The 57,527-nt window shown below is 61.8% G+C and carries 53 protein-coding genes (2 of these 53 cut by a window edge); 21 read left to right on the forward strand and 32 right to left on the reverse strand.

All coding sequences use genetic code 11. The features are described 5' to 3' along the window. From ispD to rlmD, 7 genes are all read right to left on the reverse strand, one after another. Positions 1–420, reverse strand: partial view of a 2-C-methyl-D-erythritol 4-phosphate cytidylyltransferase gene (ispD, locus tag AACW87_RS01835; RefSeq protein WP_098980695.1) — the 5' portion only. 267 nt of this gene lie to the left of the window's left edge; only the first 420 of its 687 coding nucleotides appear in the window; its start codon is at positions 418–420; the stop codon falls past the left edge of the window. After that, positions 413–730 (reverse strand): cell division protein FtsB, encoded by a 318-nt coding sequence (ftsB, locus tag AACW87_RS01840; RefSeq protein ID WP_042872668.1) that lies wholly within the window; start codon positions 728–730, stop codon positions 413–415. Before ftsB ends, ispD begins: the two co-directional genes overlap by 8 nt. A 179-nt stretch (positions 731–909) precedes the next feature. Continuing rightward, complete coding sequence (eno, locus tag AACW87_RS01845; protein ID WP_043142126.1) at positions 910–2,211, reverse strand: phosphopyruvate hydratase; 1,302 nt, start codon at positions 2,209–2,211, stop codon at positions 910–912. An 89-nt stretch (positions 2,212–2,300) separates the two neighbouring features. Further along, the gene (gene pyrG, locus AACW87_RS01850) at positions 2,301–3,938 is read right to left on the reverse strand and encodes a glutamine hydrolyzing CTP synthase (protein ID WP_042872670.1); all 1,638 of its coding nucleotides are present in this window, start codon (positions 3,936–3,938) and stop codon (positions 2,301–2,303) included. A 141-nt stretch (positions 3,939–4,079) separates the two neighbouring features. Beyond that, positions 4,080–4,877, reverse strand: a complete 798-nt coding sequence (gene mazG, locus AACW87_RS01855; RefSeq protein WP_043554948.1) for a nucleoside triphosphate pyrophosphohydrolase — start codon at positions 4,875–4,877, stop codon at positions 4,080–4,082. Between the two features lie 69 nt (positions 4,878–4,946). Beyond that, entirely contained in the window at positions 4,947–7,157 is a 2,211-nt protein-coding gene (gene relA, locus AACW87_RS01860; protein ID WP_043142131.1) for a GTP diphosphokinase, read from the reverse strand. Positions 7,158–7,730: 573 nt separating this feature from the next. After that, on the reverse strand, positions 7,731–9,050 hold the full coding sequence (gene rlmD, locus AACW87_RS01865) for a 23S rRNA (uracil(1939)-C(5))-methyltransferase RlmD (RefSeq protein ID WP_241326408.1): 1,320 nt from the start codon (positions 9,048–9,050) through the stop codon (positions 7,731–7,733). Positions 9,051–9,280: 230 nt separating this feature from the next. Here rlmD and barA point away from each other — a divergent pair, with 230 nt between their 5' ends. The 3 genes from barA (at position 9,281) to AACW87_RS01880 (ending at position 13,533) form a co-directional block, all read left to right on the forward strand. Beyond that, positions 9,281–11,992, forward strand: a complete 2,712-nt coding sequence (gene barA, locus AACW87_RS01870) for a two-component sensor histidine kinase BarA (RefSeq protein WP_043142137.1) — start codon at positions 9,281–9,283, stop codon at positions 11,990–11,992. A 131-nt stretch (positions 11,993–12,123) separates the two neighbouring features. After that, positions 12,124–12,603 (forward strand): YehS family protein, encoded by a 480-nt coding sequence (locus tag AACW87_RS01875; protein ID WP_005318863.1) that lies wholly within the window; start codon positions 12,124–12,126, stop codon positions 12,601–12,603. Positions 12,604–12,606: 3 nt separating this feature from the next. After that, positions 12,607–13,533, forward strand: coding sequence for an N-acetylmuramoyl-L-alanine amidase (locus tag AACW87_RS01880; protein WP_241326409.1), 927 nt, complete (start codon positions 12,607–12,609; stop codon positions 13,531–13,533). A 70-nt stretch (positions 13,534–13,603) separates the two neighbouring features. Here the strand turns inward: AACW87_RS01880 and AACW87_RS01885 are convergent, their stop codons facing one another. Beyond that, complete coding sequence (locus AACW87_RS01885) at positions 13,604–14,401, reverse strand: DeoR family transcriptional regulator (RefSeq protein ID WP_043142143.1); 798 nt, start codon at positions 14,399–14,401, stop codon at positions 13,604–13,606. A gap of 272 nt (positions 14,402–14,673) precedes the next feature. Between AACW87_RS01885 and kbaZ the strand changes: the two genes are divergently transcribed. The 9 genes from kbaZ to AACW87_RS01930 all read left to right on the forward strand — a co-directional run bounded on the left by kbaZ (position 14,674) and on the right by AACW87_RS01930 (position 23,845). Further along, positions 14,674–15,987 (forward strand): tagatose-bisphosphate aldolase subunit KbaZ, encoded by a 1,314-nt coding sequence (gene kbaZ / locus AACW87_RS01890; RefSeq protein WP_241326410.1) that lies wholly within the window; start codon positions 14,674–14,676, stop codon positions 15,985–15,987. A 12-nt stretch (positions 15,988–15,999) separates the two neighbouring features. Further along, positions 16,000–17,169 (forward strand): SIS domain-containing protein, encoded by a 1,170-nt coding sequence (locus AACW87_RS01895; RefSeq protein WP_241326411.1) that lies wholly within the window; start codon positions 16,000–16,002, stop codon positions 17,167–17,169. Continuing rightward, on the forward strand, positions 17,169–17,642 hold the full coding sequence (agaV, locus tag AACW87_RS01900) for a PTS N-acetylgalactosamine transporter subunit IIB (RefSeq protein WP_042872688.1): 474 nt from the start codon (positions 17,169–17,171) through the stop codon (positions 17,640–17,642). The genes AACW87_RS01895 and agaV overlap by 1 nt, the downstream gene beginning before the upstream one ends. 15 nt (positions 17,643–17,657) lie before the next feature. Further along, positions 17,658–18,434 carry a PTS N-acetylgalactosamine transporter subunit IIC gene (gene agaW, locus AACW87_RS01905; protein ID WP_043142155.1) on the forward strand — a complete coding sequence of 259 codons (777 nt, stop codon included), beginning with the start codon at positions 17,658–17,660 and terminating at the stop codon, positions 18,432–18,434. After that, the gene (gene agaE, locus AACW87_RS01910) at positions 18,424–19,302 is read left to right on the forward strand and encodes a PTS N-acetylgalactosamine transporter subunit IID (protein WP_241326412.1); all 879 of its coding nucleotides are present in this window, start codon (positions 18,424–18,426) and stop codon (positions 19,300–19,302) included. The genes agaW and agaE overlap by 11 nt, the downstream gene beginning before the upstream one ends. A gap of 49 nt (positions 19,303–19,351) precedes the next feature. After that, positions 19,352–19,786 carry a PTS galactosamine/N-acetylgalactosamine transporter subunit IIA gene (gene agaF / locus AACW87_RS01915; RefSeq protein WP_241280540.1) on the forward strand — a complete coding sequence of 145 codons (435 nt, stop codon included), beginning with the start codon at positions 19,352–19,354 and terminating at the stop codon, positions 19,784–19,786. Then, positions 19,787–20,986 (forward strand): N-acetylglucosamine-6-phosphate deacetylase, encoded by a 1,200-nt coding sequence (gene nagA / locus AACW87_RS01920; protein WP_241326413.1) that lies wholly within the window; start codon positions 19,787–19,789, stop codon positions 20,984–20,986. Beyond that, positions 20,977–21,831, forward strand: coding sequence for a tagatose bisphosphate family class II aldolase (locus AACW87_RS01925; RefSeq protein ID WP_043554968.1), 855 nt, complete (start codon positions 20,977–20,979; stop codon positions 21,829–21,831). The genes nagA and AACW87_RS01925 overlap by 10 nt, the downstream gene beginning before the upstream one ends. Before the next feature lie 124 nt (positions 21,832–21,955). Continuing rightward, positions 21,956–23,845: an enterotoxin gene (locus AACW87_RS01930; protein WP_241326414.1), complete on the forward strand. Its 1,890-nt coding sequence runs from the start codon at positions 21,956–21,958 to the stop codon at positions 23,843–23,845. 85 nt (positions 23,846–23,930) lie between these two features. Here the strand turns inward: AACW87_RS01930 and pdxJ are convergent, their stop codons facing one another. From pdxJ to rpoE, 10 genes are all read right to left on the reverse strand, one after another. After that, positions 23,931–24,668, reverse strand: coding sequence for a pyridoxine 5'-phosphate synthase (gene pdxJ, locus AACW87_RS01935; protein WP_241280544.1), 738 nt, complete (start codon positions 24,666–24,668; stop codon positions 23,931–23,933). Between the two features lie 73 nt (positions 24,669–24,741). Beyond that, on the reverse strand, positions 24,742–25,449 hold the full coding sequence (gene recO, locus AACW87_RS01940; protein WP_125608707.1) for a DNA repair protein RecO: 708 nt from the start codon (positions 25,447–25,449) through the stop codon (positions 24,742–24,744). Further along, a complete protein-coding gene (era, locus tag AACW87_RS01945) occupies positions 25,450–26,355 on the reverse strand; it encodes a GTPase Era (protein WP_043142174.1) in 906 nt (301 codons plus the stop codon). Between the two features lie 58 nt (positions 26,356–26,413). After that, positions 26,414–27,085: a ribonuclease III gene (rnc, locus tag AACW87_RS01950; protein WP_043142176.1), complete on the reverse strand. Its 672-nt coding sequence runs from the start codon at positions 27,083–27,085 to the stop codon at positions 26,414–26,416. Next, positions 27,086–28,009 carry a signal peptidase I gene (lepB, locus tag AACW87_RS01955; protein ID WP_043142178.1) on the reverse strand — a complete coding sequence of 308 codons (924 nt, stop codon included), beginning with the start codon at positions 28,007–28,009 and terminating at the stop codon, positions 27,086–27,088. It abuts the gene before it with no gap. A gap of 3 nt (positions 28,010–28,012) precedes the next feature. Next, positions 28,013–29,806 (reverse strand): translation elongation factor 4, encoded by a 1,794-nt coding sequence (gene lepA / locus AACW87_RS01960; RefSeq protein WP_043142180.1) that lies wholly within the window; start codon positions 29,804–29,806, stop codon positions 28,013–28,015. A 183-nt stretch (positions 29,807–29,989) separates the two neighbouring features. Then, positions 29,990–30,451: a SoxR reducing system RseC family protein gene (locus AACW87_RS01965; RefSeq protein ID WP_241326436.1), complete on the reverse strand. Its 462-nt coding sequence runs from the start codon at positions 30,449–30,451 to the stop codon at positions 29,990–29,992. A gap of 93 nt (positions 30,452–30,544) precedes the next feature. Next, positions 30,545–31,525, reverse strand: a complete 981-nt coding sequence (locus AACW87_RS01970; protein WP_241280545.1) for a MucB/RseB C-terminal domain-containing protein — start codon at positions 31,523–31,525, stop codon at positions 30,545–30,547. 21 nt (positions 31,526–31,546) lie between these two features. Continuing rightward, positions 31,547–32,140 carry an RseA family anti-sigma factor gene (locus tag AACW87_RS01975; protein WP_241326415.1) on the reverse strand — a complete coding sequence of 198 codons (594 nt, stop codon included), beginning with the start codon at positions 32,138–32,140 and terminating at the stop codon, positions 31,547–31,549. Between the two features lie 22 nt (positions 32,141–32,162). Further along, positions 32,163–32,744 (reverse strand): RNA polymerase sigma factor RpoE, encoded by a 582-nt coding sequence (rpoE, locus tag AACW87_RS01980; protein WP_042033782.1) that lies wholly within the window; start codon positions 32,742–32,744, stop codon positions 32,163–32,165. A gap of 182 nt (positions 32,745–32,926) precedes the next feature. On the opposite strand from rpoE, the gene nadB reads away from it, so the two are divergent. Further along, positions 32,927–34,534 (forward strand): L-aspartate oxidase, encoded by a 1,608-nt coding sequence (gene nadB, locus AACW87_RS01985; RefSeq protein WP_043142188.1) that lies wholly within the window; start codon positions 32,927–32,929, stop codon positions 34,532–34,534. A 162-nt stretch (positions 34,535–34,696) separates the two neighbouring features. Here nadB and AACW87_RS01990 read toward each other — a convergent pair whose 3' ends face one another. Together AACW87_RS01990 and sdhE are read right to left on the reverse strand one after the other, a co-directional pair. Continuing rightward, positions 34,697–35,074: a protein YgfX gene (locus AACW87_RS01990; protein ID WP_241326416.1), complete on the reverse strand. Its 378-nt coding sequence runs from the start codon at positions 35,072–35,074 to the stop codon at positions 34,697–34,699. Positions 35,075–35,092: 18 nt separating this feature from the next. Further along, positions 35,093–35,362 (reverse strand): FAD assembly factor SdhE, encoded by a 270-nt coding sequence (gene sdhE, locus AACW87_RS01995; RefSeq protein ID WP_042033786.1) that lies wholly within the window; start codon positions 35,360–35,362, stop codon positions 35,093–35,095. A 113-nt stretch (positions 35,363–35,475) separates the two neighbouring features. Here sdhE and ygfZ point away from each other — a divergent pair, with 113 nt between their 5' ends. Beyond that, positions 35,476–36,387, forward strand: a complete 912-nt coding sequence (gene ygfZ, locus AACW87_RS02000) for a tRNA-modifying protein YgfZ (RefSeq protein ID WP_241326417.1) — start codon at positions 35,476–35,478, stop codon at positions 36,385–36,387. A 21-nt stretch (positions 36,388–36,408) separates the two neighbouring features. Here ygfZ and AACW87_RS02005 read toward each other — a convergent pair whose 3' ends face one another. Then, on the reverse strand, positions 36,409–37,296 hold the full coding sequence (locus tag AACW87_RS02005) for a LysR family transcriptional regulator (RefSeq protein ID WP_241326418.1): 888 nt from the start codon (positions 37,294–37,296) through the stop codon (positions 36,409–36,411). A 138-nt stretch (positions 37,297–37,434) separates the two neighbouring features. Between AACW87_RS02005 and AACW87_RS02010 the strand changes: the two genes are divergently transcribed. Next, a complete protein-coding gene (locus AACW87_RS02010) occupies positions 37,435–37,872 on the forward strand; it encodes a PACE efflux transporter (protein ID WP_043142200.1) in 438 nt (145 codons plus the stop codon). A gap of 95 nt (positions 37,873–37,967) precedes the next feature. Here the strand turns inward: AACW87_RS02010 and AACW87_RS02015 are convergent, their stop codons facing one another. After that, positions 37,968–38,309 (reverse strand): hypothetical protein, encoded by a 342-nt coding sequence (locus AACW87_RS02015; protein ID WP_241326419.1) that lies wholly within the window; start codon positions 38,307–38,309, stop codon positions 37,968–37,970. A 193-nt stretch (positions 38,310–38,502) separates the two neighbouring features. Between AACW87_RS02015 and cutA the strand changes: the two genes are divergently transcribed. The 3 genes from cutA (at position 38,503) to AACW87_RS02030 (ending at position 41,145) form a co-directional block, all read left to right on the forward strand. After that, positions 38,503–38,820, forward strand: coding sequence for a divalent-cation tolerance protein CutA (cutA, locus tag AACW87_RS02020; RefSeq protein WP_241326420.1), 318 nt, complete (start codon positions 38,503–38,505; stop codon positions 38,818–38,820). After that, positions 38,817–40,610 (forward strand): protein-disulfide reductase DsbD, encoded by a 1,794-nt coding sequence (locus tag AACW87_RS02025; RefSeq protein ID WP_241326421.1) that lies wholly within the window; start codon positions 38,817–38,819, stop codon positions 40,608–40,610. Before cutA ends, AACW87_RS02025 begins: the two co-directional genes overlap by 4 nt. Before the next feature lie 121 nt (positions 40,611–40,731). After that, on the forward strand, positions 40,732–41,145 hold the full coding sequence (locus AACW87_RS02030) for a hypothetical protein (RefSeq protein ID WP_241326422.1): 414 nt from the start codon (positions 40,732–40,734) through the stop codon (positions 41,143–41,145). Between the two features lie 51 nt (positions 41,146–41,196). On the opposite strand, the gene AACW87_RS02035 is transcribed toward AACW87_RS02030, so the two are convergent. The 10 genes from AACW87_RS02035 to AACW87_RS02080 all read right to left on the reverse strand — a co-directional run bounded on the left by AACW87_RS02035 (position 41,197) and on the right by AACW87_RS02080 (position 54,677). Next, complete coding sequence (locus AACW87_RS02035) at positions 41,197–42,501, reverse strand: NAD(P)/FAD-dependent oxidoreductase (RefSeq protein WP_241326423.1); 1,305 nt, start codon at positions 42,499–42,501, stop codon at positions 41,197–41,199. A gap of 287 nt (positions 42,502–42,788) precedes the next feature. Continuing rightward, positions 42,789–43,868, reverse strand: coding sequence for a class II fructose-bisphosphate aldolase (gene fbaA / locus AACW87_RS02040; RefSeq protein ID WP_042872748.1), 1,080 nt, complete (start codon positions 43,866–43,868; stop codon positions 42,789–42,791). A 116-nt stretch (positions 43,869–43,984) separates the two neighbouring features. Continuing rightward, a complete protein-coding gene (locus tag AACW87_RS02045; RefSeq protein ID WP_005318809.1) occupies positions 43,985–45,148 on the reverse strand; it encodes a phosphoglycerate kinase in 1,164 nt (387 codons plus the stop codon). A gap of 62 nt (positions 45,149–45,210) precedes the next feature. Continuing rightward, complete coding sequence (gene epd, locus AACW87_RS02050) at positions 45,211–46,221, reverse strand: erythrose-4-phosphate dehydrogenase (protein WP_043142216.1); 1,011 nt, start codon at positions 46,219–46,221, stop codon at positions 45,211–45,213. 46 nt (positions 46,222–46,267) lie between these two features. Then, entirely contained in the window at positions 46,268–47,197 is a 930-nt protein-coding gene (locus tag AACW87_RS02055; protein WP_241326424.1) for an ROK family protein, read from the reverse strand. A 204-nt stretch (positions 47,198–47,401) separates the two neighbouring features. Further along, positions 47,402–48,469: a uroporphyrinogen decarboxylase gene (hemE, locus tag AACW87_RS02060; protein WP_241326425.1), complete on the reverse strand. Its 1,068-nt coding sequence runs from the start codon at positions 48,467–48,469 to the stop codon at positions 47,402–47,404. 156 nt (positions 48,470–48,625) lie between these two features. Next, positions 48,626–49,405 carry an NAD(+) diphosphatase gene (gene nudC, locus AACW87_RS02065; RefSeq protein WP_241326426.1) on the reverse strand — a complete coding sequence of 260 codons (780 nt, stop codon included), beginning with the start codon at positions 49,403–49,405 and terminating at the stop codon, positions 48,626–48,628. A gap of 208 nt (positions 49,406–49,613) precedes the next feature. Beyond that, entirely contained in the window at positions 49,614–52,778 is a 3,165-nt protein-coding gene (gene putA / locus AACW87_RS02070; RefSeq protein ID WP_103472724.1) for a bifunctional proline dehydrogenase/L-glutamate gamma-semialdehyde dehydrogenase PutA, read from the reverse strand. 318 nt (positions 52,779–53,096) lie between these two features. Beyond that, positions 53,097–53,702 carry a TIGR04211 family SH3 domain-containing protein gene (locus tag AACW87_RS02075; RefSeq protein ID WP_043554990.1) on the reverse strand — a complete coding sequence of 202 codons (606 nt, stop codon included), beginning with the start codon at positions 53,700–53,702 and terminating at the stop codon, positions 53,097–53,099. 153 nt (positions 53,703–53,855) lie between these two features. After that, entirely contained in the window at positions 53,856–54,677 is an 822-nt protein-coding gene (locus tag AACW87_RS02080) for a potassium channel family protein (RefSeq protein ID WP_098984950.1), read from the reverse strand. A gap of 31 nt (positions 54,678–54,708) precedes the next feature. On the opposite strand from AACW87_RS02080, the gene AACW87_RS02085 reads away from it, so the two are divergent. From AACW87_RS02085 to glnE, 3 genes are all read left to right on the forward strand, one after another. Continuing rightward, positions 54,709–55,959, forward strand: coding sequence for a methyl-accepting chemotaxis protein (locus tag AACW87_RS02085; protein ID WP_043142228.1), 1,251 nt, complete (start codon positions 54,709–54,711; stop codon positions 55,957–55,959). A gap of 358 nt (positions 55,960–56,317) precedes the next feature. After that, positions 56,318–56,764, forward strand: a complete 447-nt coding sequence (locus AACW87_RS02090; RefSeq protein WP_043142230.1) for a GNAT family N-acetyltransferase — start codon at positions 56,318–56,320, stop codon at positions 56,762–56,764. Positions 56,765–56,955: 191 nt separating this feature from the next. Continuing rightward, positions 56,956–57,527, forward strand: the 5' end (the start) of a protein-coding gene (gene glnE, locus AACW87_RS02095) for a bifunctional [glutamate--ammonia ligase]-adenylyl-L-tyrosine phosphorylase/[glutamate--ammonia-ligase] adenylyltransferase (RefSeq protein WP_241326427.1). The gene runs 2,311 nt beyond the window's last position; the window shows 572 of its 2,883 coding nt (coding positions 1–572); the start codon lies at positions 56,956–56,958; its stop codon lies beyond the right edge, outside the window.

The following is a 57,527-nucleotide window of genomic DNA, read 5'->3' on the forward strand; positions in this document are numbered from 1 at the left end:
CTTCATAGTGTCGCGCACCCGGCTGCCGAGAATGGCGCCACCACACTGGATGGCGGTGGCGATGAGCCGGTCGAGATCTCCGTGGGTCAGACAGGGACGGGCGGCATCGTGCACAAGCACCCACTCCCCCTCTGCCACATGCAGCGCATTGAGAACGGAAAAGGCGCGCTCGGCGCCCCCCTCTACCCGCAGGACACGCGGGTCGGTCGCAACGGGCAGGGCATCAAACCAACGATCGTGGGGCGCCAGCGCCACTATCACCCGGGCGATGGCCGGGTGTGACAGCAGGGCGCCGAGGGTATGCTCGAGAATGGTCTGTCCCGCCAGCTGCAGATACTGTTTCGGACAATCGGCGCCCATCCGGCTGCCAATCCCGGCGGCGGGGACTATGGCGGTCAACCCGGTCTGGCGATCAGTCATCGTAGGCTGCGTCTCCCGAGCTGGAGCCCTTGTCCTTATCCTTGGGGATGATCCGGTAGAAGGTCTCGCCCTGCTTGATGTAGCCGAGATCGTTGCGCGACAGCTCCTCAATGGCCTCGAGGCCCGAGGTCAGATCGTCAATCTCTCGATAAATCAGGTTGTTGCGATCCTTGAGTACCAGATTGTCCTGCTGCTGCCGGGAGATGGCGTCGGACAATTCGTGATAATCGGACAGGCCATTCTTCCCCAGCCAGAGGTCATATTGAAGCCCTCCCAACAGGAAGAGCAGGATAAGAGTGAGTAGCCGCATGCACTGAGTCTCCTTCAAGCGGCCTAGTTTCCCATATTCGCAGGCAAGACAAAAGGAAGCCTGTGTCCCGGATGGGCTGGGCCGGAATAAAAAATGCAGAAACCGCACCCGGCGATGACGGAAACGAAAAAGCCCCGCCAGATTGGCGGGGCTTTGAGCAGATTAAGGGCGGGCTGGAATTAAGCCTGGTTTTTAACTTCTTTCAGACCGCGGAAAGGAGCTTTGGCACCCAGAGCTTCTTCGATACGGATCAGCTGGTTGTACTTGGCAACACGGTCAGAACGGCTCATGGAACCTGTCTTGATCTGGCCAGCAGCGGTACCAACAGCCAGGTCGGCGATGGTCGCGTCTTCGGTCTCACCGGAGCGGTGGGAGATGACGGCAGTGTAGCCAGCGTCTTTGGCCATCTTGATGGCAGCCAGAGTTTCGGTCAGGGAACCGATCTGGTTGAACTTGATCAGGATGGAGTTGGCAACGCCGTTGTCGATGCCGCGCTTCAGGATCTTGGTGTTGGTTACGAACAGGTCGTCACCCACGATCTGGATTTTCTTGCCCAGTTCAGCAGTCTGGTAAGCAAAACCGTCCCAGTCAGATTCGTCCAGGCCATCTTCGATGGAGACGATCGGGAACTTGGTGGTCAGGTCAGCCAGGTAGTCAGAGAAACCGTTGGAGGTGAAGATACGACCTTCGCCTTTCAGGTTGTACTCTTTCTTCTCTGCGTCATAGAACTCGGAAGCAGCACAGTCCATGGCCAGGGTGATGTCTTTACCCAGGACATAGCCAGCAGCAGCAACGGCTTCTGCGATCACTTCCAGCGCTTCGGCGTTGGATTTCAGGTTGGGAGCGAAACCACCTTCGTCACCAACAGCAGTGTTGTAGCCCTTGGACTTCAGCACTTTGGCCAGGTTGTGGAACACTTCGGCGCCCATGCGAACGGCTTCTTTCAGGGTCTTGGCGCCAACCGGCTGGATCATGAACTCCTGGATGTCGACGTTGTTGTCGGCGTGCTCACCACCGTTGATGATGTTCATCATCGGCAGCGGCATGGAGTAAACACCGGCAGTGCCGTTCAGCTCGGCGATGTGAGCGTACAGCGGCATGCCTTTGGCGGCAGCGGCGGCTTTGGCGTTGGCCAGGGAAACAGCCAGGATGGCGTTGGCGCCAAACTTGGATTTGTTCTCGGTGCCGTCGAGGTCGATCATGATCTGGTCGATAGCGGCCTGGTCCTTGGCATCTTTACCCAGCAGAGCTTGAGCGATCGGGCCGTTTACGGCTTCGAGGGCTTTCAGAACGCCTTTACCCAGGAAACGGCTCTTGTCGCCGTCACGCAGTTCCAGCGCTTCGCGGGAACCGGTGGACGCGCCAGACGGAGCGGCTGCCATACCAACAAAACCACCTTCCAGGTGAACTTCGGCCTCAACGGTCGGGTTACCACGGGAGTCGATGATTTCACGACCGATCACTTTAACGATCTTGGACATGTGTATTTCCTCAGGTTTCGTAAAAAAACAACAAAAATATGCCAAAAAAAGCGGCTGTGGCACAGAGCCTCAACCGCATTTATTTTCAATTACTTCAGATTACGCTTCTGATACTCGCCTGCCGCCTTCACAAAACCGGCGAACAGGGCGTGGCCATCACGGGGAGTCGAGGTGAACTCCGGGTGGAACTGCGCCGCCACGAACCAAGGGTGATCCGGGATCTCGATAATTTCCACCAATTTTTTGTCGGCGGAGAGACCGGTCACTTTCAGACCTGCCGCTTCAATCTGCGGCAGCAGCTTGTTGTTCACTTCGTAACGGTGACGGTGGCGCTCGTAAATGGTCGGGCTGCCGTACATCTGACGCACCTTGGAACCTTCGACCAGGTGGCAGAGCTGGGAACCCAGACGCATGGTGCCGCCCAGATCGGACTTCTCGGTACGGGTCTCGACGTTGCCTTCGTCATCCACCCACTCGGTGATGAGACCGACGACCGGATAGGCGCAATCTTTCTTGAATTCGGAGGAGTGAGCCCCTGTCATGCCCGCCACGTTGCGTGCAAATTCGATCATGGCAACCTGCATGCCGAGGCAGATACCCAGATAAGGGATCTTGTTCTCGCGGGCATACTGGGCAGCCTGGATCTTGCCTTCCACGCCGCGCTCACCGAAGCCACCCGGCACCAGGATCGCGTCCAGGCCTTCCAGCAGCTCGGAGCCACGGGTCTCGATGTCCTGGGAGTCGATGTACTTGATGGTGACGGAGAGACGGGTCTTGAGGCCACCGTGCTTGAGCGCCTCGTTGACGGACTTGTAGGCATCCGGCAGGGAGACATACTTGCCGACCATGCCGATGGTCACTTCCGCAGTCGGATTGGCCTCTTCGAAGACCACCTGTTCCCACTCGGACAGGTCGGCCTCTTTGCACTCCAGACCGAAACGCTCGGTGAAGTAGGAGTCCAGATTCTGGGACTTGAGCAGGGCCGGGATCTTGTAGATGGAGTCGACGTCTTTCATGGAGATGACGGCGCGCTCAGGCACGTTGCAGAACAGGGCAATCTTGGCACGCTCATTGGCCGGAATGGCACGGTCGGAGCGGCAGATCAGCACATCCGGCTGGATCCCGATGGAGAGCAGCTCTTTCACCGAGTGCTGGGTCGGCTTGGTCTTCACCTCGCCGGCGGCGGCCAGGTAAGGTACCAGGGTCAGGTGCATGAACATGGCGCTGTTGCGGCCCACTTCGGCAGCCAGCTGACGAATGGCCTCGAGGAACGGCAGGGACTCGATGTCGCCCACGGTACCGCCCACTTCGACGATGGCAACCTGATGGCCTTCGGCACCGGCAATCACCCGCTCCTTGATGGCGTTGGTGATGTGCGGGATGACCTGAATGGTGGCGCCCAGATAGTCGCCACGGCGCTCTTTGCGCAGCACGTCGGCGTAGATGCGGCCAGTGGTAAAGTTGTTGCGGCGAGTCATCTTGGTGCGGATGAAACGCTCGTAGTGGCCCAGATCCAGATCGGTTTCGGCCCCGTCCTCGGTTACGAACACTTCACCGTGCTGAGTCGGGCTCATGGTGCCCGGATCCACGTTGATATAGGGGTCCAGTTTCATGATGGTCACATCCAGACCACGGGCTTCCAGAATGGCTGCCAGAGAAGCTGCGGCAATGCCTTTGCCGAGGGATGAAACAACGCCACCAGTTACAAAAATATATTTTGTCGTCATGCTGAACCTGAAAGAAGTTTAGGGAATTTTAAGGGGTGCTTCGGGGATGAAGCAGGACGGGGAAACAGTATACCAAAACCCCCTCTCCCAAACAATGAACAAAAATCTATCAGGCTCACCGCCCCCTCATCTTGCGCCAAATCAACTTTGTTCGGTTTCCTTGGCCTTGTCCCAGGCTGCGTCCAGCTTTTCCAGCGAGCAATCGGTCATTTTCAGCCCTTCCGCGGCGATAAACTGCTCAACCTGACGAAAGCGACGTTCGAACTTGCTATTGGCCCCCCGCAGCACCTGCTCCGGATCCTTGCCAAGATGACGTACCAGATTGACGGTGGCAAACAAGAGGTCGCCGAGCTCATCGCTCACCCGCGCCTCGTCGACGTCGGCCATCAACGCCTCTTCCATCACCTCGTCGATCTCTTCGTGGATCTTGTCCACCACTGGGCCCAACGTCTTCCAGTCGAAGCCAACCGTGGCACAGCGCTTCTGGATCTTGGCCGAGCGGGTCAGGGCCGGCAGCGCGAGCGGTATGTCATCCAGCACGCTTTCCTTGTCGAGCGCGGCCCGCTCTTTGGCCTTCTCGGCCTCCCAGTTCACTTTCACCGCCTGCTCGTCACCGAGATCCGCATCGGAAAACACATGGGGATGGCGACGAATGAGCTTCTCGCTCACCGTATCCACGATATCGGCGAAATCGAACAGCCCCTGCTCCTTGCCCAGCTGGGCGTAGAACACCACCTGGAACAGCAAATCACCGAGCTCCCCCTTCAATCCCTGCCAATCGCGGGTTTCGATGGCATCGGCGACCTCATAGGCCTCTTCCAGGGTGTGCGGCACTATGGTCTGGAAGCTCTGCTTGAGATCCCAGGGGCAACCCTCTTGCGGGTCACGCAGGCGAGACATGATATCGAGCAATTGAGAGAGGTCGTAACGTTGGGACATGGGAGATCCGCTTTCAGGTTGTTCAAACAGGGGAAAAGCGACCGGCCACCCTGGGCCGGTCGTTAGGTATCAGAGGCGCTTGGCGCTGATCACGTCGTTGAGCTGGCTGAGCTTGGCCAACGCCCGGTTGAAGGCGTTGATGTTGTAAATCTCCAGCTCCATGTCGATCTCGGCGGTCTGCTCGCGCACGTTGGAGCGCGAACGCACCCCCATCACGTTGATCTTCTCGTTGGCCAGCACGGTAGTGATGTCCCGCAGCAGACCCGAGCGATCGTTGGAGAGGATGCGTATGGTGAGGCCATAACCACCCGAGTAGTTCTCCCCCCACACCGCATCGATCAGTCGCTCCGGGTTGCGACGGGAGAGCTCCTTGAGCTGCTCGCAATCATCCCTGTGGATGGACACCCCACGCCCCATGGTGATGAAGCCCTGAATGGTGTCGCCCGGAATGGGCTGGCAGCAGCGGGCGATGTGGGTCATCAGATTGCCGACCCCTTCCACCACTATGTGATCCTTGGGCTTGGGCCGGAACGGGGTATTGGCCTTCTGCTCCAGTTTTTCCAGCACACGGCGGTCTTCTTCCTCCGCCGTCGGCTTGTTGTAACGGGTGTCCAGGTAGTTGAGCAGCTGGTTGATGCGGATGTCGCCGCTGCCGATACCGGCCAGCAGGTCTTCCAGCTCCTCGGCGTGGAAACGCTCGAGCACCACCTTGTCCACCTTGGAGAGGGTCAGGTTGTGTCTGTCCAGCTCCTTCTCCAGCAGCTCCTTGCCGGCAGCTATGTTCTTGTCCCGATCCAGCTTTCTGAACCAGGTGGCCACCTTGGCCCGCGCCCGGCTGGAGCGCAGGAACCCGGAGTTGGGGTTCATCCAGTCGCGGCTCGGGTTCGGCTCCTTCTGGGTGATCACCTCCACCTGATCGCCGGTCTGCAGCGCATAGGTGAAGGGCACGATACGACCGTCAATCTTGGCGCCGATGCAGCGGTGGCCGATCATGCTGTGCACGTGATAGGCAAAGTCGAGCGGGGTGGCCCCCGCTGGCAAGTCGATGACATCCCCTTTCGGGGTGAACACATAGACCCTGTCCTCGAACACCTGACTCCGCAGATCCTCGAGCAGGGAGCCGCTCTCGGAGAGATCCTCCTGCCAGGCAAGCAGCTTGCGCAGCCACTCGATCTTGTCTTCGAAGTTGTTGGCCTTGTTGGCGGCCTGGGCCCCTTCCTTGTAACGCCAGTGAGCAGCCACCCCCAGCTCGGCATCCTGATGCATCTGGTCGGTACGGATCTGGATCTCCACCGTCTTGCCTTCGGGCCCCACCACCACTGTGTGGATCGACTGGTAGCCGTTGGGTTTGGGGTTGGCGACATAGTCGTCAAACTCGCGGGGAATATGGTGGAAATGGGTATGGACTATGCCGAGCGCCGCGTAGCAATCCTGCAGCCGCTTGGTCACCACCCGCACAGCGCGCACGTCGAACAGCTCGTTGAACTCGAGGTGCTTCTTCTGCATCTTGCGCCAGATGCTGTAGATGTGTTTCGGTCGGCCATAGACTTCGGCCTCCACATCCGCTTCCTTGAGGGCATCGCGCAGGGACTGCACGAACTCGCGGATGTAGCGCTCCCGGTCGAGCCGCTTCTCGTCCAGCTGCTTGGCGATCTGCTTGTAGGTATCCGGGTGCAGGTAACGGAAGGCGAGATCTTCCAGCTCCCATTTGAGCTGACCTATGCCGAGCCGGTTGGCCAGCGGGGCATAGATGTTGGTGATCTCCTGGGCCATCAGCACCCGGGTCTCTTCATCCGCCTTCTTCGCTTCCCGCAGGCAGGCGATCCGCTCCGCCAGCTTGATCACCACGGCACGCACATCCTCGACCATGGCGAGCAGCATGCGGCGCACGTTGTCGACCTGCTCCGGCGAGGTCTCGCTGCGGTGCAGGGTCTGCAGCGAGCGGATGGCTTCCATCTCCAGCACCCCTTCCACCAGCTTGGCGATCTTGGGACCGAAGTCTTCGTCCATCCGCTCCTGGCTGATGAGGCCGGCTTCGACAAAGGGGTAGATGATGGCGGCCTTGAGGGTGCCGAGATCCATGCTGAGCATCAGCAGAATGCCCGCCATCTCGACGCCACGCACCAGCAGGCGGTTGGTGAGCGCCTCGTCACCAAGCGTCAGACAATACTGGTAGACGGTTCGCAACTGATCCTTGTCACTGTCACTCAAGGAGAGCGAGCTGACCCACTCTTCCAGGGTGAAGTTGTCTTTCAAATGAATATCGCGAACCGCAACCATGGTATCAATCCTTTAAATTATTGGGCCGAAAGCTGCCGCTTCCTCCCCCTCACCTGATGAGACTGCCTCAGATGGGGATATCTGGAGAACTTTTCAAGGCATATTGTCAATAAAGACAATAGAGTTCTCCAACAGGCCCAGCCGATTTACGAGGGGCTAGATTACCCCAATCACTCCCGCTCAAACAGCCTGATGGACGCCAGATACACCAGAATAAAAGAACATATCCGCGCCCCACACACATCAGACTAAGGGGCTGGATTACTCCGTTCGCTCCCGCTCAAACAGCCTGATGGACGCCAGATACACCGGAATAAAAGAACATATTCGGCCCCCAAACACATCAGACCAAGGGGCTGGATTACTCAGTTCACTCCCGCTCAAACAGCCTGATGGACGCCAGATACACCGGGATAAAAGAACATATCCGGCCCCCAAACACATCAGACCAAGGGGCTGGATTACTCAGTTCACTCCCGCTCAAACAGCCCGATGAACGCCGGATACACCGGGATAAAAGAACATATCCGGCCCCCAAACACATAAGACCAAGGGGCTGAATTACTCCATTCATTACCGCTCAAACAGGGCCATGGACTCCAGATGGCCGGTGTGGGGGAACATGTCTAGCATCCCCAGCCGTACCAGTCGGTAGCCCCCTTTCACCAACACCTGACTGTCACGGGCCAGGGTGACCGGGTTACAGGAAACGTAGACCACTCGCTTGGGTGAAAGTTTCACGACGTGCCCCATCACCTCCAGCGCACCGGGGCGGGCCGGATCCAGCAGCACCAGATCGAACCCTTCCCGCGCCCAGGACATGCCGACTATGTCACCGCTCAAGTCCGCCTTGTAGAAACGGGCATTGTCGATGCCGTTGCGACGGGCGTTCTCCTCGGCGCGGGCCACCATGGCCAGCTCCCCTTCCACGCCCACCACTTCCCGGGCCTGACGGGCCAGTGGCAGGGTGAAGTTGCCTATGCCGCAGAACAGATCCAGCACCTTGTCATCCTTGCTCGCCCCGAGCCACGCCAGCGCCTGGGCCACCATGCTCTGGTTGATGGGGCCATTGACCTGAATGAAATCACCGGGAGCAAATGCAAGAGACAGGCCATCCAGTGAGTAGGATGGCTGGAATACCTGGTGCAACGACTCGATGCGCTCATCGGCAGCCTGCAGATAGAGGTCTATCCCCTGCGTCTGCGCAAACGCCACCAGCAGGGCGCGATCCGCCTCATTGGGACGACCCGTATGGCGCAGCAGCATCATGATCCCCTGCTCGGCCTGAATGAGTTCGGCATGGCCCAGCTCACGCTGGCTCTTGAGGCGATTGAGGCAGTCGCGCAGAGGATTAATGAGGGCAGAGAGCGGCTCGGCCAGCACGGGGCAGCCCTCGATCTCCACCAGGTCGTTGGATTGGCGACGACGAAAACCGACCCGGGTGCAGCGGCCATTCTTGTCAAACTTGATGGCCAGCCGGCAGACCCGGCGGTAGGCGCGAGACTCCCCTGTCAGCACGGGCTCCAGCGCTGGCGCCTTGATCTGCCCCAGCCGCTCGAACAGGCTGACCAGGCCAGCCTCTTTGGCGGCCTGCTGATCCGCCTCACCGAGATGCTGGGCATTGCAACCGCCGCACTCGCGGTAGTGGCTGCAGAAGGGGGCGATGCGATTGGCTGCCGGGGTCACCACCTGTTGCAAGGCGGCGTGGGCATACTGCTTCTTGTCTTCGAGGATGCGGGCCTTGACCTGCTCGCCGGGCAGCGCCCCTTCGATGAAGATCGCCTTGCCCTGATGACGGCCGATACCGACGCAGTGGTGATCCAGACTGTCTACCGTAAATTCAATACGTTGGGGCTGGGTGGATTTCTTTTGGGGCTTGAAAAACTGGGCCATAAAACTTGGTGCCTATAGGTGGCTATGTCATGATTGTGGAATCTGCAGCAGGCTATTGTCCCACAAGAATAATAGTATGACCAAATCCGGCCTGCGGGCCCGCCCACTGTCGTTTGCCCTCTTGCCAACCCTGCTCTTCGGGGGACTATCCGCATGACCCAATCCGGCCTGCGCGCTCATGCCGTGCCATTGACCATCTTGCCCACCCTGCTCATCGGGGGACCATTCGCATGACCAAGTACGGCCTGCGAGCCCGGGTGCTGGCCTTTACCATATTACCGACCCTGATCATTGGCGGCCTGATGGCCGGCTATTTCACCTTCCACCGCTACCAGCAGCTGGAAAACAACCTGATCGATCAGGGCATCAACATCATAGAGCCGCTGGCCATCGCCAGTGAATACGGCATGACCCAGCACAGCCGGGAGTCGCTCAAGCGGCTGATTGGCCTGACCCACCGCAAGAATTCGCCGCTCATCAAGTCCATCGCCGTCTTCACCCAGGACAACCAGCTGTTCGTGACGTCCAACTACCACAGGGACTTCACCCGGCTGCGGCTGCCCGATGGCAGCCAGATCCCCGAGCTGACCAGCGTCACCCTGTACGGTGACGACATCATATTGCGCACCCCGATCCAGGCCGAGACCAGCATGGATGGTTTCCCGCTGCCCAGCGATGTGGAGCCGCCCATGATCGGCTACATCTCCATGCAGATGACCACAGACAGGGCCATGATCCTGCAGTATCGAGACACCTTCTTCGCGGTGATCATGGTGCTCATCGGTCTGGCCGTCAGTACCCTGTTTGGCTTCAGGCTGGTCAAGAGCGTGACCCAGCCCATCACCGACATGGTGCAGGCGGTGCACAAGATCAGGGAGGGGCGACTCGACACCCGGGTCAGCGGCCAGCTCACCGGCGAGCTGGACATGCTGAAAAACGGCATCAACGCCATGGCCAAGGCGCTCTCGGAATATCACGAGGAGATGCAGCAGAACATCGATCAGGCCACCTCTGACTTGCGCGAGACGCTGGAGCAGATCGAGATCCAGAACGTCGAGCTCGACATGGCCAAGAAGCGGGCGCAGGAGGCGGCGCGGGTCAAATCCGAGTTCCTCGCCAACATGTCCCACGAGCTGCGCACCCCGCTCAACGGCGTCATCGGCTTCACCCGCCAGCTGCTCAAGACGGCGCTGACGCCGAGCCAGACCGACTACATGCAGACCATAGAGAAGTCGGCCCGCAACCTGCTCGGCATCATCAACGACATCCTCGACTTCTCCAAGCTGGAGGCGGGCAAGCTGCAACTGGAGCACATACCCTTCAGCCTGCGCGACACCCTCAACGAGACCATGCACCTGCTCGGCCCCAGCGCCCACGACAAGCAGCTCGAACTCTCCCTGCAGGTGGATGCCGAGGTGCCGGACTACCTCACCGGCGACCCCATGCGCCTGCAGCAGGTGCTGACCAACCTCACCGGCAACGCCATCAAGTTCACCGAGCGCGGCAACGTGGATGTGCGCATCGAGCAGACCGGGGGCAGCAACGGCAACAAGGTGCGGCTCAACGTGTTGATCCGCGATACCGGCATCGGCATCTCGGAAGAGCAGCAGCGCCAGCTGTTCCAGGCCTTCAACCAGGCCGACTCCTCCATCTCGCGCCGCTATGGCGGCACTGGCCTCGGCCTCGTCATCACCCAGAAGCTGGTGCAGCAGATGGGGGGCCAGATCCGTTTCGAATCCGAACTGGGCAAGGGCTCCATCTTCTCCTTCAGCCTAGACATGGACGTCTCTCCCCTGCCCCAGACCGACAAGCTGCCGCTGGATCGCATCCAGGGCAAACGAGTCTGGCTGCTGGAGCCGGATCCCTTCAGCCACTCCTCCCTCTGCGCCCTGCTGGCGGAGTGGCAGCTGGATGTGCAGTCGCTCGCCATCGACACCATCTGGCCCGAGATGAGCAACCAGGACATGGTGATCATCGGCAGCAGCACACTGCACACACCGCAGCAGGTGATCGCCCGCCTCGACGGGCTGGACGGCCAGCAGAACACCATAGTGCTGCTCAGCAGCCACGAGCCCGCGCTCTATGACGCCATGCTGGCCCACGGCGCCCAGCACTGTCTCTCCAAGCCCACCAACCACCGCAAGCTGCTGCACGCCCTGCTCTCCCCCGAGGCAGCCAAGAGCGCGCCGCTGCCCGCCCCGACCCAGCGCCAGGTGCAGCAAGTCAAGGTGCTGGCGGTGGACGACAATGCGGCCAACCTCAAGCTGATCGCCGCCATGCTCAAGGAGATGGTGAGCCAGGTGGTGGTGTGCAAGAACGGCAAGGAGGCGGTCAGACTGGCCCAGAGCCAGCCATTCGACATCATCTTCATGGATATACAGATGCCGATCATGGATGGCATCAGCGCCACCCAGGCGATCCGCAGCCAGTCCCTCAACACAGAGACGCCGATCGTGGCGGTGACCGCCCACGCCATTCCCGGCGAGCGGGAGCGGCTGATCCGGCAGGGGATGGATGACTATCTGGCCAAGCCCATCGACGAGAGCATGCTGGCCCAGCTGATCACCGACTTCGCCCACCGTCGCCACCAGAACCACGCGGATCAGCAGATAGACTGGTCTCTGGCGGTGCGTCAGGCCGCCGGCAAGCTGGATCTCGCCAAGGAGATGCTGACCATGTTGATGGCCAGTTTCGACGAGGTGGATCCCGTGCTGGAGGCGGCCCTCGCCGGTCAGGTGGAGGATGCCGAGGTGCTGGCCCAGCTGCACCGCCTCAACGGCGGCTGCGCCTATTCCGGGGTGCCCGGCCTGCAACGGCTGCTCTCCCAGCTGGAACAGCAGCTGCGCGACGGGGTGCCGGTCAGCGAGCTGGAACCCGAATTGCTGGAGTTGCAGGATGCGATGGAGCAGGTGCGTCAGGAGGCGCCACGCTACCTCGTCTGAATGAGCGGGATGCAGGGCTGCCCGCCATTGGCAGCAGTCCCTTGCCCCCTTTTCCTGACAGGGCCTGCCCCGCTTTTTCTGACGCGGGGCGCGCCAGATGGTAAAGTTGCGCCGTTTCTACAGGAGTCAACATGACCAACAACGATATTCTGCGCCGTCTGCGCTACGCCCTCACCATCAGCAATGACCAGATGGTCGAGATGTTTGCCAAGGGCAACCTGACGGTCACTCACGCCCAGCTGCACAGCTGGCTGATGAAAGAAGCCGCCGAAGGGGAAGAGCAGGAGGCTGGCTATGTCGCCTGCCCCGATGCGGCCCTGAGCCAGTTCCTCGACGGCTTCATCATAGCGCGCCGCGGTGTGCGGGAAGATGCCCCGGCCCAGGTGATCCCGAACCGGATCAACAACAACATGATACTGCGCAAGCTGCGCATCGGCCTGAACTACAAAGAAGAGGACATGCTCGGCACCCTCAAGCTCGCCGACTTCAACCTCTCCAAGTCCGAACTGAGTGCCCTGTTCCGCTCCAAGGATCACAAGCACTATCAGGATTGCGGGGATCAGATCCTGCGCAACTTCCTCATCGGCCTCACTGCCAAGTACCGCGCCTGAGTCATGGGCCAGCGTCTCCGCTCACTGTCAGCCCGCCTCTCGCTGGTCAGTGGGCGGCGCTGGCCGTTGCGCCTTCCCGCTCCGGGCGCGAACAGGGCCAGGTGGCTGCGATTATGGCCACTCTGCCTCATACTGCTGCTGAGCGCCTGCCAGCCAGCCCCCTATCAGCTCTCGTCCCGTTACCCCAGCGCCAACCAGAATGAACGCATCGCCTTCCTGATCCTGCACTACACGGATGAGGACGATGCCCACTCACTGCGCCTGCTGACCGAACCGGCCCACCAGGTGAGCGCCCACTACCTGATCCCCCGCGACACCGACCAGACGCCGCTCCCCGTCTACCAGCTGGTGCCCGACAGCCAGCGCGCCTGGCATGCGGGCCGCAGTCGCTGGCACCAGTATGCGGGGCTCAACGCCAGCTCCCTCGGCATCGAAATCGTCAACCTGGGCTATCCGCCGGAAGATGAGCTGCTACCCGCCCACCAGCGGCGCTGGCAGCCTTACACCCGGGCGCAGATCGCCGCTATCGGCGCCCTCACCCAGGAGCTGGTGCAGCGCTATCAAATACCGCCAACCCAGGTGCTGGCCCACAGCGATGTCGCCCCCGAGCGCAAGCAGGATCCCGGCCCCCACTTCCCCTGGCGCGAGCTCGCCCTGCACTACGGGGTCGGCGCCTGGCCCGACGAGGCCAGAGTCACGGCCCTGCGCCAACAACCGGCCCCCGCCTGGGATGCCCTCACCTGGCAACAGCAGCTCGCCCGTTACGGCTATGGGGTCGCCTCAAGCGGCACCTGGGATGAGCAGAGCCGGGCCGCCCTGCGCGCCTTCCAGCTCCATTTCCGCCCCGCCCTGGTCAGCGGCGAGCCCGATGAACAGAGCCAGGCCATACTCACCGCCCTGCTGGAGCGTTACTTCCCCGAGCCGGGCTGAGCACCTCTCCTGACAATGAAAGAGGGACGCCATGGCGTCCCTCTTTCTCAATCCCTTTTCGCGGCCCGGATCAGGCTGGCACCAGCAGCACCTCTATCCCCGCCTGGCGCAGCCCGGCCAGGGTCTCGGCCGCAATGGCGTCATCCGTGATCAGGGTGTGGATCCGCCGGGTGTCGACTATCTTGTGCAGGCTCAAGCGCCCAAACTTGCTGGAATCCGTCACCACTATGATGCGCTCGGCCACGTGGCACATGCAGCGGTTGAGGCGCGCCTCATCCTCATGATGGGTGCTGACGCCGCGCTCCAGATCGATGCCATCCACCCCGAGAAACAGCAGGTCGAAGTGGTAGTTCTGCAGGGACAGATCCGCCTGGGCGCCGTAGAAAGAGAGCGACTTGCGGCGCAGGTGTCCCCCCGTCATCAGCAGCTCCACCCCCTCAGCCTCCAGCAGGGCATTGGCCACGTTCATGCCGTTGGTCATCACCACTATCTCCTGATGCTCGCGCAGGTGACGCGCCACTTCCAGGGTGGTGGTTCCCGAGTCGAGAATGAGCCGACTCCCCGCCTGCACCAGGCTCGCCGCCATGGCACCGATACGCTGCTTGACCGGGGTATTGAGCACGCTCTTGTCGGCTATGGTGCGCTCGGGCACCGCCTGATTCGGTTCGCACAAGAGGGCGCCGCCATAGGCGCGTACCGCCACCCCCTGCTTCTCCAGAAACGCCAGATCGTTGCGAATGGTGACTGTGGATACCTGATAGTGACTGGCCAGCTCGTTGACCTGGACGCTGCCATTGCTGCGCAGTTGCTGAATGATGCGTTCCCGCCGCTCGCTGGTGCCGAGCACGCTTTTTTCGGTTGTTTGCATAGTCTCTCTGCCGGAGTGCTGTGGTGAAAACCTGGGCTTTCACTTCGTTACGTTTGCCTATTAACGCCCAGCCTTTATGCCAAATCAAGCTTTCATTGGTTTAAAAAGCCTCACAAGACTCTTCCGGAACGTCAAAAACCTTTCGATTCATTTCTTTTTGTGATCTCGCTCAAGATGCGAGCACGCTTTTATTTCGTTTCAGGGACGAGACGCCTAGGGTAAAGAAAGACATCGAAAGATAAAAATCGCATTCAGCCATGAGGAAGAGGGAAATGAAATCAATGCTGGCACTGATCGCACGACACAAGCAGGGGGAACCGGTCGGGATCCATGCCGTCTGCTCTGCCCACCCGCTGGTGCTGGAGGCCGCCCTGCGGCTGGCGGCACAAGGAGATGATCTGCTGCTGGTCGAGGCCACCTCCAATCAGGTGGATCAATTCGGCGGCTATACCGGCATGACGCCGGTGGATTTTCGCGATCGCCTGCACCGGCTCGCCGCCGAGTGCGACTTTCCCTTGCAGCGACTGGTATTGGGAGGCGATCACCTGGGCCCCAACCGCTGGCAGGGGGAGCCCGCCGAGCAGGCCATGGAACACGCCGAGGTGCTGATCGCCAGCTATGTCGCCGCCGGTTTCAAGAAGATCCACCTCGATTGCAGCATGTCCTGCCTGGGGGATCCTGTGCCGCTCCCCGATGAGCTGGTCGCCGAGCGGGCCGCCCGGCTGGCCCTGGTCGCCGAGCAGACCTGCCTGGCCGAGTTTGGCTGCTGCGATCTGGTCTATGTGATAGGCACAGAGGTGCCGGTACCGGGCGGTGCCCATGAGGAGCTGGCCGAGCTGGCCGTGACCACACCGGAAGCCGCCCGCCATACCTTGAACACCCACCAGCAGGCCTTCGCCAGGGTCGGGCTCGACGCCATCTGGCCCAGGGTGATCGGCCTGGTGGTGCAACCCGGGGTGGAGTTCGATCACACCCATGTCATCGACTACCGATCCGACAAGGCCGCCCCCCTCAGCCGGATGATCGAAGCCTATCCCCATCTGGTGTTCGAAGCCCACTCCACCGACTACCAGACCCCGGACGCCTACTGCCAGCTGGTACGCGACCACTTCGCCATCCTCAAGGTCGGCCCGGCCCTCACCTTCGCCCTGCGGGAGGCGCTGTTCGCCCTCGCCGCCATCGAGGAGGAGCTGGTGGTTGCCCGCGCCTGCTCGGGTCTGCGCCAGGTGCTGGAGGAGACAATGCTGGATCGTCCCGACTTCTGGCGCAGCCACTATCAGGGCAATGCCAACGAGTGCCGGCTGGCCCGCGGTTACAGCTATTCCGACCGCATTCGCTACTACTGGCCCGACAGCCGGGTCGACGACTGCTACGCCCGGCTGATCGCCAACCTGGCCGCCGAGCCCATTCCCCTGCCGCTGCTCAGCCAGCATCTGCCGCTGCAATACCGCAAGGTACGCCAGGGCACGCTGTCGGCCAGGGCCCACGACCTCATTCTCGATCAGGTGCAGGAGGTGCTGCGCCAATACGCCAATGCCTGTGGCACCACCCCCGCCAGTCATTCCCGGCTCACCCCGGTTGCATAAGGAGTTGTAGAGATGATCCTCGGTTATCCAGAAGAGACACTGCGCAGGGCCAACGGCCTGGCCACCGCCCGCGAAATCTGCCAGCAACCCGCCGCCTGGCGGGAGACTCTCACCATGGTGGAGGAGTGCCGCGCCACCATAGAACGCTTCCTGCTGCCCCTGCTGTCCCGGGGCAACCTGCGGGTGATCCTGACCGGCGCCGGCACCTCCGCCTTTGCCGGCCGGGCCCTGGCACCCTACCTCTGCGCCAGGCTCAATGGCCGCTTCGAGGCGATCGCCACCACCGACATAGTCACAGACCCTGGCGAATACCTGGCGCAGGATTGCCCGACCCTGCTCATCTCCTTCGCCCGCTCCGGCAACAGCCCGGAGAGCGTGGCCGCGGTCGAGCTGGCCAGCCAGCTGCTGAGCGAGTGCCACCACCTGGTGCTCACCTGCAACGGCGAGGGGGAACTCTATCGTCGCTGCCAGAAGGATGCCCGCTCCCTGGCGCTGCTGATGCCGCCCCAGACCCACGACCGCAGCTTCGCCATGACCAGCAGCCTGACCAGCATGATGCTGAGTTGCCTGGCTGTGTTCCTGCCGCGCCAGTTCAATCCCGCCGCCAGCCAGCCGCTCATCGCCCTGGGGGAAGCCATTCTGCCCCAGGCCGAACTGAGCGTGCCCGAGTGGAATCAACCGTTGCCGGAGCGGGTCATCTACCTCGGCAGCGGCAGCCTGCAGGGGGTGGCCCAGGAGGCCGCGCTCAAGCTGCTTGAACTCACCTCGGGTCAGCTGATGGCCATGTACGACTCCCCCACAGGTTTTCGCCACGGGCCCAAGTCGGCCATCAACCGCCAGACCCTGATAGTGCTGATGATCTCCAACGATCCCTACACCCGCCAGTACGATCTGGATCTGCTCGGCGAGCTGCGCCAGGAGGGCCACGCCGCCCGGGTCGTCGCCCTGGCCGATCGGCACCATCCCGCCATCGAGGAAGGCGAACATATCTACCTGCCCATCCCCCTCAATGGCGACGATGCCGAACTGGCGTTCTGCTACCTGCTCTACGCCCAGTACTACGCCTTCCACACGGCGCTGGCGCTGGGCATCACCCCGGACAATCCCTGCCCGAGCGGCCGGGTCAACCGGGTCGTGCAGGGCGTCAACATCTATCCGTTCAACCAGCAAGGAGGCGTCTGATGCCCAACATAGTGCTGAGCCGTATCGACGAGCGCCTGATCCACGGTCAGGTCGGGGTGCAATGGGTCGGGTTTGCCGGCGCCAACCTGGTGCTGGTGGCCAATGACGAGGTAGCGGAAGACCCCATACAGCAGAACCTGATGGAAATGGTGCTGGCGGAGGGGATAGCGGTGCGCTTCTGGCCGCTGCAGAAGGTGATCGACAACATAGGCAAGGCCGCCGATCGCCAGAAGATATTGCTGGTGTGCAAGAACCCGACGGATTTTCGCACCCTGGTCGCGGGGGGCGTGCCCATCCCCCGCATCAACGTCGGCAACATGCACTACGCCGACGGCAAGCGTCAGATCCACAAGACGGTATCCGTGGATGAGACGGACATAGCGGCGTTTCGCGCCCTGCAGGACGCCCACGTCGAGTGCTTTGTCCAGGGAGTGCCGACCGAACCGGCACAGGACATTTTCAACCTGATCTGATTAAGGACAATTGTGATGGAAATCAGTTTATTGCAAGGGCTCTTGCTGGGCATTCTGGCGTTCTTCGCCGGACTTGACCTGTTCAACGGCCTGACTCACTTCCACAGGCCTGTGGTACTGGGTCCGCTGGTGGGCCTGATCCTCGGCGACCTGCCCACCGGCATACTGGTGGGCGGCACCCTGGAGCTGGTCTGGATGGGGCTGGCCCCGCTGGCGGGGGCACAACCACCCAACGTCATCATAGGCACCATAGTCGGCGCCACCTTCGCCATCACCACCGGGGTCAAGCCGGATGTGGCGGTCGGGGTCGCGGTGCCGTTCGCGGTGGCGGTCCAGATGGGGATCACCTTCCTCTTCTCGGTGATGTCGGGGGTCATGTCCCGCTGTGACCGGATGGCGGAAGCTGGCGATACCCGCGGCATAGAGAGGGTCAACTACCTGGCCCTGCTGGCGCTCGGCACCTTCTACTTCCTGTGCGCCTTCCTGCCCACCTACTTCGGGGCAGAACACGCCAAGACCGCCATCGACGTGCTGCCCGCCCGCCTCATCGACGGCCTCGGGGTCGCCGGCGGCATCATGCCCGCCATCGGCTTCGCCGTGCTGCTCAAGATCATGATGAAGAACGTCTACATCCCCTACTTCATCCTCGGCTTCGTCGCCGCCGCCTGGCTCAAGCTGCCAGTGCTGGCCATAGCCGCGGCCGCTCTGGCCATGGCCCTGATCGACTTCATGCGCAAGGACCCGGCGCCGCAAGCCCGCCCCACCCAGGAGGAAACTGAAGATGGTATCTAACAACACAGCCCGGCAGATCGCCCCGGCGGGCGAGCCGCAACCGACCCGCACCGTCTCCGACGACGTCTACGAAGATCAGCAACTGGGGGCCGAGCTGACCCGCCAGGACATCAATCGCTTCGCCTGGCGCTCCCTGCTGTTGCAGGCCTCCTTCAACTACGAGCGGATGCAGGCCTCCGGCTGGCTCTACGGCCTGCTGCCGGCGCTGCAGAAGATCCACACCAACCCCAAGGATCTCTCCCGGGCCATGAAGGGGCACATGGGCTTCTTCAACACCCACCCTTTCCTGGTCACTTTCGTGATGGGCATAGTGCTGGCGATGGAGCGCTCCAAGCAGAACGTCAACAGCATACAGAGCACCAAGATCGCGGTCGGTGCGCCGCTCGGCGGGATTGGTGATGCCATGTTCTGGCTCACCCTGCTGCCCATCTGCGGCGGGATCGGCGCCGATCTGGCGCTGCAGGGCTCCATCATGGGCGCCGTGTTCTTCTTCCTGCTGTTCAATGTGGTGCACTTCGGCCTGCGCTTCGGGCTGGCACACTACGCCTACCGCATGGGGGTCGCCGCCATTCCGCTCATCAAGGCCAACACCCGCAAGGTGGGCCATGCCGCCTCCATCGTCGGCATGACGGTGATCGGCGCCCTGGTCGCCACCTATGTGCGGCTCGGCACCACCCTGGAGATCACCGCCGGTGATGCCGTGGTGAAGCTGCAGGCGGACGTGCTCGACAAGCTGATGCCGGCCTTCCTGCCGCTGCTCTACACCCTGGCCATGTATGCGCTGATCCGCCGCGGCTGGAGCCCGCTGCGCCTCATCGTCATCACGGTCGCGCTCGGTATCGTCGGCAAGTTTGCAGGCTTCCTCTAATCCGGTGCCGGCGACAGGCCGGCCCCCCTTTGCTGTAAAGGAACACCTTATGTTGGGCATCATCATTTGCGGTCATGGCGGCTTCGCCAGCGGCATGGAACAGGCCATGAACCAGATCCTCGGCGAGCAGGAGGCGGTGGTCGCCATCGACTTTCCGGAATCCTCCACCACGGCCCTGCTGCAGGGCCAGTGCGAGGCGGCACTGGCGCGGGTCGACAGTGGCGACGGCGTGGTCTTTCTGACCGACCTGCTGGGCGGCACCCCGTTTCGGGTCGCCTCCACCCTGGCGCTGCGCCAGCCAGACCGGGAAGTCGTGACCGGCACCAATCTGCAGTTGCTGCTGGAGATGACCATGGATCGCGGCGAGCTGACCCCGTCCCAGTTTCGCGAGCAGGCCCTGTGCTGCGGCCATCGCGGCCTCACCAGCCTGGTGGACGAGCTGGCGCGCGAGCGGGCCGAATCGCGGGTCGAGGAGGGTATCTAGATGGCAACACGGATCCGGGCCCGTCGCCTGCTGACCGAGCAGGGTTGGCTGGAACATCAAATGCTTGCCCATGAGGACGGCATCATCACCGCCATCGCCCCCATCCCGGCCGGCGATCCGGTGCGGGAGGTCGAGTTGCTGGTGCCCGCCCTCATCGATGGCCACGTGCACGGCGGGGCCGGCGTCGACGTGATGGACGAGGAGACCGGCGTGCTGGCCCGGCTTTCCCTCGCCAAGGCGGCGGAAGGGGTCGGTGCCTTCCTCGCCACCACTGTCACGGCACCGCTACCCGCCATCACGCGCGCCCTGAGCCGGGTCGCCGATGCCATGGAGAGCGGCATGCCGGGCGCCCAGCTGCTCGGCAGCTATCTGGAGGGCCCCTACTTCACCCCCGACAACAAGGGCGCCCACGATCCTGCCCTGTTCCGGGAACTCGACCTGGCCGAGCTGGCGCAGTTGCAGCGCCAGGCGCGCGGCACCCTGAAGGTCGTCGCCCTCGCCCCCGAGAAGGCCAACGCCCTGGCGGCCATCTGCCACCTCAAGGCGGCCGGCATCCGGGTCATGCTGGGTCACTCCGCCGCCGGCCACGACACCACACAGGCGGCACTGACGGCCGGCGCAACCGGTCTGGTGCACTGTTTCAACGGCATGCGCGGACTGCACCACAGGGAGCCCGGCATGGTGGGAGCCGGCCTGGTGCATCCCACCGCCTGGCTGGAGCTCATTGCCGATGGCCATCATGTGCATCCGACAGTCCTCAAGCTGTGCCATCGCTGCGCCGGGGATCGCCTGCTGCTCATCACGGATGCCATGCGCGCCGCCGGCATGCCGGACGGCCATTACCTGCTCGGTGACTACCGGGTGGAGATGAAGGACGGGGTGGTGCGCACCGCCACCGGCGGCCTGGCGGGCAGCACCCTCACCCTGCTCGGGGCCGTGCGCAACATGGTGCATCTGGCCGGCGTGCCCCTTGCCGAAGCCATCCAGATGGCATCGCTGGCCCCCGCCCGCATGCTCGGCATCGACGGCCAGCTCGGCTCGCTGGCCGTCGGCAAACGGGCCAACCTGCTCGCCCTCACACCGGCCCTCTACCAGCAACATATCTGGGTCGCCGGCAGGGAGATAACTCCCGCCAGCGCCCCCGCCTCTTTCTCTGAACCCGACGCCACTCAAGGCGCCAAGGAGTCCTCATGTATCTGATCTCGTCCCACGAAATGCTCAAAGATGCCCAGCGCCGCGGCTACGCGGTACCGGCCTTCAACATCCACAACCTGGAAACCGTCGAGGTGGTGGCCCGCACCGCCGCCCAGCTGAGCTCCCCCGTCATCCTGGCCGCCACGCCGGGCACCTATCGCCATGCTGGGGTCGAATACCTGGTCTCCATCTGCGCCTCGGCGGCCCACCAGTACCGCATACCGCTGGTGCTGCATCTGGACCACCACGAGGATGAACAGGATATCCACTTCAAGGTCGAATCCGGCATCCACTCCGCCATGATCGACGCATCCCACCTGCCATTCGAGGAGAACGTCGCCAAGGTGCAACGGGTCGTCACCTTCTGCCACCGCATGGGGGCGAGCGTGGAGGCCGAGCTGGGCCAGCTCGGCGGACAGGAGGATGACCTGATAGTGGACGCCGCCAACGCCCATCTGACCGATCCGGACAAGGCTGCCGAGTTCGTGGCGCGCACCGGCATCGACTCCCTCGCCGTGGCCATCGGCACGGCCCACGGCCTCTACAAGGAGGAGCCGCGCCTCGACTTCGATCGCCTCGCCGCCATCCGGGACCGAGTCTCCATTCCGCTGGTGCTGCATGGCGCCTCCGGCATTCCAGACCGGGACGTACGCCGCTGCATCGAGCTCGGGGTGTGCAAGGTCAACGTGGCCACCGAGCTGAAGATCGCCTTCTCCGACGCCATGAAGGCCTTCCTCGCCACCCACCCGGATGCCAGCGATCCGCGCCAGTATCTGGTGCCCGCCATGGCCGCCATGGAGGAGGTGGTCGCCGCCAAGATCCGCATGTGCATGAGCGACGGCAAGCTGTAACCGGCCTGCGGGCTCGCCAGCCTGGTGAGCCCCCACCAGATCCCGCAAATCCGCCAGCCTCAGGAGGACGCCAAGCCCCATCACCCCAGTCACACCGCCATTCATCATCTATACGGAGATAAATATGAACGCACGTACCGCCATGACGCTGCTGGTCCTGCTGACCCTGCCCGCCCTCGCCCGGGCCGAGGTGATGTCGCTGCAGGGCAACCAGTACCAGATCAGCGTCAAAACGGATGCCGGAAAATTCCAGGAGATCACCTTCACCAACAGGGCGAACGGGGATGTCATCCGCTCGAATACCCTGTTCGATATCAAGGGGCTGGATGACAGGCTGACCTCGTCGGCCGACTTCACTGTAGATGCGTTTGCCAAAGAGCAGGACCACATTGACATCGCACTGAGCAACGCCGACTTCCTGATCAAGAGCGAGATCCGGCTGGCCAAAGACAAGCGCTACGCCAGCATCGACTTCTCCCTCGACACCCTCAAGAATGGCAAGCGGATCAACGGCTTCTCCATGCTGCCGTTCCACTCCCAGGCACCCTTTGTCTACGGCGCCATCAACAGCTCGCCCATCGTCAGCGACAGTTTCTTCATCACGCCGCAGAATCCGCTGGTCAACACCCGCGCCTACGAGGGGGGCGTCAGCCAGCTGATCCCGCTCACGCTGCCGCTGGAGCAGGGCAAGCCGCTCACCTATCGCACCTATGTCGGCACCTTCGACGAGGGTCAGCTCAGGCGTGACTTCAACGAGTTCATCAACGACGCCCGCGACAGACCCTACGCCCCCTATCTACACTACAACTCCTGGCTCGACATCGGCTTCTTCAACCCCTACACCGAAGCCGACGCCCTGACCCGCATCAAGCAGTTTGGCGAGGCACTGGTCACCCGGCGCGGCGTGACCATGAGCGGCTTCCTGTTCGACGATGGCTGGGACGATCGCAAGGGCAACTGGGGCTTCAGCAAGGACTTCCCGGACGGCTTTCGCAAGCTCAAAACCGCGGCCGAGCAGTATCACGCCCAGCTCGGCATCTGGTTCTCTCCCTGGGGTGGCTACAACAAGCCGAGGGATGAACGGGTCTCCCATGCCGCCGAATTCGGCTACGAGCTGAGCGATGGCAAGTTCGCCCTCTCGGGCCCCGTCTACTACAAAAATTTCCATCAGAAGGTGATGTCGCTCATCCAGGATCAGGGCGTCACCCACTTCAAGTTCGACGGCACAGGCAACGCCAACAAGCAGATCAAGGGCAGCCAGTTCACCAGCGACTTCGATGCCGCCATCCACCTGATCTCGGATGCCCGCACCGCCAACAAGGAGGTCTTCATCAACCTGACCACGGGCACCACGGCCTCCCCCTCCTGGCTCTTCTTCGCCGACTCCATCTGGCGCGGTGGCGATGACATCAACTTCTATGGCCCCGGCTCCAGGGTCCAGCAGTGGATCACCTACCGGGATGCTGAGACCTACCGCTCCATCGTCAAGCAAGGCCCGCTGTTTCCGCTCAACTCCCTGATGCTGCACGGGCTTGTCTATGCCAAGCAGGCCAAACATCTGGATCAGCAGTCGCCACAAGATTTTGCCGATCAGGCCTGGAGCTACTTTGCCACCGGCACCCAGCTGCAGGAGCTCTATATCACCCCGGAGCTGCTGAGCGGCGAGAACTGGGATCTGCTGGCCAAGGCGGCGCTCTGGTCGCAGCAGAACCAGGCCGTGCTGTTTGACAGCCACTGGATTGGCGGCGACCCCACCCTCCTGGCCGTCTATGGCTGGGCGGCGTGGAGCCCAGCAAAGTCCTTCATTACCCTGCGCAATCCTTCGAACCAGTCTCAACAGTTCTTCCTGGAACCGACTCTCCAGCTTGAAGTGCCAACCACAGAGGCGAAAGGCTTTAATATCAAGCCGCTATATGGCGACAACAAAACCGTGCCGACGTCAATCAGCGATGGGATGGTCATCAAGCTGGCGCCACTGGAGCTCATCACCCTGGAGCTGACGCCCATCAAATAAGCATGGATCCAATCAGCCGGTGGCTGATGCCATACAAAAGGGACGCCGCGGCGTCCCTTTTTCATCTCTCATCAACCCAGGTCGGTCAGATCCCCTGACGGGCTTCCTGCATCAGCAGGCGCATGTCGCTGACCGCCTTGGTCAGGCCGTCGAAGGCGGCGCGGCCTATGATGGCGTGGCCTATGTTGAGCTCATAGAGCTCGGGGATGGCGGCGATGGCCTTGACGTTGTGATAGTGCAGGCCGTGACCGGCATTGACCTTGAGCCCCTTGCCGGCGGCATAGGAGGCACCGGCGGCGATGCGCTTGAACTCGGCGTTGCGCTCGGCATCCGTGGTGGCATCGGCGTAACGGCCGGTGTGGATCTCGATGAAGGGGGCGCCACTCGCGGCAGCCGCGTCGATCTGCAGCGGATCAGCATCGATGAACAGCGACACCTGGGCGCCGACGGCGGCGAGGCGGGTCACCGCATCGGTGATCTTGTCGAGCTGACCGGCCACGTCCAGGCCACCCTCTGTGGTCACCTCGGTGCGCTTCTCCGGCACCAAGCAGACGAACTGGGGCTGGATGCGCTGCGCGATACCGATCATCTCCTCGGTCACCGCCATCTCCAGGTTCATTCTGGTCTGTATGGTCTGGCGCAGCACCTCGACATCGCGATCCGTGATGTGGCGACGGTCTTCCCGCAGGTGGATGGTAATGCCATCGGCACCGGCCTGCTCGGCCACGAAGGCAGCCTGCACCGGATCCGGATACTGGGTGCCACGGGCATTGCGCAGGGTGGCGATATGATCGATGTTCACACCCAGATAGATTTCGCTCATTGATGACTCCTTGAAACACTTCATCTGTTAACTGTGCGGCTGCCGCCTTGGCGCCAGCGCGGATATCCATATGTCACTGTGTGCTGGCTTTGCGCTTCAAGAACAGCTCCCTGCTCTTCAACTGGCGTTTTCCCAGATAGGGTTGCAGCGCCAGCCGGCTGAAACGCTTGGCCGCCTGCAGCAAGGGAGGGGTATCGAATCGCCCCTCGGCGAAGGCCAGCAGGTGGGCACCGAGGAACAGGGTACGGGGATCCGGCGCCCGCTCGCAAGCGACAAAGCCCAATTCGCGCTCGAAGCCGTAGAGCTGCTCGGGCTGGATCGCGGACTCGTCATCGGCGGCGTACTCGAAGTCCACCGCATAGCCAAGCGCCTGCAACAGCAGGAACTCGAAGCGGCGCAGCGGCAGCTCGGGCGTCTCGCCATCCGCCAGCGCCATCAGGGCACGGGCATAGGCGTCGAACACCTCGGGAAAGGGGGTATGGGCTTCCAGCAGGTAGTAGACCAGCTCGTTGAGGTAGAGGCCGTAGAAGAGGCGATCGCCCCCGAGTCGCAAGGAGTGATCCGGACATTCGACCTGGGCGAGATTCTTGAGGTCCCCCTTGCCGCGCCAGCTGATGGTGAGCAGGGAAAAAGGTTGAAGCAGCCCCTTCAGAGGGGAGCGTGGCCCGCGAGAACCGCGAGCCACCAGGGTAAATCGGCCACTATCCTGGGTAAACACCTCGACCAGCTGACTGGTCTCCCGATAGGGCCGACTGTGGATGACGAAGGCTGGACTCAGCAATCAGTCATCGCCATAGCCGAGACTGCGCAGGGCGCGCTCATCGTCGGCCCAGCCCGCCTTGACCTTGACCCACAGCTCAAGGAACACCTTGTTCTGGAACAGGCGTTCCATGTCGATGCGTGCCTCTGTGCCTATGGTCTTGATCTTCTCACCCTTGTTGCCGATGACCATCTTCTTCTGGCCATCGCGCTCCACCAGGATCAGGGCGTTGATGTGATAGATGCCGCTCTCTTCCACCTTGAAGCGCTCGATCTCCACGGTCACGGAGTAAGGCAGCTCCTCACCGGTGAAACGCATCAGCTTCTCGCGGATGATCTCGGAGGCCATGAAGCGGGAAGAGCGATCGGTCACGTAATCTTCCGGGAAGAAGAAGTTGTTCTCCGGCAGCAGATCCTTGGACCACTCACGGATCTTCTCCACGTTGGTGCCCTTCTCGGCACTGATGGGCAGGATATGGGAGAACTTCATCTGCTGGCCCAGCCACTCCAGGTGGGGCAGCAGATCTTCCTTGTCCTTGACGTTGTCGATCTTGTTGACCGCCAGCACCACGGGACAGGGCAGATGGCGCAACTTGCCGAGCACCATCTCGTCATCCTTGGTCCAGTGAGTGCCGTCGACCACGAACACCACCATGGCCACATCCCCCAGCGAACTGGTGGCGGCGCGGTTCATCAGGCGGTTGATGGCCCGCTTCTCTTCGATGTGCAGACCCGGGGTATCCACATAGATGGTCTGATGGTTCTCCTCGGTGTCGATCCCCAAAATCCGGTGACGGGTGGTCTGGGGTTTCTTCGAGGTGATGCTGACCTTCTGGCCGAGCAGCTTGTTGAGCAGGGTGGACTTGCCCACGTTGGGGCGGCCCACGATGGCGACAAAGCCGCAATAGGTGGTATCTGTATCTGTCATGACAGTTTTTCCAATGCCTGTTGTGTTGAAAGACCGCGGCCTCTTGCATCAATAGCAGTCATGACAGTCTTTCCAATGCTTGCTGCGCCGCCGCCTGTTCGGCCTTGCGACGACTGGTACCGACCCCGACCAGCGGACCATCCAGGCCTTCCACGTCGCACTGGACTGTGAATTCCTGGTTGTGGGCCTCGCCCTTGACGTTGGTCACTGTGTAGGTCGGCAGGGATTTGCGGCTTCCCTGCAAAATTTCTTGCAGGCGGGTCTTGGGATCCTTCTGCTCTATGCCTGGTTTGATTTCGTCCAGACGGCTGGCATACCAGCTCAGCAGCAGCACCCGCACCGCCTCAAGATCAGTATCCAGATAGACGGCACCGATCACCGCCTCGACCGTATCGGCCAGAATGGATTCGCGGCGGAAACCGCCGCTCTTGAGTTCGCCAGGCCCGAGGATCAGGTGATCCCCGAGGTCAAACTCCCGGCCCAGTTCGGCCAGGGTCTTCTCGCGCACCAGGGTGGCGCGCATCCGGCTGAGATCCCCTTCCGCCGCTTGCGGGAAGCGGTGGAACAGAGCATCGGCAATCACCAGACTCAAAATGGAGTCTCCCAAAAATTCCAGTCGCTCATTGTGACGGGAACCGGCGCTACGGTGAGTCAGCGCCCGGGTCAACAATTCCTGATCGCGAAAGACATGCCCGAGACGGGACTGCAGTCTGTTCATTTTGATATTCATTTACTTGATTCCGCCAATGCGGTTGAAGCGCACACCTGTCGGTACCCAACTTGGCAGCAGGGAGCCTTCTTCGCGCTCGAATTCAAAACTTATCCAGATGGCGACCGCCTTGCCGACCAGGTTCTGTTCGGGCACAAAGCCCCAGAAACGGCTGTCGGTACTGTTGTCACGGTTATCACCCATCACGAAGTACTGACCTTCCGGCACCACCCACTCGTCGGGGTAGGTGCCGGGCTGGCGATAATAACGGCCGACCATATCGGGCATCAGCGGGTTGCGAAGAGTCTCGTGAGACACCTCACCCAGCTGCTCGGTATAGCGGTCAAGCGGGATCCCCATCTGGGTAAATTCACCCCTTTGTTCAAACTTGACGTCGAGCTTCTGGAAGCCCGGGCACGTTTTCCCTTCCTGCTCCTCGCACTTGGGCCGGATCATCAGCTCCTTGTTGCGATAGATGACCCGATCACCCGGCATGCCGACCACCCGCTTGATGTAGTCCACCCGGGTATCCAGCGGATACTTGAACACCACCACATCGCCGCGCTTGGGTTCGCCAGTCTCGAGGAACTTGGTGTTGGTCACCGGATCCTTGAGTCCATAGGCAAACTTCTGCACCAGGATGAAATCGCCCACCAGCAGGGTGGGCATCATGGAGCCAGACGGGATCTGGAACGGTTCGAAGATGAACGAACGCAAGATCAGCACGAGCGTGATGACCGGGAAGACACCAGCGGTCTGTTCGATCCAGACCGGCATGGGGGCAACCTTGGCCAGGGTTTTCTCATCCAGATGGGCGCCGCCATGGGCACGGGCCACGGCAATCTTGGCGGCCCGCTGCTTGGACCAGATCATCTTGTCCAGACACCAGATAACACCGGTGATCGCGCAGACCACCACCAGGATCAGGGAAAACGTGCTTGCCATCGATTAATCCTTTCCTACATGGAGAATTGCGAGGAACGCTTCCTGCGGCACGTCGACACGGCCCAGGGACTTCATCCGCTTCTTGCCTTCTTTCTGCTTGTTCAGCAGCTTCTTCTTACGGCTCACGTCACCACCGTAGCACTTGGCGGTCACGTCCTTGCGCAGCGCCTTGACGGTGCTGCGGGCAATGATCTGGTTGCCGATAGAAGCCTGAATGGCGATATCAAACATCTGGCGCGGGATCAACTCACGCATCTTCTCCACCACCTGGCGACCGCGATACTGGGCGTTCTCCTTGTGGGTGATGATGGCCAGCGCATCGACGCGCTCACCGTTGATCATGATGTCCAGACGCACCATCTCGGAAGTTTCGAAGCGCTTGAAACCATAATCCAGCGAGGCGTAACCGCGACTGGTGGATTTGAGGCGATCGAAGAAGTCGAGCACCACTTCCGCCATCGGGATTTCATAGGTCAGTGCGACCTGGTTGCCGTGATAGACCATGTTGGTCTGCACACCACGCTTCTCGATGCAGAGGGTGATGACGTTGCCCATGTACTCCTGCGGCAACAGAATGTTGCACTCGGCGATAGGCTCACGCATCTCCTTGATGTTGTTGACCGGAGGCATGGCGGACGGGCTGTCGATGTGGATGGTGTCGCCATTGTTCAGCTCAATTTCATAGACCACGGTCGGCGCCGTGGTGATGAGATCCAGATCGTATTCCCGCTCCAGACGCTCCTGGATGATCTCCATGTGCAGCATGCCGAGGAAGCCACAACGGAAGCCGAAGCCCAGCGCGGTGGAACTCTCAGGTTCGAAGAACAGGGAAGCATCGTTCAGGGACAGTTTGTCGAGGGCATCACGGAACGACTCGTAGTCATCGCTGGAGATGGGGAACAGACCCGCATACACCTGCGGCTTCACCTTCTTGAAACCCGCCAGCGCTTTTTCGGCGCCGTTCTTGGCTTGCGTCAGGGTATCGCCCACAGGGGCGCCGTGGATGTCCTTGATGCCGCAGACGACCCAACCTACCTCGCCACAACCCAGGCCCTGAGTATCCACCTGCTTGGGCGTGAAGATACCGATACGATCGACACCCCACACCTGACCGGTGCTCATCACCTTGATCTTGTCGTTCTTCTTGAGCGAACCGTTCTTGATGCGCACCAGGGAGACGACGCCCAGATAGGAGTCGAACCAGGAGTCGATGATCAGCGCCTGCAGCGGTGCATCGGGATCACCGACCGGCGCCGGGATGCGAGCCACTATCTCTTCCAGCACGAGATCGACACCCAGGCCAGTCTTGGCGGAGCAGCGCACCGCGTCGATGGCGTCGATGCCGACTATGTCTTCGATCTCCTCGGCAACCCGCTCGGGTTCTGCGGCCGGCAGGTCAATCTTGTTCAGCACCGGCACCACTTCCAGCTCCATTTCCATGGCGGTGTAGCAGTTGGCCAGAGTCTGTGCCTCAACCCCCTGGCCGGCATCTACCACCAGCAGCGCCCCTTCACAGGCCGCCAATGAGCGGGAGACTTCGTAGGAGAAATCTACGTGGCCCGGGGTGTCGATAAAGTTCAGCTGGTAGGTGTTACCGTCTTGTGCCTGGTAGTTCAGGGTCACACTCTGTGCTTTGATGGTAATGCCGCGCTCGCGCTCCAGGTCCATGGAGTCAAGCACCTGAGCCTGCATCTCGCGGGAGGACAGGCCACCGCAAGTCTGGATCAGACGGTCCGACAGGGTCGATTTACCGTGGTCGATGTGCGCAATAATCGAAAAGTTACGAATGTGTTTCATCGAGCAAGAATCACTCAAAATTAAGTTAGGGTCGGATATGAGGGCAGGATTTTACTGGATAACCCGGTCGACGGCCAATCTTTAGTCGACGGGGGCCAGAAATAGCGCCTTGCCAATCACGCGTGCTGGCAGGCAGCGAGCGCCATGCCGAGCATGAAGGGGCCTGAAAACGGAGCAGGCCAGTCAGGAGAGGTGGCGGGTACTGAGCACCACACCGAGCATGCGAGGACCGTACTCTCCCTGCTCGAGCCGAGCCGAAAAGTAACGAACCAGTAAAAAACCCAGGGTGCCACCGAGCAGGCAACTGAGGATGGTCACCCCTTCCCCCGCCGACAGCAGTGGCGCCAGCCAGAGTTGACCCAGGATGGCTCCGAGCAGCAGACAGAACAGCGGCAGCACATACACCAGGGCCGCGCCGCGCAGTATGCTCGCCTGGGGAATGCCGAGCCTGATCTGCTGACCGACCATGACCTCGGCGGTAAGGGCAACCCGCAGCCGTTGCTGCTTTATCGGAAACGCCTTGGCAACCGTACCGGTACCGCAGTTGGACTGTTGATGACAACCGCTGCAGGCGGAGCGCCGTTCGCACTCCACCCAGGCATGTTGTCCATCAATGGCCACCACGGTCGCCAGCTCTTCGCTCATTTCACTCACAAGACGTTTCCACAATAACGAGGGACAGATTGACCCAATCTGAACATGACTGCCCCGCTTGAGCAAGCGGGAGTGCAAATACGACTACTGTACAGTCTCATTGCGGGCCAGAGGCTGCACCGACTCGGCGATGCGTTTTGCCGTTTCGGCCGGTACTTCGCCCACCACGGTGATCTCGACCCCCACGTCGTTGACGTAGCTCACCAGCGAGGTCGCCCCCTGGCGGATCAACTGCTGGCGCACCGCCTGCTTGGGATCGACCCTGGCCACATAGACGGAGAGATCCACCAGACCATCGGAGAGCATCATGTAATCCACCGGCAGGCTGGTGGTCACCAGCTGGTGCCTGTCCTGAGACAATACCTTGAAACCATCCGGCAACCAGGTGAGATGCCAGTTCAGCGTCTGCTGCGGCGCCGGGTAGGCATCCTCCAGCGCCAGCGCCTGGGGCAGCTTGCTGCCGGCCAATTTCACCAGCCAGGGCGCGGGGGCGCTCTGCCTGTCCAGATCCACGCCCAGCACCTGCTCGACCAGGTTGCCTTCCCGATCCACCATGTCCACCCGCAGCAACAGCTGGCTCTGCTCATCGACCCAGAGCACGAAGCCATACTTGTCCGCCTCTTTGGGCACCAGCCTGACCACCTGCGCCACCAGACCGGCTACCCGGCTGCGACCGGCCAGCACGGGATCATAGCTTTCCAGCACCCGGGGCAGCGGCATCTTCACCAGAGTGGCCCAGACACCGGGGAAACGGGCGCCCTTGAGGGTGTAGGGTTCGTGGGTATTTTCGAAGAAGGTGAACTCGTCCTGACGCTGCAGGTACTCTATGGTCTTGCCGTCCAGGTAACTCAGGTGAGCCACCTCCTTGCCATCGATCACCCCATGACTGAAACGCATGGGTTCGAGGCGCCCCTGACGGGCCTTGACCATGGATAATTCGAAATTCTGTTGCGAGACGGCACTCTGCATCTGCTGCAACAAGGCCTCGGCCGACTTATCGTCGGCCGAGGCCTTGGCACAAATCAGCAGGAGAGAGGCCAGCAAAATACGGCTGGACTGGCGCACGATCTGATCCCTAAAAATGCGTTATTCCTGAATCTGCTTGTCTTGCAGCAGACGCTGTTGCAACTGATGGTCACGCAGGAAGGCATTGATGCGCTCACGCTGCTCCTGCATCTGTTGCTCACTCAACCCTTGCTGGCGGGCGGTCGCCCGGTTGCCATCCTGCGGGTAGTGCACGCTCACCGGCGAGGCACTGCCACCGACAGGAATGGTGTTGAGCACAGGGTTGGTTGGTATACCGTCATGACCCTGATACTGCTGCACCCCGAAGATGACGGCGGCGGCGACCGACGCGGCGATGGCGTATTGCCCCACCTGTTGACCGACCCGACGAAACAGCGAAACTACCTTGGCGCCGGTATGAGCCTGCGGTGCAGCTGGCTTGCTCTCCACCGGCTTGGGCGCCAGTATGGTGGGCTCGTCTTCCAGCGCAGCCATTATGCTGTCACTGAGATCCAGCTGCAGATTGACCGGCAGGTCCCCCCGCATGGCATCACCGATCAGGTGGTAACGAGACCAGGTATCTTGCAGCGCCGGATCCATTCCCAGCTCGCTCAGAACCTCAACATCGCTCAAGTCACCATCCATCAGGGCCGAGAGTTGCTCTTTAGTTGCCATAAGTTAACCTGTCTTTCCCCAGTTAATTCTCGATCAGAGGTTTCAGCTTTTTATCGATTGCTTCCCTCGCCCGGAAAATACGGGATCTCACCGTACCCACAGGACAATCCATGATTTCGGCAATCTCTTCATAGCTCAGCCCTTCCAGTTCACGAAGGGTGATGGCTGTCCTCAAGTCTTCAGGCAAAGCTTCTATGGCGGAAAACACGGTGCGCTTGATCTCGTCGGTCAGCGCCAGGTTTTCCGGTGTTGCGACCTCTTGCAAGGCTTCGCCACCACCATAGTATTCTGCCTCGTCCGCCTCTACATCACTGCTGGGCGGCCTGCGCCCCTGAGAGGTCAGATAATTTTTGGCCGTATTCACGGCGATTCGGTACAACCAGGTGTAAAACGCGCTCTCGCCACGGAATGTCGGCAACGCCCGGTAGGCTTTGATAAATGCCTCCTGCGCCACATCCGGCACATCGCCCGGATTGTTGACATACCTAGCAACCAGGTTGACCACTTTATGCTGGTATTTTTTTACCAACAGGTTGAATGCATTTTTATCGCCACGCTGGACCCGTTCAACCAGCTGTTCGTCCAGTAGATTCTGGTCGCTCATCAGAGCCGTAAAACCCCCATCAGGTTATCGTTTTTCTTTTCCGGCCCTTCCTAAGCGCACAAGTTCAGACAGGAGGAATCAGGGAAAGTTCGGTTGCATTGAAAAAAATGTGACGCAGGCTGCATCACCGCCCTCGCTTGGGCTACCATGGTGCCAGTTCTTAATCCAGGCCAATGATACTTATGAAAGCAAGTGTTGAATACCTTTGCGATGTACTGATCATTGGCAGCGGTGCCGCTGGTCTGTCCCTCGCGTTGCGGTTGGCAGACCAGGCCAAAGTCCTGGTTCTGAGCAAGGGGCCCATCAGTGAGGGGGCCACTCTCTATGCGCAAGGAGGCATCGCTGCCGTTTTCGACGAAACCGACAGCATCGAATCCCACGTGAGCGACACGCTCAACGCCGGGGCCGGGTTGTGTGACCCGGCCGTGGTGGAGTTCACCGCCCGCAACGCCCGCGAATCCATCCAGTGGCTGATCCAGCAGGGGGTTCCCTTCGATCAGGAGGAGGACGCCGAGGGCGAATCCCACTATCACCTGACCCGCGAAGGGGGCCACAGCCATCGCCGCATCTTCCACGCGGCTGATGCTACCGGCAAGGCGGTGCAGCTCACCCTGATCGATCAGGTGCGCTCCCACCCCAATATCCAGCTGATGGAGCGCTTCAACGCGGTCGACCTCATCACCACCCGCAAGCTGAATCTGCCGGGCAACAAGGTGCTGGGCGCCTACGTCTGGAATCGCAACGCCGAGCAGGTCGAGGTGATCCGCGCCCGCTTCGTGGCGCTGGCCACCGGCGGTGCCTCCAAGGTGTATCAGTACACCTCCAACCCGGACGTGAGTTCGGGCGACGGCATCGCCATGGCATGGCGCGCCGGCTGCCGGGTGGCGAACCTGGAGTTCAACCAGTTCCACCCCACCAGCCTGTTCCACCCCGATGACCCCAACTTCCTGCTGACCGAAGCCCTGCGCGGGGAAGGTGCCTATCTGCGCCGTCCCGACGGCAGCCGCTTCATGCTGGAGTTCGACGAGCGGGCCGAGCTGGCCCCGCGGGACATAGTCGCCCGCGCCATCGACCACGAGATGAAACGCCTCGGTGCCGACTGCATGTATCTGGACATCAGCCACAAGCCGGCCGACTTCATCATCAAGCACTTCCCGACCATCCACGAGCGCTGCCTTGCGGTCGGCATCGACATCACCAAGGAGCCGATGCCCATAGTCCCGGCGGCCCACTACACTTGTGGCGGCGTGATGATAGACAACAACGGCCAGACCGACATACCCGGTCTCTACGCCATAGGTGAAGTGACCTATACGGGGCTGCACGGCGCCAACCGCATGGCCTCCAACTCCCTGCTCGAGTGCGTGGTCTATGCCCATCAGGCGGGAGCCGACATCATGGCCAAGCTGCCCATGAGCGTGGAACCGCCCCATCTGCCCGCCTGGGATGAGAGCAAGGTGGACGACTCGGACGAACAGGTCGTGATCCAGCACAACTGGCACGAGCTGCGGCTGATGATGTGGGACTATGTGGGGATAGTGCGTACCAACAAACGCCTGGCCCGCGCCAAGCGCCGCATCGATCTGCTCAAGCAGGAGGTGCAGGAGTACTACGCCCACTTCCGCGTCTCCAACAACCTGCTGGAGCTGCGCAACCTGCTGCAGGTGGCCGAGCTCATCGTCAACTGCGCACTGCAGCGCAAGGAGTCCCGCGGTCTGCACTACAACCTGGATTATCCGGACATGCAGCCGGACTCCAAGCCGACGGTACTGACCCCGGAGCGGGAGTGATCCTGCACCCCATATCCCGGACTACCCGGACATGCAGCCGGACTCCAAACCCAAGGTAGTGACCCCAGAGCGGGAGTAATGGCCCGCTAGCCGTCACCCAGATGACCTCGCCCCGGCGGGGTCATCTGTTATGAGGGAGAAGGGGAGAAACAGGCGACAGGATTAACGGGCGGGCGGGGCGAGCCGGATGGCACGGGCCAGTGCCCTGTAGTGTTCCGGCGCGAGCGCATCGGAGAAGAGCCAGAGACGAGCATAGAGCCCATCCCCTGTCACCAGTTGCAACCAGAGTGCCCCTGGCAGGATGCGGCTGCGCGCGCCTAGCTGGTAGCGATGGCCCTGCCATTCCAGCCATTGCCCATCCCACGCCAGCGAACCGGCACAGTGACGGGTGCTGCGCCAGGCCAGCCAGCCCCCTATCAGCCAGCAGGGCAACCACAGAGCCCACTGCCAGCCATGGATCAGACTGGCAACCGGCCACCACAACAGCAGAAACAGGATCAGCAGCAGGACGCGCTGCTGCCGGGAGGGAATGACGGGCATAACCACCCGCATCCGGGATCAGCTCAGGCTGTCGTGGCGCGCCTGATTGCGCTCCAGGATCAGCGGGATCATGGCGGCAAAAGCGGGGTCAGCCGGAACGCCGTGGCCCATGCACCACTTGAACAGGTCAGGGTCATCGCTCTCCAGCAAACGGATGAAGGTCTGCTGCTGCTCATCGCTCAGGCTGTCGAACTCGTGTTCAAAGAACGGCATAAAGATCACATCCAGCTCGAGCATGCCACGACGGCAGGCCCACTTCAGGCGGGATTTTTCAATTGGGCTCAACATGGAACTCTCCTTACAAAGACCCGGGGATGGTAACAGCTGGATTTTCCGGCTGACAAACATTCCTTACGTCTTTACCATGCAGGTCACATACTTTCTGTCTCTGGAATACCATCGTGAGCCTGCAAACGCCTGTTTTTCCTGCCGAGCCAACCCTTTTCTCCCTGACCGACCTGGCCATCACCAGCCTGACCGGTGCGGATCGCGTCAAGTATCTGCAAGGCCAGGTCACCTGTGACGTCACTGCCCTGCAGCCGGGTCAAAGCACGCTGGGCGGCCACTGCGATGCCAAGGGCAAGCTGTGGAGCGACTTCCGTCTGCTCTGCCTGAACGATCGCCTGCTGTTGCTGACCAAGCCCTCAGTGCTGACGCGTCAGTTGCCCGAGCTCAAGAAGTTTGCGGTATTTGCCAAGGTCGAGATAGGCGAGAACCATGGTCAGGCAGTCGGCGTGGCCGGTCAGGGGTCGGATGGCTGGATCGCCACCCGCTTCGGCCTGACCGAGAGCGGGCTCATCGAGGGGGGCATGGCGGTACGGGTCGAAGCGGATCGCTGGCTGCTGGTGAGCGAGCAACCGCTGGAGCTGGACCTGCCTGCCGGCAGCGAATCACTCTGGTGGGGGCTGGATATCAAGGCCGGCATCCCTCATCTGGAAGCCGTGCATCAGGGGGAGTACATACCCCAGATGTTGAACCTGCAGGCACTGGATGGCATCAGCTTCACCAAGGGCTGCTACATGGGGCAGGAGACAGTCGCCCGCGCCAAGTATCGCGGTGCCAACAATCGCGCCCTGTTCGTGCTGGCCGGCACCGCCAGCGAGCCCGTCGCCTGTGGCGATGCCCTGGAGATCCAGCTCGGTGACAACTGGCGGCGCAGCGGCATGGTGCTCAACGTCTGGCAACAGGCTGGTCAGGTGTGGATCACGGCCGTGCTGCCCAAGGATACAGAGGCCGATGCCCGTTTTCGTTTCAAGCAGGAGGAGGCCTCCAGCCTCGCTCTGCAAGCCCTGCCCTACCCTCTGAACGACTGACCAGAACGGCAACAAGAGGCACTAGCGAGGCACCCGCGCCAGCAGTGCCTCCTTGAGCCAGCGCCCCGCCTGCCCGAGCGGGCGGGCGCGATGCCACTGCAACTCCAGTTCCAGCTCCAGCGCGGCCTTGGTGATGAAATCCGGCTTGAGCACCACCACCTCCCCTCGCGCCAGCGGCCGATGCAGCAGAAAATCGGGGATCGCCGCCCACCCCAGTCCCAGCTTGACCAGCTCCAGAATGCCGAGATCCCCCTCGATCCACCATACCTGGGGCGAGAGGCGGAAGCGGTGGCGCTCCGTGCCCTCCCGCCGTCCCGTCACCATCAGCTGGCGGGCCCCTTGCAGATCGATCTCTCGCAGCGGCATCCTGTGGGCCAGCGGATGATCGGGGGAGACCACCAGCGGCATGCCGACGGAGCCCAGCGAACGAGAGGCTATCTCCCGCTCCGGCTGCTCCTTCTGGTAGCTGATGCCAAGCTGGGCCCGACCGCTCTTGAGCAGTTCGGTCACATCCTCCATCAGGGGAAACAGCAGCTCCAGTTCGACACCCGGGTAACGAGTGGCGAACTCCTCCAGCAAAGAGCCGAGCCAGGGCAGGTGGGAATCATCGTCGATGGCCAGGGTGAGCCGCGACTCTATGCCTGCGGCCAGCTCCCCGGCGATCGCCTGCAATCGCTCGCTTTGGGCCAGCAAGATGCAGGCTTCCTGGTGGATGCGGGTGCCCGCCTCCGTCAGCACGGGATAGCGGGCCGAGCGATCAAACAGCTCCAGCCCGAGATCTATCTCCAGGTTGGCGATGGCGGTGCTGACCACGGACTGCGCCTTGCCCAGCTTGCGGGCCGCCGCCGAGAAGGAGCCGGTCTCTGCCGCCGCCAGCAGCGCCTTGAGTTGTTCCAGTGAAGGGTTCATTCGATTGCTCCTGTCATGACCTGGCAGCACGCCAATCTATCTATTTTAGCGATAGATACCAACGTGAACCTATCAGAAATTCGCGGTAAATTGGCCGCCATAAACACTCAGACACAGATAGATAGAGAGAGACAGACCATGCGTAATACCCGTGACCGCCTGCGCCATGCCATTGGCTTCGAACTGATTGGCCTGCTGATCGCCGCCCCCCTGGCAAGCTGGATCACTGGCGTAGGACTCAACCATATGGGGCCGCTGGCGTTGTTCTTCTCGGTGCTCGCCACCGTCTGGAACTACGTCTACAACATCGGCGTGGACAAACTGCTGCTCAAGTATCAGGGCCACACCCACAAGACGATGTGGCAGCGGGTATGGCATGCCATGGGCTTTGAAGGGGGCCTGCTGTTTGTCGCCCTGCCGGTCATGGCCTGGTGGCTCGAAATCAGCATGCTGGAGGCACTGGTGCTGGATCTGGGCTTCGTGCTGTTCTACCTGGTCTACGCCTTCATCTACAACTGGAGCTATGACAAGGTGTTCCCGATACCGGGTCAGGTGCAGCAGAACGCTCTGGGTTAAACGACAGGAAAACAGGGCAGGAACAAGGAGGCACCATCATGCGACTGGCATGATGGTGCTGGAGGAGGGCAAGCCAGTCGGGCCTGCCGCAGCCTTCAGGCTTGCGCCTTCAGCTCTTCGGTCGGGGCATCCACCTCGGCCGACTCCTGGGTCAGCATGGCCTCAAGGTCGCTCTGGTACTGGTTCAGCAGACGCTGGGCCGCCACCATGTCACCCTTGTGCAGACGCTCGAACAGATGGTGTTGCACCACGCCGTTGAGATACTCCACCGTGACGGGTTGCTCCAGGGCAGCCAGCAGCTCCTCTTTTTCCAGTTCGGCATTGATTTCATCGGCACTGGTACGCAACAGACCGGCCAGTTGTACCAACATACGGCGCTCACCTTCGCGCAACAGGCTCAACATGCGGTTTCTCTGCTGCTCATTCTGTTGGGTCATACATTTCCTTACGTCGAATGGGAACAAGCCCGCTCATTCTGCCCTGTCCCTTTGACAGCGTCTATCTCATGCCCCCCACTTATTTTCATGTCGAGCCGATAAAGGCCGCCAGATGCTATTTGCCCCGTCGCTAGGTATAGTAGCCACTGGTTTACGGGCGCCTGGCCGCCCCGCACGGACGAGAAATTTCACCATGACAGATGCCATTCTGGTGCTCTGCACCTGCCCGGATGAGGCCAGTGCCGACCTCATCAGCGAACAACTGCTGAACCAGCGGCTGGCGGCCTGCATCAATCAAGTGCCCGGTCTCACCTCCGTCTATCGCTGGCAGGGGAAGATCGAGCGGGCGCGGGAGATCCAGCTCATCATCAAGACGCGGGCCTCCCTGTTCGAACTCTTGCGCCAATGCATCCTCAGCCATCACCCCTATGAGGTGCCGGAGATCCTGGCACTCCCGACAAGCCAGGGCCATCAGCCCTATCTCGACTGGTTAACACAGGAAACCTCATGACGCTGTCTCGCCTGCTCTCCCCCCTGCTTGTGCTCTCCGCCCTGCTGCTGTCCACCCTGAGTGCGACGCCGGTTCAGGCCGGCAGTGACAGTCTGCTGAGCGCTCTCGGCATCGAGGCCAACGCCCAGCCCAAGTTTCTGAAAGTCGACGACGCCTTCGTGCTCGAGAGTGAACAGCAGGGCAAGCAGCTGCTGCTGACCCTGCGCATCGCCGATGACTACTACCTCTACCGCCACAGCTTCCGTTTCAAGGGCGAGAACCTCGCCTTCAGCGAACCCGTCTTGCCCGCAGGTGACGAGCATCAGGATGACTTCTTCGGCAAGACCCGGGTCTACTACCGGGAGGTGCAGATCCCCGTCACCCTGACCGAGGCGGGCCAGCAGGCCAGCCTCACCGTCAGCTATCAGGGCTGTACCGACGGCCTCTGCTACCCGCCCACCGACAAGCAGATTGCGGTGCAGCCCATGGTGGCCAGCACCAGCGATGTCGCGCAGGCCAGCATGGATGAAGCCGCCGGTGCCCCGGCCAGCAGCCAGCAGGATCAGCTGGCCGCCGCCCTCGGCAGCCAGGGATTCTGGCTCAGCATAGCCGCCTTCTTCGCGCTGGGGCTCGGCCTCGCCTTCACCCCCTGCGTCTTCCCCATGTATCCCATACTGACCGGCATCATAGCCGGGGCGGGTCATAGCCTCTCCACCCGCCGCGCCTTCCTGCTCTCCTTCGTCTATGTGCAGGGGATGGCGGTCACCTATACCCTGCTCGGGCTGGTGGTGGCGTCGGCGGGCTTGAAATTCCAGGCGGCGCTGCAGCACCCCTATGTGCTGATCGGGCTCTCCGTCATGTTCGTGCTGCTGGCGCTCTCCATGTTCGGGCTCTACACCCTGCAACTGCCGAGCAGCCTGCAAACCCGGCTGTCCGGCCTCTCCAACCGCCAGCAGGGCGGCTCTGTGCTCGGAGTCGGCATCATGGGGATGATCTCCGGTCTGGTCTGCTCCCCCTGCACCACGGCCCCGCTCTCCGGCGCGCTGATCTACGTGGCCCAGAGCGGCGACCTCTGGCTCGGCGGCGCGGCCCTCTATGCCCTCTCCTTGGGGATGGGGCTGCCGCTGCTGCTGCTCGGCACCTCGGGCGGCAAGCTGCTGCCCAGGGCCGGCGCCTGGATGGATGTGATCAAGCAACTCTTTGGTTTTGCGCTGCTGGCGGTGCCCATACTGCTGCTGTCACGGCTGTGGAGCGATCAGATGGCCACCCTGGCCTGGCTGGGTTGGGGATTGGTGCTGTGCGGCTACCTCTACCATCACAACCAGCATCAGAGCCACTCGGTGGCTCGCAGCCTGCGCGGCTTCGTGCTGCTGCTGGCGATGATCAGCGCCGTTGTGGTGGGCAAGGATCTGCTGCTGCCAAACCAAGATGCCACCGCGAGCACTCAGCGCGAGTCGCCGCAGTTCATCCGCATCAAGACGCTGGATGATCTCAAGACCCAGCTGGCCGCCGCCCGCGGCAAGCCGGTGCTGCTGGACCTCTATGCCGACTGGTGCGTGGCCTGCAAGGAGTTCGAGCACAAGACCTTCAGCGACCCCGCCGTGCGCGAGCGCTTCGGCCAGATGGTGCTGCTGCAGGCGGACGTCACCGCCAACGACGATGCCGATGTGGAGCTGCTCAACGGCCTCAACGTGCTGGGGCTGCCGACCCTGATCTTCTTCGACCGCGCCGGCAACGAGGTGAGCGGCCAGCGGGTGACCGGCTTCATGGGCCCCGCCGAGTTTTTGGGGCAGCTCGACAAGTTGCGTTGAAGGCAGCAGGCCCGGTCTGACGCCTGGGCCCGTTAACCGCTGATTTTTCTGGCAATCCCTTGTATATGACAGGCGCCGTGGCAAAATTTGCCCTTTCCCGTCTCGTTCGTCCGGAGTTTTGATGAAAAAGTGGTTCATCCCCCTGCTGGCCCTCTGGCTATATGGCTGTTACGCAGGTCCCGGTGAAGAGGCGATCCAGACCCAGGTGACCGCCAAACTGCAGGCAGAGACAGATACCCATCTGTTCGAGATCAGCGACTTCACCCTTCTCGACAAGGAGGAGCGCATGGAGGGGGTCTATCTGATCAAGGTGAGCTACCAGCTCCATTTCAAGCAGGGGCTGGATCAGTTGCGGGTGCAGCACGACGAGGACCTGGTCTATGACAGGGTCGGCCCCTTCCAGCAGGAGATGGGGCTGATGGAGCTTGAGCGCAAATACGGCGAGTTCGAGGCGGGCCAGGTGCTGCCGCAACAGGCCGACGTCTGGATGATGAAAACCGAACAGGGCTGGCGCCTGGCCGAGCCCCCTCAGTAAACGCTTCCCCACTGGCCAAAGCCGCACCCCTTCGGCTGTTTTTCTCGCCCCTTACAGCAGATCCTTCATCCGGTGCCACAGCATGCCGAGCGCCAGCAAGGGCGAGCGCAGCGCCGGGCCACCGGGGAAGGTCATGTGTGGCACGCTGCTGAACAGATCGAAGCCGCGGCTCTCCCCCTTGATCGCCTCTGCCACCAGCTTGGCCGCCATGTGTGTGGCGTTGAGGCCGTGACCGGAATAGGCCTGGGCATAGAAGACGTTGGGATGATCCTGCAAGCGGCCAATCTGTGGCAGGCGGTTGGCCCCTATCCCTATCATGCCGCCCCACTGGAACTCGATGGCCACGTCCGCCAGCTCAGGAAACACCCGCTGCAGCTTGGGCTGCATAAAGGCCTTGATATCCCTCGGATCTCTTCCTGAATAGTTGCAGGCGCCGCCAAACAGCAGGCGTCCGTCGGCGGAGAGGCGGTAGTAGTCGAGCGCCACGTTCTGATCGCACACCGCCATGTTTTGTGGCAGTAGCCGCTGGCGCAGCCGCTTCTCCAGCACTTCGGTGGCGAGAATATAGGAGCCGGCCGGCAGCACCCTGCCCCCCAGTTCAGGATTGAGATCGTTGAGATAGGCGTTGCAGCCGATCACCAGATAATCGCTGCAGACCCGGCCGTGGGCCGTGGTGATCTGCACCCGCTCGCCATAATCGATATGCGCCACCCTGGAGTGTTCGAACAGGGCGACCCCCAGGCTGGCGGCGGCACGCGCCTCGCCGAGGGCCAGGTTGAGGGGATGCAGGTGGCCCGACCCCATGTCGATCATGCCGCCGATATAGCGATCAGACCCCACCACAGAGTGGATCTCCTCCCGTGGCACCAGCTTGATCTCGTGCTGATAGCCCAGGCTGGCCAGATGCGCCGCCTCCTCTTCAAACCCGGCCAGATGACGCTGGCGGGTCGCGAGATCGCAATAGCCCCAGGTGAGGTCGCAGTCGATGTTGAAGTGCTCGATGCGCTCTCGCACCAGCTGTACCGCCTCCAGCCCCATCAGATCCAGCTCGCGTACCCCCTGCTCGCCGATCCAGCGGGCAAACTGGCCTGTGTCGTGGCCTATGCCGCGAATGAGCTGGCCGCCGTTGCGGCCGGACGCCCCCCAGCCGATACGGTTCGCCTCCAGCAAGGCCACCTTGTAGCCCGCCTGTGCCAGGTTGATGGCGGTGTTGAGGCCGGTGAAACCGCCACCTATGATGCAGACGTCGGCATTGAGCTCACCGCTGAGCTCGGGCCACTGCTGATTGTCATTGCGGGTGGCCGCGTAATAGGAGGCCACGTGTTCCTGATGTCCGTTGTGCTTTCCTGCCTGCATACTCAGCGTCCTGCCTTGGTAGCCATGCGTTTACTAAAATAAACAACCTGTCATCGATAATACCCAGCCCCCCGCCACCAATCCAGCCTCCGTGGATCACAGAAATGCAAAAGGCGTCCCAAAGGACACCTTTTATTGTTTTTGTGGCTTGAGGCAGGCCATCGGCAGACCCATTTCCCCGGATACAGCAGGAGGTCTTTGCTGCGATCAGGGTCTGGCACTGGCCCCCACAAACACGAAAGGCGCCCCGAGGGGCGCCTTTGCAGCAATCAAGATACGGTAACGAATTACAGTACGTTGATGGCGTTCAGGTCGGAGAAGGCTTTCTCCAGACGGGCGATCATGGAAGTCTGACCGGCACGCAGCCATACGCGCGGATCGTAGAACTTCTTGTTCGGCTTGTCAGCACCTTCCGGGTTGCCCAGCTGACCCTGCAGGTAAGCTTCGTTGGTCTTGTAGAAGTGCAGCAGACCTTCCCAGGTAGCCCACTGGGTGTCGGTGTCGATGTTCATCTTCACGACGCCGTAGGAGATGGACTCGCGGATCTCTTCCAGAGTGGAACCTGAACCACCGTGGAACACGAAGTCCAGGGACTTGGCAGGCAGACCGAACTTCTCGGAAACGAACTTCTGGGAAGCGTCCAGGATGGACGGGGTCAGCTTGACGTTACCCGGCTTGTAAACACCGTGCACGTTGCCGAAGGAGGCAGCGATGGTGAAACGCGGGCTGATCTTGGACAGACGCTCGTAGGCGTAAGCCACGTCTTCCGGCTGGGTGTACAGGGCGGATTGGTCCATGTGGCTGTTGTCCACACCGTCTTCTTCGCCACCGGTGCAACCCAGTTCCAGCTCCAGAGTCATGTTCATCTTGGCCATGCGGGTCAGGTACTCGCAGCAGATGTCGATGTTCTCTTCCAGAGACTCTTCGGACAGATCCAGCATGTGGGAGGAGAACAGCGGCTTGCCGGTTTCAGCAAAGTGCTTCTCGCCCGCTTCCAGCAGACCGTCGATCCACGGCAGCAGCTTCTTGGCAGCGTGGTCGGTGTGCAGGATAACCGGGATGCCATAGGCTTCGGCAACGGCGTGAACGTGCTTGGCGCCGGAGATGGCACCCAGGATGGCGGCTTTCTGGCCTTCCAGCTTCAGACCCTTGCCAGCGGTGAATACGGCACCACCGTTGGAGAACTGAACGATAACCGGCGCTTTGACCTTGGCGGCAGCTTCCAGCACGGCGTTAACGGAGTCGGTACCAACACAGTTGACGGCCGGCAGAGCGAAGCCGTTCTCTTTGGCGATGGCGAATACTTTCTGAACGTCATCACCAGTGATCACGCCGGGTTTTACGAAGTCGAAAATTTTCTTAGACATGTTTAATCGTCCTGTTCTCGTATGCCGTTAATAAAAAATGGGGGGTTCATCATGAACCGGCACAGCGGCCACATGATAAACGAAACGGGAGGCTTTTGCCCCCCGTCTCGGGTCAATTAGGCTTTGGCGCGCTGTTCCAGCATCGCAACAGCCGGCAGTACCTTGCCTTCTACGAACTCCAGGAAGGCGCCGCCGCCGGTGGAGATGTAGGAGACTTTGTCGGCGATGCCGAACTTGTCGATGGCGGCCAGGGTGTCACCACCACCAGCGATGGAGAAGGCCGGGGAAGCAGCGATGGCTTCGGCGATCACCTTGGTGCCTGCGGAGAACTGGTCGAACTCGAACACGCCGACCGGGCCGTTCCACAGAATGGTCTTGGCGTTCATGATGATGTCGGCCAGGGCCTTGGCAGAGTCAGGGCCGATGTCGAAGATCATGTCGCCGTCGGTCACGTCGGAGACGGACTTGATGGTGGCCGGAGTGGACTCGGAGAACTCGGTGCCCACGACCACGTCTGTGGTGACCGGAATGTTGGTCTCGGCGGCCAGTTTCTTGGCGGTGTCGAGCAGGTCGTGTTCACACAGGGACTTGCCGACGTTGTGGCCAGCAGCCGCGATGAAGGTGTTGGCGATGCCACCACCGACCACCAGCTGGTCAGCGATCTTGGAGAGGGATTCCAGTACGGTCAGCTTGGTGGAGACCTTGGAACCGCCCACGATGGCAACCATGGGGCGCTCGGGCTTGAGCATGGCTTTGCCCAGGGCTTCCAGCTCACCGGCCAGCAGCGGGCCAGCACAGGCGATCGGGGCAAATTGAGCCACACCGTAGGTAGAACCTTCGGCGCGGTGAGCAGTACCGAATGCATCCATTACAAAGACGTCACACAGGGCGGCGTATTTTTTGGCCAGCTCTTCGGTGTTTTTCTTCTCGCCTTTGTTGAAACGGCAGTTTTCCAGCACAACCAGCTCACCGGCGGCGACATCTACGCCATCCAGGTAATCCTTGGCCAGGCGGACCGGGCAGGACAGAGCGTCTTTCAGATAGTTGACAACCGGAGCCAGGGAGAACTCTTCGTTGTATTCACCCTCGGTCGGGCGACCCAGGTGGGAGGTGATCATCAGCTTGGCGCCCTTTTCCAGAGCCAGCTTGATGGTCGGCAGCGTCGCCACGATACGTGCGTCGGAAGTGACCTTGCCGTCTTTTACCGGCACGTTCAGGTCAGCACGGATCAGTACGCGTTTACCCGCCAGATCCAGGTCGGTCATCTTGATAACAGACATATTCAGTCCTCTATATTTTCAGGTAATGTTAAAAACAGTAACCTTGCGCCCGGTGCAGGCTTTCAGCCTGCGGCCATCATGGCCCGGGTGGTATCCAGCATACGGTTGGCGAAGCCCCATTCGTTATCGCACCACATCAACATCTTGACGAGGTTGGCATCGCTGACCCGGGTCTGGGTACCATCAATGATGCAGGAGTGTGCATCATGATTAAAGTCTACGGAGACCAATGGCTCTTCCGTGTAATCCAGAATACCGCTTAATGTACCTCTGGATGCCCGTTGCAGGGCTTGATTTACGTCAGTAACCGTCACTTTTTTACGAACAGTAATACTGAGATCCATTGCGGTTACGTTGATGGTCGGCACCCGTACCGCGATCGCCTCGAACTTGCCGGCGAAGTGGGGGAGGATTCGCTCCAACCCCTTTGCCAGCTTGGTATCCACCGGGATGATGGACTGGCTGGCAGCACGGGTTCGACGCAAGTCACTGTGGTAGGCATCGATGACTTGCTGATCATGCATGGCCGAATGAATTGTCGTAATAGTACCACAATTTATCTCGAATTCTCGATGCAATGTTTCTATGACGGGCACCACGCAGTTGGTGGTACAGGAGGCGTTGGAGACGATCCGCTCCCTTCCCGTCAGCACCTGATGGTTCACCCCGTAGACTATGGTCGCATCCACGTCCGCATCCGCCGGATGGGAGAACAAGACCTTGCCCGCCCCCGCCCCCAGGTGGCGCTCGGCATCGGCCCGCGAGCCGAATACCCCGGTGCAGTCCAGCACCACATCCACCCCCAGCGCCCGCCACGGCAGGTTGGCGGGATCCCGTTCGGCGAACAGTGAGATGAGATCCTCCCCCACCAGCATGCTGCTGCCGGCCAGCTGCACCGGATACCGGAAGCGGCCGTGGCTGGTATCGAAACGGGTGAGGTGCACCATGGCCTCGGGCGCCGCCAGTTCGTTGATGGCAACTATCTTGATGGTCTGATCGCGCCCGCTTTCATAGAGGGCGCGCAACACGTTGCGGCCGATCCGCCCGTAACCATTGATGGCAATCTTGATCATGGAAAAAGTGTGTCCTTAGCGACGGCAAAGAGGGCAGATGGATGGCTCACGACAGCAGGGCATCCTGGAATACGCCACGGGCCAGCAGGGCGGCCCCGAACACCCCGGCGCTATCCCCCAGGGCTGGAGCAATAATGGGGGTCGCGAAGCGGGGATTAAAGAGGAAGGGTAAAATTGTCTGCCGCCCGGCGCTGTAGAGACTCTGCACATTGCCGACCCCGCCACCAATGACGATCACATCCGGATCCAGAATGTTGACCACATTGGCCAGCGCCTGACCAAACAGCAGGTGCAGTCTGTCTATGGTGAGCTTGGCCACGTGATCGTGGGCGCTGGCCGCCGCAATCTGGGCCAGCGACAGATGACGCTTGGCCTTGGCCTGATACCAGGTTTCCAGCGCGGGGCCGCTGATGAAGGTCTCGACGCAGCCGCGCTTGCCGCAGTAGCACTCGGGCCCGTCGGGGGAGAGCACGTTGTGGCCCCACTCCCCGGCGATGCCGTGGTGGCCGTTGAGGATCCTGCCATTGATGACGATGCCGGAGCCGACCCCGGTGCCCATTATGATGCCGAACACCACCTTGGCATCCGGATGCTGCTGACGCACAGCCCCCAGGTGGGTCTCCGCCAGGGCGAAGCAGTTGGCGTCGTTGGCGATCAGCACGGGTACGCCCAGCCTGCGCTCCAGATCTTCCTTGAACGGCTTGCCGTTGAGCTCGGTGGTGTTGCAGTTCTTCATCAGCCCGGTCTGGGGATCCCGCGCCCCCGGCGTGCCCATGCCCAGCACGGTCGGCCGCTGACCCAGCCTGGCGGCGCACTCGTCCACCAGTTTGGCGATCTGGCCGATCATGTGCTGATAGCCGCCCTGGCGCTCGGTGGGGATGCGATGGCGCAGCAGCACCTCGTCGCCATCGAGCACCACGCATTCACACTTGGTACCACCGAGATCTATGCCCCAATCCAGTGACTTCTTGCTCATCTTGCCTCCTGCCATGACCAAGGATGCTGCCGCGAGGACGCTACGTTTCCGCCTCAGCTGCGACCGCCCATCTTGCTCTTCATTTATCCGCGAGTGTGGCGCAGTGTAACCCGAGCCGGGGCCGGGATGCAGCCCCAAACCAGGGCCGGCCGGATAACAAAACGGGGCCCGCAGGCCCCGTTCTCACTGTGCTTTTCACCGGTCTCAGCGACCGTGGTACTGAGCCGACAGCTCGTGTACCGCGTTGACGAAGACGCCGGCATGCTCGGGGTCCACGTCCTGATGGATGCCGTGACCCAGGTTGAAGACGTGGCCGTTGCCGCTGCCAAAGCCCGCCAAAATGGTGGCGACCTCTTCGCGAATGCGCGCTGGCGCGGCGTAGAGCATGGAGGGATCCATGTTGCCCTGCAGTGCCACCTTGTCACCGACCCGGCGCTTGGCATCCGCTATGTCTATGGTCCAGTCCAGTCCCAGCGCATCACAACCTGTGGCGGCGATCTGCTCCAGCCACTGGCCGCCGTTCTTGGTGAACAGGGTGACCGGCACGCGGCGGCCTTCGTGTTCGCGGATCAGACCATCGACGATCTTGTGCATGTACTGCAGGGAGAAGTCGCGGTAATCCCGCGGGGTCAGCACGCCTCCCCAGGTGTCGAACACCATGACAGACTGGGCGCCGGCCTTGATCTGGGCGTTGAGATAGCTGATCACGCTGTCCGCCAGCTTGTCCAGCAGCAGGTGCAATGTCATGGGCTCTGCATACATCATCTGCTTGATCTTGGTGAAGGCCTTGGAGCTGCCGCCCTCCACCATGTAGGTGGCCAGGGTCCAGGGGCTGCCGGAGAAGCCGATCAGCGGCACCTCGCCCTTAAGCTCGCGGCGAATGGTGCGCACCGCGTTCATCACGTAACCCAGCTCGTCTTCCGGATCCGGGATGGGCAGCGCCTGCACGTCGGCCATGGATTTGATGGGGCGCTCGAAGCGCGGGCCTTCGCCGTGTTCGAAGTAGAGGCCCAGCCCCATGGCGTCGGGCACGGTCAGGATGTCGGAGAAGAGGATGGCGGCATCGAGGGGATAGCGGCGCAGCGGCTGCAGGGTGACTTCACAGGCCAGCTCGGCGTTGCGGCACAGGGACATGAAGTCCCCCGCGACGGCGCGGGTCGCCTTGTATTCCGGCAGGTAGCGGCCGGCCTGGCGCATCATCCATACCGGGGTCATGTCCACTTCCTGGCGCAGCAGGGCACGCAGGTATCGATCGTTCTTCAGCTCTTTCATCCCAGTTCCTGAGTTCATATCCAGCATAAAATGGCGGATATGATACCACTTTGTGCGCGGCGACGGGCGGCCCAAACGCGCCGCAGGGCTGCCGGAGTGCAAAGATGTGAAGGGGCGCAAACAAGCGCCCCGTTTTTTGCCAGGCTCAACCCGACCTCAGCCAGCCTCGTCCAGACTCTGCTCGATCAGGCGCCGCGCTATGGTGCCGTGGGGCGGCAGCCGCGGCAGCCGGTCAGCCTCGAAGAAGTCGGCGGCCACCAGCTCTTCATCCTGCACCCGGATCTCGCCGCTCTCGTAGTCGGCGGTGAAGCCCATCATCAGGCTGTGGGGGAAGGGCCAGGGCTGGCTCGCCACGTAGCGCACGTTGCGCACCCGGATGCCGCTCTCCTCGAACACCTCCCGCGCCACGCACTGCTCCAGATTCTCCCCCGCCTCCACGAAACCGGCAAGCACGGTATACATGGGATCCTCCGCCTGATAGTGACGGCGATGGGCCGCCAGCAAAATGGCCTGCCCCTTGCGCACCGCCACTATGATGCAGGGGGAGATGCGCGGGTAGACGACGTGACCCTGCCGGCACACCTGTGCCCACTCCCCGCTCTTGGGCGCCATGGGGGCGCCGCACTCGCCGCAGAAGCGATGGCTGCGACGAAAGGTCGCCAGTTGCCAGGCGCGGCCCGCAAGCCTGAACCCTTCCTCATCCCCCGCCACCATCAGCTGGCGCAGACCCGCCATGGCCTGGGTATCGGCTTCCTCCCCCAGATCCAGCAGGTAGCAGGGCTGGCCATCCCAGTCGTCGAAGCGCTCGAACGGGGCCTCTTGCAGCGGGGGTGGCAAGCAGGCGCGCGGGCCTAGTGGGATCTGCCCCTGGGCATCCAGCAGGACGAGGTGATCGCCCCCCAGCACGAACCAGCGGGCCTGTTCGGTTAATGGCATCAGATGAACACTCTTGTTGCGACGTCAGATGAGAATGGCTTGCCCGGCATGATGCACAGGACGCGGCCCGGTGAAAAGTGACGAGTCGCGACCATATTACGACCGCATGGGCCCGCTGGCGACCCCAAGATGGCAGCCCAAAGGGCAAGGTAGTACCAATAGAAAGGCCGCCCGCAGGCGGCCTTGGTTTTGAGAATCTCAATGCCGATCAGGCATCGCCCATCGCCAGCAGGGAGGCGTTGCCACCCACCGCAGTGGTGTTGATGGTGCGGGTCTTCTCGGTCACAAAGCGGCTCAGGTAATGGGGGCCGCCCGCCTTGGGGCCTGTGCCGGAGAGGCCCTGCCCGCCGAACGGCTGCACCCCGACCATGGCGCCTATCTGGTTGCGATTGATGTAGACGTTGCCCACGTTGATGCGGCTGGCCAGCTCCTCGGCATGGGATTCGTTGCGGCTGTGGATCCCCAGCGTCAGGCCGTAGCCGGTGCCGTTGATATCCGCGATCACAGTGTCCAGCTCCTTGGCGGCGTAGCGCACCACGTGCAGGATGGGGCCGAATTGCTCCTTCACCAGCTCGCGGATGGAGCCGATTTCCAGCGCGGTCGGCTGCACGAAGTGGCCCCCCAGGGTCACGGCCGGCATGGGTGCCTGGGCGATCAGGCGGGCACGCGGGATCATGTGCACCAGGTGCGCATCCAGCCCGGCCTTGGCCTCGGCATCGATGACCGGGCCCACGTCGGTGTTGTGTTCGGCCGGGTTGCCCACTTTCAGCTCCTGCAGCGCACCGGTCAGGATCTCCAGCACCCGCGGTGCTATCTCCTCCTGCAGGTAGAGCACCCGCAGGGCGGAGCAGCGCTGGCCGGCGCTCTGGAAGGCGGCACTCACCACGTCGCGTACCACCTGCTCCGGCAGGGCGGTGGAGTCGACTATCATGGCGTTCTGACCGCCGGTCTCGGCGATGAGCGGCAGTATGGCGCCATCGCGCTGGGCCAGGGTCATGTTGATGAGCTTTGCGGTCTCAGTGGAGCCGGTGAAGCAGACGCCGCCGATGCGGGCATCCGCCGTCAGTTTGGCACCCACTGTGGCGCCATCGCCCGGCAGCAGTTGCAGCACGTCACCGGGAATGCCGGCCTGATGGGCCAGGGTCACAGCCAGATGGGCGATGAGACCGGTCTGCTCGGCAGGCTTGGCGATGACTGTGTTGCCGGTGGCCAGCGCCGCTGCGATTTGACCGAGGAAGATGGCCAGCGGGAAGTTCCACGGGCTGATGCAGACAAAGACGCCACGCCCCTGCAGGAACAGCTCGTTCTGCTCACCGGTGTAGCCGGGCAGCAGGGTCGCCTGCCCCATCAGGCCACGGGCCTGCACCGCGTAGTAGCGGCAGAAGTCCACCGCCTCGCGCACCTCGTCGATGCCGTCCTGCAGCAGCTTGCCCGCCTCGCGGGTACACAAGGAGATGAACTGCTCGCGATTCGCTTCCAGCAGATCTGCCAGCTTCTCCAGCGCGGCGGCGCGCTCGCTCACCGGCGTCTCGCGCCAGCGCGGGAAGGCAGCATGGGCCGAGGCCAGCGCCTGCTCCACCGCCTGCTCGTCGGCCCAGTGGATCTTGCCCACTAGCTGGCTCACGTCCTGCGGGCTCAGCACGGTACGGGCCTCGCTGCGCTTGAGGGTCTCCCCATCGACAATGGGGCCCGCCAGCCACTGCTTGCTCTCCAGCTCCTTCAGCTTGGCGAAGAAGGGGCGCTGGATGGAGACTATGTTCATATTCACGCCGCTGGAGTTCTTGCGGTCGGTGAACAGGTTCACCGGCTGCGGAATGCGGTCATTGGCCAGGCTGCCATAGCGCTTCAGGGTGCGCAGCGGGTGCTCGGCCAAGCTGTCCACCGGGGTGTTGGGATCCACCAGCTTGTGAACGAAGGAGGTGTTTGCCCCGTTCTCCAGCAGGCGGCGCACCAGATAGGGCAGCAGATCCTTGTGGGCACCGACCGGCGCATAGATGCGGCAGTGCAGGCCGGGACATTCGCTGAGCACGGCGTTGTGCAGCTCCTCCCCCATGCCGTGCAGGCGCTGGAACTCGAACTGGCGATCGCCGGCCATCTCCAGGATGCTGACCACGGTATTGGCGTTGTGGGTGGCAAACTGGGGCGAGATGAAGCCGCGGGTCGGCTCGCTCAGCAGGTAGCGGGCACAGGCGAGGTAGGAGATGTCGGTACCCGCCTTGCGGGTAAACAGCGGATAGCCGGGCAGACCGGCCTGCTGGGCATATTTCAGCTCGCTGTCCCAGTAAGCTCCTTTCACCAGCCGCACCGGGATCAGATCCCCCTGCTCGCGGGCCAGCCCGGTCAACCAGCAGAGCACAGGCAGGGCACGCTTGGAGTAGGCCTGCACCACCATGCCGAGCTTGCCCCAGCCACGGTTGGCCTCGGAGCGGTAAAGCTGCTCGAACAGGTCCAAGGAGAGCTCGAGGCGGTCCATCTCCTCGGCATCTATGCTGATGGCCACGTCCTTGTCACGGGCCAGACGCACCAGCCCCACCAGTCGCTCGCTCATCTCGCCGAGCACCCGCTCGCGGTTCGCCACGTCATAGCGCGGATGCAGCGCCGACAGCTTGATGGAGATGGAGGGGGCCGGGCCGCCGTCGCTGATGCGCTCATTGCCGACCGCCTCGATGGCGCGCTGGTAGTCGCCGAAATACTTGTCCGCATCGGCCAGGGTCAGGGCGGACTCCCCCAGCATGTCATAGGTGTGGGTGTAACCCTTCTCCCGGGACTTGCGGCTCGCCTTCAGCGCCTCCTTCATGTCGCGCCCCAGCACGAACTGCTTGCCCATGATCTTCATGGCGGCGTACATGGCGGAGCGCACCACGGGCTCGCCCAGCTTGTTGACCATGCGACCCAGCATGTTGGCCGGATTGCCGTCCAGCTTCTTGTCCAGCTTGATGATCTTGCCGGTCAGCATCAGGCCCCAGGTGGAGGCGTTGACCAGGGTGGAGTCGCTCTTGCGAAAATGGGACGACCAGTTGGCGCCGGAGAGCTTGTCCTTGATCAGGGCGTCGGCGGTCTCGGCATCGGGAATGCGCAGCAGAGCCTCGGCCAGGCACATCAGTATGATCCCCTCCTGGGTGTCCAGACTGTACTCCTGCAGGAAGGCGTCTATGCCGTCGCCGGAGCCACTCTCCTTGCGTACCTTGGTCACCAGGGTACGGGCACGCTGGGTCACCCGCTCCAGCGAGGCGCCATCCCCCGGCAGCATGGCAGAGAGCTCCGCCAGATAGGCGTTTTCATCCACCACGTAATTCTGGGTGATGGCTTCGCGCAGGGCGGCCAGATCGGAGGGAAGGTAGTCAGCTGCAAGAACTTGAGTGGCTTTGAACATATGGGGTCTTCCTGTACGCCCGCAGGCTATATCGACGAAGGCGGCCGTGCCGCCGAAACGCCGACAATGTATACAATATCGCCTCATAGATGAAATGAAATTGTTGCCTGACATTAACAAATATCGCTAATTGGCTCATTTGGCGCGCATTAAAGCCGGGAGCTGGCGAGGTGGGCAATTTCATCGCCTTATTTTGTATACAATTTTATGCAAAGCAAAAAAGAAGGGTCGCTATTGCGACCCTTCTTCATCCGACCGACAGAAACGGTCCGTTTGTCCTGCATTCACCACGACCGCGACACAGGGGCAGAACCTGGATCAGTTCATCCAGCGCTCGCCGCGGCTGCGACGACGGGGCAGCATAGGGAGCAGGATACCGAGCAGGATACCGCCGCCCACCATGGCACCACCGCGGATGAACCAGTCCATCTGCATGTCGTGCTCCTGGTTGTCATAGCTCTGGGTCAGGGCGTCGTTCTGCTCCTTGAGGTTCCCCATCTCCTCGCTCTGGCTGGCAAGCTGGGCCTTCAGGCTGGCGATCTCCTTGCTCTGCTCGGCGATCTTGCCATCCTTCTCGGTGAAGCGTTTCTCGTTGTCACCGTTGAGGTTCTGCAGGCGAGCCTTGAGCTCCTCCAGCTCCTTCTGGACCTGGGGCAGCCGCTCGCGCAGGCTGATCTCGCCCTGCAGCTCGCTGTTCTTGATCCAGCCATCGCGGCCACGACCGTCCACCACCTGGGTGAAGCCGGCCTCGTTGTTCACCGCCTTTACTTCCAGCGGTTCACCAGCCTTGACGCTGCCGAGGATCCGGTACTGGGTACCCGGACCATTGTGGATAAAGGTAAAGATGTTGTCTGAGACATAACGGGTATCGGCCAGTGCCTGTTGGGCACACAAGCAGATCAGGATCCCGAGAAGGGCGCGCATGGTCGATCGATTCTCTTCATTTGGTTAGGTGACTGGCCGAATGTTAAGCCGCCAGCGGGTCAAAGGACAAGCAAAGAAAAGCGCCTCCCCCCGAGCTGAGAGCTGGCTCGCAACTTGTCCCCTCCCCCACGCGACCATTCCAGACGCCGCAGGCTACTTCTGTTTCAGCGCCTTCACCTCGGCACGCAGGGCTCGCAGCTCCTGCAGCAGCAGATCCTGCTGGGCACTCTGGTGATGCCGCCACTTCTCCAGTTCGCCATCCCCCCGCCCCGGCTGCAGAAACAGGCTGGCCATGAAGCCGCTGATGGCACCGAACAGACCGACCCCGAACAGGATCAGCAGGCTGGCGACGAAGCGCCCCTCCTCCGTCTTGGGCACCAGATCGCCGTAACCCACGGTCGACAGGGTCACCAGCGTCCACCAGAAGGCATCGTAAGGGGTCTGGATCTGGCTGCCGGGCTGGCCCGATTCGATCAGATACATGACGCCCGAGCCCACTCCCAGCAACAGGAAGAACAGGAACAGTATCCCCGAGAGGGTGGTCTCGTTGCGCTCGCGGCGGAACATGCCGAGCAGATCCGGCTGATCCCGCAGCAGCTGATAGACACGCCACAGCTGGATCAGGCGCGCCCAGCGCAGCTGTTCCACCATGGGCAGGCTGCCCGGCAGATAGAACCAGTTCGCCTTGAAGAAGGCACGCTTGTCGCGGGCGCGTACCCAGCCATAGGCGAAGTGGGCGAGGAAGAAGTAGCAGATCAGACTGTCGACGTCATAGAAGAGCTGCAGTGTCTGGGGGGTCCAGTCCGAGTGGCCCCACCAGCGGGCGCAGACCAGCGCAACGGAGATCACCGACAGAAACGCCATCAGCAGATCCATGGCGCGCAGGTGAGTTAAGTGATGTCGCATACATTTTCCTACTTTAGGCACGGTGCGAATTAATAAAAAAGAAGATAATGCCGATAGTCCTGAGGACAAAGGAAAACCGGCCATTAAAAGGAGAAATATTATGCAGTTAAACCCGCTGGAGCGGCGAATGAGCAATATCCGGCTGGTACCCAAAGTGGTACTGCTCATGGTGTTCAGTACTGTTTTGTTGCTGATCAAACTCTGGTTCGACGCCAGCAATCTGGAAACCACCCTGCTGAGCGAGGGCATAGATGCCGACAAGGCCAATGCCATTGCCGATCGCCTGCTCTGGACCGGGGTGATGGAAACCGCCGTGATGGGGGTCATCTTCGTGGTGCTGCTGCTGACCGGTTCCCGCCTCATGGTCAAGCAGGTGCATTACCTGGTGGGCCTGCTTGAACGCTTCGCCCGCAAGGATCTGAGCCACAAGGTGCTGCTCAAGTCCCGCGACGAGTTCGGCGACATCGCCAAGGCGGTGGCCCACTCCCAGGAGAATCTCAAGCAGGTGTTCGGCACCCAGCGCGTCGCCTGCAAGGAGCTCAACGACATCGCCTCCCAGGTCACCCTTTGCATGGAAGAGGCCAACGAGGCCATCAGCGAAGAGTTCACCCAGATAGAGCAGCTGGCCAGCGCCATGAGCCAGATGGTGGGCGCCATTCGCGAGGTGGCCGCCCATGCGGAGCAAGCCTCCCACGCCACAGCCGAAACCAGCCTGCTGGCCGAAGAGGGCAGCCGCTGCGTGGCGGCCACCGTCAACACCATAGATACCCTCTCCGGCAACATTCAGCGCTCCTCCACAGTGGTCAATCAGGTGGAACAGGGGGTCGAGCAGATTGGATCCGTCGTGGATACCATTCGCGGCATCTCGGAGCAGACCAACCTGCTGGCGCTGAACGCCGCCATCGAGGCCGCCCGCGCCGGTGAGGCCGGTCGCGGCTTTGCCGTGGTGGCGTCCGAGGTGCGCGAGCTGGCCAACCGGGCCCAGGCCGCCACAGTCGAGATCCAGAAGATGATCGAACAGTTGCAGGGCAATGCCCGCCAGGCCGCCGAACTGATGGCCAAGAGCGTGCAGCAGGCCGACAAGGGGGTGGAGCAGGTGACCCAGGCCGGTGATCAGCTCGCGACCATAGTGCAGCGGGTACAGGGGGTGGCCGACATGAACCGCCAGATCGCCGCCGCCTCCGAACAGCAGAGCTCGGTGGCCGAGGAGATGAGCGGCAACCTGGAGCAGGTCAAGCAGGTGGTGGAAGGATCCGTGGTCGTGCTGCGAGAGCTGCAGGAAGCCTCCGAGCTGGTGGAGCACCACAGCCAGACTCTTGATACCCATATCCAGGCTTTCAAACTGGCCTGACAGGCGTTACCTCGCAGACAGGACACAGGAGCGGATGGCGCACCACTGCCAGACCCTGGATAGCGTTCATCATCCAGGCTTTCAAGCTGGCCTGACGGGCGCTTACCTCGCAGACAGGACACAGGAGCGGATGGCGCACCACTGCCAGACCCTGGACAGCGTTCATCATCCAGGCTTTCAAGCTGGCCTGATGGGCGTCACCTCGCAGACAGGACACAGGAGCGGATGGCGCACCACAGCCAGACCCTGGACAGCGTTCATCATCCAGGCTTTCAAACTGGCCTGAGACCGTGATTTGAGTAAACTGGAAGGCCCCCGCGAGGGGCCTTTCTTATTCATGTCACGGCAAGGAGCCAGGATGCAGCACCCACAAGATCACTCCCAACTTGAGATAAGCGACGACAAGGGGCGGCTCGACGTGCCCTTGATCCACCGATTTTTGTCCGAGGAGGCCTACTGGTGCCTCGGCATTCCGCTGGCGACGGTACAGAGAGCCATCAACCACTCCCTCTGTTTCGGCGGCTATGTCGCCGGTCAGCAGGTGGCCTTCGCCCGGGTCATCACGGACAGAGCCACCTTCGGCTATCTGGCCGATGTGTTCGTGCTGCCCGCCCATCGCGGCCGGGGTCACAGCAAGGCGCTGGTGGCGGCTATCCTGGCTCATCCGCAGTTGCAGGGACTGCGCCGCCTCAGCCTGGCGACCTCGGATGCCCACGGCCTCTACGCCGACTTTGGTTTCGCGCCGCCGCGCAAACCGGCCAGCCTGATGGAAAAATACGATCCCGAGATCTATCTGCGCCCCTGAACAGGACCACGCAGCACTCGCCGGTTCATGCAGCTCGCCCCTGCGCTGTGGTGCAGGGGCGAGACTGAGCCTGATGAGAGTACCTGCGAGCGACTCGCCCGTCGCACTGTGCCGAGCCGCTCGACAGTGCTAGATTGGCTGCCAGCATTTTCATTCACCCTGCAGATCCGTTAACCACAAGGACGGCAACCGTGGCCCAGCATTCAGCTTCTCTCTCCCTCCCCTCCTCTCTTGTGCCCTTGCTGCAGGATCAGGCCCAACGCCAGTGGCAGCGGCTGGTCGAGCTGGCGCCCGACTATGATGCCCTGCCCGATGCGATTCACCAGACCCTGCTGACCCTGCTCGGCCTCTCCGACTTCGTCTCCGACTCGCTCATCAAGCAGCCCGAGCTGCTGGCGCAGATCCTCGCCTCGGGCGATCTCGAACAGTCCGAACGCTGGCCCGCCTATCAGCGCGATCTGACCGCATTGCTTGCCGAGGTGAGTGATGAAGAGGCGCTCAAGCGCACCCTGCGCCAATTCCGTCGTAGCCGCATGCTGGTGATCGCCTGGCGCGAGCTGCTGGGGCACGCCGCGGTAGAGGAGAGCTTTATCCACCTCACCAAGCTGGCGGATGCCCTCATCTGCTCCGCCCGCGACTGGCTCTACACCAAACAGTGCAGCGAGCTGGGCACCCCCATGGACGGGGATGGCAACCCGCAGCCGCTGCTCATCCTCGGCATGGGCAAGCTCGGCGGCGGCGAGCTCAACTTTTCCTCGGATAT

The organism is Aeromonas sp. MR7 (assembly GCF_963899385.1).
GTDB classification, from domain to species: domain Bacteria; phylum Pseudomonadota; class Gammaproteobacteria; order Enterobacterales; family Aeromonadaceae; genus Aeromonas; species Aeromonas bestiarum.

Coding starts and splice junctions, on each gene's coding strand:
- ftsB (WP_042872668.1), bottom strand. CDS start 730: ATGCGGCTACTCACTCTTATCCTGCTCTTCCTGTTGGGAGGGCTTCAA.
- nadB (WP_043142188.1), top strand. CDS start 32,927: ATGAAAGCAAGTGTTGAATACCTTTGCGATGTACTGATCATTGGCAGC.
- nagA (WP_241326413.1), top strand. CDS start 19,787: ATGGCAACACGGATCCGGGCCCGTCGCCTGCTGACCGAGCAGGGTTGG.
- kbaZ (WP_241326410.1), top strand. CDS start 14,674: ATGAAATCAATGCTGGCACTGATCGCACGACACAAGCAGGGGGAACCG.
- agaW (WP_043142155.1), top strand. CDS start 17,658: ATGGAAATCAGTTTATTGCAAGGGCTCTTGCTGGGCATTCTGGCGTTC.
- agaE (WP_241326412.1), top strand. CDS start 18,424: ATGGTATCTAACAACACAGCCCGGCAGATCGCCCCGGCGGGCGAGCCG.
- rnc (WP_043142176.1), bottom strand. CDS start 27,085: ATGAATATCAAAATGAACAGACTGCAGTCCCGTCTCGGGCATGTCTTT.
- rlmD (WP_241326408.1), bottom strand. CDS start 9,050: ATGGCCCAGTTTTTCAAGCCCCAAAAGAAATCCACCCAGCCCCAACGT.
- AACW87_RS02045 (WP_005318809.1), bottom strand. CDS start 45,148: ATGTCTGTTATCAAGATGACCGACCTGGATCTGGCGGGTAAACGCGTA.
- AACW87_RS02090 (WP_043142230.1), top strand. CDS start 56,318: ATGCAGCACCCACAAGATCACTCCCAACTTGAGATAAGCGACGACAAG.
- epd (WP_043142216.1), bottom strand. CDS start 46,221: ATGATCAAGATTGCCATCAATGGTTACGGGCGGATCGGCCGCAACGTG.
- hemE (WP_241326425.1), bottom strand. CDS start 48,469: ATGAAAGAGCTGAAGAACGATCGATACCTGCGTGCCCTGCTGCGCCAG.
- agaF (WP_241280540.1), top strand. CDS start 19,352: ATGTTGGGCATCATCATTTGCGGTCATGGCGGCTTCGCCAGCGGCATG.
- eno (WP_043142126.1), bottom strand. CDS start 2,211: ATGTCCAAGATCGTTAAAGTGATCGGTCGTGAAATCATCGACTCCCGT.
- era (WP_043142174.1), bottom strand. CDS start 26,355: ATGACAGATACAGATACCACCTATTGCGGCTTTGTCGCCATCGTGGGC.
- nudC (WP_241326426.1), bottom strand. CDS start 49,405: ATGCCATTAACCGAACAGGCCCGCTGGTTCGTGCTGGGGGGCGATCAC.
- AACW87_RS02005 (WP_241326418.1), bottom strand. CDS start 37,296: ATGAACCCTTCACTGGAACAACTCAAGGCGCTGCTGGCGGCGGCAGAG.
- mazG (WP_043554948.1), bottom strand. CDS start 4,877: ATGTCCCAACGTTACGACCTCTCTCAATTGCTCGATATCATGTCTCGC.
- agaV (WP_042872688.1), top strand. CDS start 17,169: ATGCCCAACATAGTGCTGAGCCGTATCGACGAGCGCCTGATCCACGGT.
- AACW87_RS02035 (WP_241326423.1), bottom strand. CDS start 42,501: ATGCAGGCAGGAAAGCACAACGGACATCAGGAACACGTGGCCTCCTAT.
- relA (WP_043142131.1), bottom strand. CDS start 7,157: ATGGTTGCGGTTCGCGATATTCATTTGAAAGACAACTTCACCCTGGAA.
- pyrG (WP_042872670.1), bottom strand. CDS start 3,938: ATGACGACAAAATATATTTTTGTAACTGGTGGCGTTGTTTCATCCCTC.
- lepB (WP_043142178.1), bottom strand. CDS start 28,009: ATGGCAAGCACGTTTTCCCTGATCCTGGTGGTGGTCTGCGCGATCACC.
- AACW87_RS02085 (WP_043142228.1), top strand. CDS start 54,709: ATGCAGTTAAACCCGCTGGAGCGGCGAATGAGCAATATCCGGCTGGTA.
- lepA (WP_043142180.1), bottom strand. CDS start 29,806: ATGAAACACATTCGTAACTTTTCGATTATTGCGCACATCGACCACGGT.
- AACW87_RS02025 (WP_241326421.1), top strand. CDS start 38,817: ATGACGCTGTCTCGCCTGCTCTCCCCCCTGCTTGTGCTCTCCGCCCTG.
- AACW87_RS01895 (WP_241326411.1), top strand. CDS start 16,000: ATGATCCTCGGTTATCCAGAAGAGACACTGCGCAGGGCCAACGGCCTG.
- cutA (WP_241326420.1), top strand. CDS start 38,503: ATGACAGATGCCATTCTGGTGCTCTGCACCTGCCCGGATGAGGCCAGT.
- AACW87_RS01990 (WP_241326416.1), bottom strand. CDS start 35,074: ATGCCCGTCATTCCCTCCCGGCAGCAGCGCGTCCTGCTGCTGATCCTG.
- AACW87_RS01930 (WP_241326414.1), top strand. CDS start 21,956: ATGAACGCACGTACCGCCATGACGCTGCTGGTCCTGCTGACCCTGCCC.
- sdhE (WP_042033786.1), bottom strand. CDS start 35,362: ATGTTGAGCCCAATTGAAAAATCCCGCCTGAAGTGGGCCTGCCGTCGT.
- AACW87_RS01925 (WP_043554968.1), top strand. CDS start 20,977: ATGTATCTGATCTCGTCCCACGAAATGCTCAAAGATGCCCAGCGCCGC.
- AACW87_RS01975 (WP_241326415.1), bottom strand. CDS start 32,140: ATGGCAACTAAAGAGCAACTCTCGGCCCTGATGGATGGTGACTTGAGC.
- AACW87_RS02015 (WP_241326419.1), bottom strand. CDS start 38,309: ATGACCCAACAGAATGAGCAGCAGAGAAACCGCATGTTGAGCCTGTTG.
- AACW87_RS02030 (WP_241326422.1), top strand. CDS start 40,732: ATGAAAAAGTGGTTCATCCCCCTGCTGGCCCTCTGGCTATATGGCTGT.
- AACW87_RS02075 (WP_043554990.1), bottom strand. CDS start 53,702: ATGCGCGCCCTTCTCGGGATCCTGATCTGCTTGTGTGCCCAACAGGCA.
- AACW87_RS01885 (WP_043142143.1), bottom strand. CDS start 14,401: ATGCAAACAACCGAAAAAAGCGTGCTCGGCACCAGCGAGCGGCGGGAA.
- AACW87_RS01965 (WP_241326436.1), bottom strand. CDS start 30,451: ATGAGCGAAGAGCTGGCGACCGTGGTGGCCATTGATGGACAACATGCC.
- rpoE (WP_042033782.1), bottom strand. CDS start 32,744: ATGAGCGACCAGAATCTACTGGACGAACAGCTGGTTGAACGGGTCCAG.
- pdxJ (WP_241280544.1), bottom strand. CDS start 24,668: ATGAGCGAAATCTATCTGGGTGTGAACATCGATCATATCGCCACCCTG.
- AACW87_RS02010 (WP_043142200.1), top strand. CDS start 37,435: ATGCGTAATACCCGTGACCGCCTGCGCCATGCCATTGGCTTCGAACTG.
- AACW87_RS01875 (WP_005318863.1), top strand. CDS start 12,124: ATGACCAACAACGATATTCTGCGCCGTCTGCGCTACGCCCTCACCATC.
- AACW87_RS02055 (WP_241326424.1), bottom strand. CDS start 47,197: ATGAGCAAGAAGTCACTGGATTGGGGCATAGATCTCGGTGGTACCAAG.
- AACW87_RS01880 (WP_241326409.1), top strand. CDS start 12,607: ATGGGCCAGCGTCTCCGCTCACTGTCAGCCCGCCTCTCGCTGGTCAGT.
- putA (WP_103472724.1), bottom strand. CDS start 52,778: ATGTTCAAAGCCACTCAAGTTCTTGCAGCTGACTACCTTCCCTCCGAT.
- barA (WP_043142137.1), top strand. CDS start 9,281: ATGACCAAGTACGGCCTGCGAGCCCGGGTGCTGGCCTTTACCATATTA.
- fbaA (WP_042872748.1), bottom strand. CDS start 43,868: ATGTCTAAGAAAATTTTCGACTTCGTAAAACCCGGCGTGATCACTGGT.